This is a genomic window from Bacillus sp. ms-22 (genome assembly GCF_009759805.1).
In the GTDB taxonomy this organism is placed as follows: domain Bacteria; phylum Bacillota; class Bacilli; order Bacillales; family Bacillaceae; genus Bacillus; species Bacillus xiamenensis.
Window position 1 is genome coordinate 1266962 of sequence record NZ_CP046653.1, and the last position, 57671, is coordinate 1324632.

The window sequence follows — 57671 nt, forward strand, 5'->3', positions numbered from 1 at the left end:
AGATAAAGCAAAAGATGATATTTCTGTAAAAGGTATACTGCTTCGCGTCAACTCTCCTGGCGGCGGTGTCTATGAAAGTGCTGAAATACATAAAAAATTAGAAGAAGTGAAAAAAGCAAAGAAGCCAATTTATGTATCTATGGGATCAATGGCGGCTTCTGGCGGCTATTACGTGTCGACACCAGCGAACAAAATCTTTGCTTCACCTGAAACATTAACCGGTTCTCTAGGTGTCATCATGCAAAGCTTGAATTATTCAAAGCTTGCGGATAATTTAGGCATTAAATATGAAACCATTAAGAGTGGAAAATATAAAGACATCATGTCTCCAAATCGTGATATGACAAAGGATGAACGCAGCATCATGCAAAGCATGGTCGACAACTCTTATGAAGGGTTTGTCAAAGTCATCTCGGAAGGACGCGGCATGTCTAAAAAAGACGTGAAGAAAATTGCCGATGGCCGAGTATATGACGGAACACAGGCGAAGGCCAACGGGTTAGTGGATGAGCTTGGATACTATGAAGATGCGCTAAAAGCGATGAAGAAAAATGAAAAAGGCTTAAAAGGAGCAAAGGTTATCAGCTATTCTCAAAGCTTTGGCTGGAACTCTCTCCTTAATATGAGTGCAACCAAGCTCTTTAAAAGTGAAATTGATTTTCTGAATTTAAAAGAAACACTGGCTGGCTCAAATGGGTCTAAACCGATGTATCTCTATTCAAAATAAAGGAGGGATCATAGATGGATTCTACATTCGATGAAGTAAAGGGAAGCCGCAGCCAAGAGGAAGACTCGAAGCCGGTCCTTGCGAAGCGCGCTTCAATTGAGACACAGGCCTTTGCCGGTTTTTGGATTAGATTTTGGGCATTTATCCTTGATTGGCTCGTCGTCTGGGGTGTTAACCATTTGACGGTTTCTCCAATCTTTAGTCTGTTTGGCTGGTCAAAAGGCGGCGGCTGGTTTTCGCCATTTTCCGTCACGACGACGATTGTCTTTCTGCTTTATTTTGCGATCATGACGAAAATGTTTCAACAAACCCTTGGGAAGATGGTATTTGGAATCAAAGTTGTCTCACTTCAGCCTGAGAAGCAGCTGTCATGGGATGTCATTGTCTTTAGAGAAATTGTTGGCCGATATATTAACACGCTTTTTGTTCTCTATGCTGTTGTTGGGTTCTCACCGAAAAAGCAAGGGGTTCATGACTACTTTGCGGATACAGTGGTCGTCCATGAGCATTTATATGAAAAAACAGAATCAAACGTGTAACCTACAGGGAGTTTGACCGGTGCCGGTCAAACTCTTTTTTGATGATTGGGTATAAAATCTGGAATCAAAGCCATAATCGTAGAGGAAGCAAGATTTGTTATGGAGGAAGTGAGCGCAGTGCTGTACGTTTGGATCGCAGCTTTTTTGTTTCTGGTGATCTTATTGATCTTCATGAAAGTGACCCTTTCACTGGACTATTCACATGCAAATGACAATGACCACATTGCGGTGAAGGTCATCACCTTATACGGAATCGTTAGACTGAAGAAAGACATTCCGATGGTGAAATTGAACACGGAAGATCAAACCATTGATATTCGTGAAAAGAAAATGGCCAGCTCCAAAACGCCTAATCACGAAAAAGAAACCATCCATAAAAAAGTCGGCAAGCGTGATGTGAAGGAAATCCTTCAGCAAATGGAGCGCATCACAAAAGAGATTGTCGATCTAAACAGGATCATGCGTAAGTTCTTCATTCATATAAAAATTGTCTCGTTTCACTGGTCAACATGGATTGGTTTTCATGACGCAGCTTTAACAGGTGTGGCAGCCGGCGGCGTTTGGTCAGTCAAAGGAGCGCTCCTTGCCTTTATGCAGGAGCATCTCACCTTTAAGCGTAAACCTGTCTATGAAGTGATTCCCGCTTTTCAGCACAATGTGTCACAGACACACTTTACATGTATAGCTTATTTTCGTATTGGACATGCTATGCTTGCAGCCATTCGATTACTTGTCCATTGGTTAAAAGGGAGAAAGGCGAGGAAAAATGCCTCTCTTCAAGCAACGAAGAATGAATCATCTGTTTAAGGAGGAACCCGAAAATGGCAGATCATCCAATCCAAGGTCTCATGAAGACAGCGATGGAAAACTTAAAAGAAATGATTGATGTGAATACGATCATCGGCGATCCAGTCGAAACCCCTGACGGCAGTGTCATTCTCACTGTGTCAAAGGTCGGTTTTGGATTTGCAGCCGGCGGCAGTGAATTCAACGGTAACCAAAAGAAAGAAAAACGTTCTGATGAACAAGAACGAAAAGAACCGAAACTCCCATTTGGCGGCGGAAGCGGCGGCGGGGTATCCATTACACCAATCGCCTTTTTAATTGTGGGAACAAATGGTGTTCGAATGCTTCATTTGGATGAACACACACATCTGCTCGATAAAATATTGGATTCTGCTCCTCAAGCAATTGAACGTCTTCAGCACATGTTTAAGAAGGATGAACGGGAGCACCGTCACAAAGAACGAAAACTAGATGACATAGACCTTTAAAAAGTTAGCTGCGCTGCAGTTAACTTTTTTTTCAAAATGGACGATTAGGCTTTGCAGTTTTTGGCGTTCTCTACTATGATAGAACCATACATTTGATAAGGGAGGAATTGTTTTGGCATCGATCACATTTAAAGGGAGCCCAGTAACGCTTGTAGGAAATGAAGTGAAAGTAGGCGAGCAGGCTCCTGATTTTACGGTATTAACGAACTCACTAGGGGAAGTTTCACTTTCTGATTTAACAGGAAAAGTGACGATCATCTCAGTGATTCCTTCTATTGATACAGGTGTGTGTGACGCACAAACAAGACGTTTCAATGAAGAGGCAGCTGGTTTAGGTCCAGTCAATATTTATACGATTAGTGCAGACCTTCCATTTGCACAAGCACGCTGGTGCGGAGCAAACGGAATTGAAAATGTCGAAACATTATCTGATCATAGAGATATGTCTTTTGGTGAAGCATTTGGTGTTTATATGAAAGAATTGCGTTTATTGGCGCGTGCAGTCTTCGTATTAGACCCGAGCGGAAAAGTGGTTTACACTGAATACGTAAGCGAAGCAACGAATCATCCAAATTATGAAAAGGCCATTGAAGCTGCAAAAGCACTGTTATAAAAGCAGCATCGACAAGAGCTCCGGCTTCATACTGGGGCTCTTTTCAATGAGAATATATAGCTTTTAGCAAAGCGAGGAGAGAAAAGCATTGCAGAAAGATCAAGTGAGTACGATTTTTGAGCTGCTCGATACAGCGTCCATTCGTTTAAAAAAGGAACAGGACATTTCCTATATTGAAGCATTGGCAGAAGCAGGAGAAGCCTTTTTCCAGGCAAATGATCGAAACGGTTTACTAAAAGATTTAATAGAGAAAGCAGATTTCGCCTCTTATGATCATGAGCAGATTCGTAAAGCGTTTCAGCTCGCCGTATTAAAAGGACAAAAGGATATTTCACATCCAAACCGGCAGATGACACCTGATACAATTGGTCTGTTTGTCAGCTATTTGGTCAATAAATTTTTAGAAGGACAAAAAGAGCTGGTTGTCTTTGATCCAGCAGCGGGAACAGGGAATTTACTGCTAGCAGTCTTAAACAATCTCACTGCAGAAACAAAACGTGGTTTTGCCTCTGAAATTGATGACGTGCTTATTAAAATTGCGTGGGCACAAGCGAACTTAGAAGAGAAAGAAGTAGAGCTTTTCCATCAGGACAGCCTTGAGCCGCTTCTCATCTCACCGGCAGATGTGACCGTGTGCAGTCTTCCAGTCGGCTATTATCCAAATGATGAGCGTGCGGCAGACTATGAATTAAAGGCAAAAGAAGGCCATTCCTTTGCCCATTATTTATTCATTGAACAAAGTCTTCGTTACACGAAAGAAGGCGGCTTCTTATTCTTCATCATTCCAAACGATTTGTTTGAAGGAAAAGAAAGCGTGCAATTGAAGGATTTCATCAAAGATCACGCGTATATGAATGCTTTAATTCAGCTGCCAGTCTCCATGTTCAAAGACAAAAAGCACGCCAAAAGCCTATTCGTGATGCAAAAGAAAAAAGAAGGACTAAAAGCGCCGAAACGGATGCTGTTTGCGAACCTTCCATCTTTCTCACAGAAGGAAGCGATGGTGAGTGTCATGAGAAAATTAGACCAGTGGTTTATTGAAGAAAAAGAAACGAAAGAATAGCCAGAGTGATGTCTGGCTATTTTTATTATTCAGAAAATAACGACTTATCGATGTAAGCGGTAACAGTTCGAAGGTGTACTTGAAATGCAAAGTTTTCAATGTTTAAATGAAAAAGTCAGATATTTTTCGGACTTATCGTTAAACTATAAAAGACCCGTTCAACAGGTTGAATATAGCACCGGAAAAAACGTGAAACCTTATATAACAACAGAGTAAAAGGAGCGACAAGAATGTCCAAAATTATTGCAATCAACGCAGGAAGCTCATCTCTTAAATTTCAATTGTTCAATATGCCAGAAGAAACCGTTTTAACGAAAGGTCTTGTTGAAAGAATTGGAATGGACAACAGTATCTTTACGATTTCTGTAGATGGAGAAAAGAAAACAGAAGTCACTGATATCCCAGATCACGCAGTAGCGGTAAAAATGCTGCTTGAAAAGCTCATTGAATTCAACATCATCAAAGACTTTAACGAAATTGATGGTGTAGGACACCGCGTCGTTCACGGTGGAGAAAAGTTCAGCGATTCTGTTCTATTAACAGACGAAGTCATCAATGAAATTGATCAGCTTTCTGAGCTTGCACCACTTCACAACCCTGCAAACGTTGTAGGAATCAAAGCATTCAAACAAATTCTGCCTGACGTTCCAGCGGTGGCTGTGTTCGATACAGCCTTCCACCAAACGATGCCAGAGCAGTCTTACCTATACAGCCTTCCATACGACTACTACAAAAAATATGGTATTCGTAAATACGGATTCCACGGGACAAGCCACAAATTCGTCACAGAGCGTGCAGCAGAGCTATTAGGCCGTCCTCTTGAAGAGCTTCGTTTGATTTCTTGTCACTTAGGAAACGGTGCAAGTATTGCCGCAGTTGAAGGCGGAAAATCAATCGATACATCAATGGGCTTCACACCACTTGCGGGTGTTGCGATGGGTACACGTTCAGGTAACATTGACCCTGCCCTTATTCCATTTATTATGGAGAAAACAGGACATACTGCTGAAGAAGTTCTTTCTACTTTAAATAAGAAGAGTGGTCTTTTAGGGGTGTCTGGTCTTTCAAGTGATCTTCGTGATATCGAAGAAGCAACAGAAGAAGGAAACGACCGTGCAGAAGTAGCGCTTGATATTTTTGCAAGCCGTATTCATAAATACATCGGTTCTTATGCAGCGAGAATGAATGGCGTAGATGCAATCATTTTCACAGCTGGTATCGGTGAAAACAGTTCAGAAGTGAGAGCACGTGTACTTCGTGGTCTAGAATTCATGGGCGTATACTGGGATCCTTCTCTTAACAACATGAGAGGCGAAGAAGCATTCATCAGCTACCCTCACTCTCCTGTGAAAGTGATTGTCATTCCAACGAACGAAGAAGTCATGATTGCAAGAGACGTTATGCGTTTAGCGTAATAAGTTGTGCAGCTCTTTCCCTATAAGGGAAAGAGCTTTTTTCTATTCAAAGCAGCATGCTATAATGTGGTGCAATACGAAGTGAAAGGGACGGTGTGAGCAATGAGCGTTGAAGAACATAAACGAGAAGCGAAAAAGAGGCTGAACATAAAAGTCATTACAGTCAGTGATACAAGGACAAAAGAAACAGATAAAAGCGGCCGTCTGATGATTGATTTGCTTAAAGAACAGGGGCATCTCATTTTGGCATACGATATTGTAAAAGATGACATTGGAGCGATTCAAGACGCCGTTTTAGAAGGAACAAGTGAAGCGAAGATTGATGCCATCTTGTTAAACGGGGGAACAGGGATTGCAGCAAGGGATGTCACGATTGAATCCATTACACCTCTTTTCTCAAAAGAGCTGCCGGGCTTTGGAGAAATTTTTCGCATGCTGAGCTATACAGAAGATATTGGATCAGCCGCTATCTTATCTAGAGCGACGGCAGGGGTGATGAACCAAAAAGCCGTCTTTGCCACACCGGGATCTACCGGAGCGGTACGTTTAGCCATGACAAAACTCATCATTCCAGAGCTCCCACACGTCATACGTGAGCTTGAAAAAGATGAAATATAACCCAAAATGACTCTGCCAAGAAAATTTGGCAGAGTTTTTTTCATAAAGGGGTTGAAAAAACAATTTTTCCTTGTTACAGTGTATACATACTAAATGCATGTTTATAAATTAAAACTTATTTTTATGCAAAAAACATTCACAGAATCAAAACAAGCGAGAGGAGCTTTTCAAACATGTCACAAAATAAAAAAGTCGTATTAGCATATTCCGGAGGTCTTGATACCTCTGTTGCAGTTAAATGGTTACAAGAGCAAGGATACGAGGTTGTCGCTTGCTGCCTGGATGTAGGTGAAGGAAAAGACTTAGCATTCGTTCAGCAAAAAGCACTTCAAGTCGGAGCCGTTCAATCATACATGATCGACGCAAAAGAAGAATTTGCTGAAGAATTTGCACTTGCTGCACTGCAAGCACACACGATGTATGAAGGGAAATACCCGCTTGTGTCTGCACTATCTCGTCCGCTTATTGCAAAGAAATTAGTGGAAGTAGCAGAGAAAGAAAATGCAGTAGCCGTTGCACACGGATGTACTGGAAAAGGAAACGACCAAGTTCGTTTCGAAGTATCCATTAAAGCATTGAATCCAGACCTAGAAGTTCTTGCACCAGTGCGTGAATGGAAATGGTCTCGTGATGAAGAAATCGAATATGCACAAAAACACGGCATTCCAATTCCGATTAACTTAGACAGCCCGTATTCAATTGACCAAAACCTTTGGGGCAGAAGTAACGAATGCGGCATCTTAGAAGATCCTTGGGCTGCGCCGCCAGAAGGTGCATATGACCTGACAAACCCACTTGAAAAAACACCTGACACACCTGAGATCATTGAAATCACGTTTGAAAAAGGAAAACCAACAGCCATTGACGGTATCCAGTATTCATTATCTGATCTCATCCTTCATTTAAATGAAGTCGCTGGTCAGCATGGTGTTGGCAGAATCGATCACGTGGAAAACCGTCTTGTTGGAATCAAATCTCGTGAAGTGTACGAGTGCCCAGGCGCAGTTACACTATTAAAAGCACATAAAGAGCTTGAAGACTTAACACTTGTCAAAGAAGTGGCGCATTTTAAGCCAATCGTTGAACAAAAAATGGCTGAATTAATATACAACGGCCTATGGTTCTCACCACTAAAAGCAGCACTAGATGCATTCTTACAAGAAACACAAAAGAACGTAACAGGTGTTGTACGTGTGAAACTATTTAAAGGCCATGCCATTGTAGAAGGACGTAAATCACCATATTCACTTTATGATGAAAATCTAGCGACTTACACAAAAGCAGATGAATTCGATCATGATGCAGCTGTAGGATTTATTAACCTTTGGGGTTTACCAACAAAAGTAAACAGCATCGTGAATAAAAAGGAGCAGGTTAAAGCATGAAAAAGCTTTGGGGAGGCCGATTTCAAAAAACACCAGAAAAATGGGTCGATGAGTTTGGCGCGTCCATTCATTTCGACAAACAATTAGTCAAAGAAGATCTGACCGGCTCCCTTGCCCATGCAAGTATGCTGAATAAATGCGGTATCCTCGGCGATGAGGAGGCCGCTGTCATCAAAGACGGATTGAATACCCTGATGAAAAAGGCAGAGGCGGATGAACTCGATTTCTCAGTAGACTATGAGGATATTCACCTAAACCTTGAAAAAATGCTCATTGATGAGATTGGTCCGCTTGGAGGCAAATTGCACACAGCGAGAAGCCGGAATGATCAGGTCGCAACCGATATGCATTTATATTTGAATAACCAAGTAGAGCATATCATTGAGCTGATCTCTTCCTTTCAAACGGTGCTTGTAGAAAAGGCAGAACAGCACGTTGAAACGATCTTTCCAGGATATACGCACCTGCAGCGTGCACAGCCTATTTCCTTTGCCCATCATATGCTTGCGTATTTTTGGATGCTTGAGCGTGACAAAGCGCGCTTTCAAGATTCTTTGAAGCGGATTAACGTCTCCCCGCTTGGGTGCGGGGCGTTAGCAGGAACGACATTCCCAATTGATCGTGAATATACAGCAGAGCTGCTTGGCTTTGATCATATTTACGAGAACAGCCTTGATGGTGTGAGTGATCGGGACTTCATTTTAGAATTCTTGTCTAATAGTAGCCTTGTGATGATGCATCTCTCACGTCTTTGTGAAGAAATCATTTTATGGTGCTCTCAAGAATTCAAATTCATTGAACTTGATGACACGTACGCAACAGGCAGCAGCATGATGCCGCAAAAGAAAAACCCGGATATGGCAGAATTGATCCGCGGGAAAACAGGCCGGGTATATGGCAACCTGATGGGGCTTCTCACCATTATGAAAGGCTTGCCGCTTACGTATAACAAAGATCTGCAAGAGGACAAAGAAGGCATGTTTGATACGGTAAAAACGATCGCTGGCAGCCTTCAAATCTTCACAGGCATGATTCAAACAATGACAGTGAACGAAGACGTTATGAAAAAAGCAACAAAAGAAGATTTCTCAAATGCGACAGAGGTGGCAGACTATCTTGCGAAAAAAGGCATGCCATTCCGTGAAGCACACGAAATCGTTGGCAAACTTGTGTATACATGCATTCAAAAAGGTATCTATCTAAGTGATCTTCCTTTTGAAACATTTACAGAAGCAAGCGATCTTTTTGAACAAGACATTTACACTGTTCTTGATCCATATGTTGCTGTTGAAAAAAGAACAAGTGCAGGAGGTACTGGATTCAAACAAATTCAGCTTGCTTTAGAAAAAGCAAAAGCCTGCCTAGCGTAACTCACCAAAACCATTCGTTGATACGGATGGTTTTTTGTAATGAAAAAAGGAGATTGATCATCATTGGAGAAAATGAAAGCGTACCAGAGTCAAGCTGAGGAAGGAGTGACAGCAGATCATGAAGAAAACGCTGGAGGCTTTGTTTCATCAACCGATCGTATCAGTTAAAACGTTAGGAGAACAATATGCCGGACGGGCTAATGATGTGTGGCTTGTCTCCTTACAAGATCAAACGGAATACGTGATTAAATCTCCTAAAATGGCAAGAGAAGAAAGTGAATTTGTCTTTGGGATCAACATGATCTATGGAGTAGATGCCCATACTGTACAAGAGCATATCGATCAAATCAATCAAAAGCTGTCTCATACGAATTCCTTTCATATTCCAGAAGTTGTTCGTAAAGTGAAGAAGGCAGGGAGATATTTTTATATCATGGAAAAAGTAGAAGGAACACCTTTAACATCTTTTGAGGGTCGTTCATCAAACTTCTATCAAGATTATGGGAGGAAACTAGCACGTCTTCATTCAGATCGAATCCACTCTTTCGGTGCAGTATACGGAGCTGAAAAGCGGCATTTGAGAGAATTTCATGCTCTGTTAAAAAAGGCCGTGTCCAAACTGATCAGCTGCTATTACGCTGATCAGACTGAACTTCAGTGTTATGCAGAAATTGTGCAGCAAAAGCTTGGCAAGCTGAGGCCTCCTGATTCAGCCAGTCTCATTTTAATTGATTTAGATCCGTCGCAATATATTGAAAAAAATGATCAAGTGACGAGTCTAGTTGATACGGAATATGTCGTATATGGACCAGCTGCGTTTGATTTTATTGCACTGGAATACCTTTTGACGAAAGAAGCTGCACAGGATGTTCAAGCGGGCTATGAAGAGATTTGTCCGCTTCCTCGCCAGCTTCATGAGGTGAGAGAATGCTATCGTTTTGTTTCGCTCCTTCTCGATATCCATGGCTCATGGGATATGAAAAAGTGGATGAATCACCCTGTACGGTTTACGAGCAAAAATGAAGGGTTCAATAGTGCGAAGGGAGCCGGTTTATAGTAAAGTAAAGATAGTATGAGAAACACATGAACTTGCAACCTTTGCTTTAGGAGGAGATTGTGTGCGACACGCATTAATAACAGCGGGTTCTAAAGGGCTTGGCCGGAAAGTCACCGAGTCTTTACTGAATATGGGGTATTCTGTGACAGTGAATTATCGAAGTGATGATGAAGCTGTGCGGCAGATGAAAGAAGAATTGCAGGAATATGAAGATAAGCTTCAATTTGTCCAAGGTGATGTGACAAACAAAGAAGATTTAAAAAACATGGTCGAGCTGGCAATAGAGCGGTTTGGGCGGATTGACGCTCTAATCAATAATGCCGGGCCTTATATTTTTGAACGAAAGAAACTCGCAGATTACTCTGAAGATGAATGGTATCAAATGATGGAAGGCAACCTATCAGCGGTGTTCCATTTGTTCCGAATGGTCATCCCCATGATGAGAAAGCAAGGCTTTGGCCGCATCATTACGTATGGCTTCCAAGGGGCAGATCATGCACCAGGCTGGATGCACAGATCAGCCTTTGGAGCGGCAAAAGTGGGACTGGCGTCATTGACGAAAACCATTGCGATAGAGGAAGCTGAAAATGGCATCACGGCCAATATGGTTTGTCCAGGCAAAATCGTTGGAGATATGAAAGAATCGACAATAGAAGCAGCCCGTCAGATGAAAGACGATGAAACACCAATTGGCAGGTCTGGTACTGGAGAAGATATCGGGCGCATCATTTCATTTTTATGCGATGACCGCTCTGACCTGATTACAGGAACCGTTATTGAAGCAACAGGTGGTCTTAATGTCATTCACAGGCACTAAGTTTTTCAGCTTTTTATAGAGGGAATAGGTGAAATGAGATCAAATTCGAAAGGTGGATATACTCACATGAAAGCTACATATCACGGACATTCAGTCGTACACATTGAAACAAACGGATACCATATTTGGATTGATCCATTTTTAAATGGAAATAAGCACACAGATATCAAGCCGCAAGATGTCAAAGCGGATGTCATTTTACTCACGCACGGGCATGGAGATCACGTCGGTGACACGATTGAAATTGCTAAAAACAATGACGCGCTCGTTATTGCGCCATTCGAACTTGCCACTTATTTAAGCTGGCAAGGGGTGAAAACGCACCCGCTTTCTATTGGAGGCGGACGTGAGTTTGAATTTGGTAAAGTTAAGCTCACACAAGCGTTCCATGGTTCTGCTATCATTGATGAAGAGGCAAAAACGATTACGTATACCGGCATGCCATCAGGAATTTTATTTACAGCTGAAGGCAAAACGATTTATCACGCTGGGGACACGGCCCTCTTTTCAGATATGAAGCTGATTGGGGAGCTGAATCATATTGACCTAGCCTTCCTTCCAATTGGTGATAACTTCACCATGGGACCAGAGGATGCAAGAATTGCAGCAGAATGGCTTCGTGCTAAGCAGGTCGTTCCGATTCATTACAGTACATTCCCGCCGATTGAGCAAGATCCTCATGCATTTGCAGACAGCCTGCATGGCGGTGTGGGTCACGTTTTAAACAGCGGAGAATCCATCAATATTTGATCTTCATTAAGTAAAGCCGGTACACAAAGGGACTGACCCCATAAAGTGAGACAAATAAAAACACCTTTAAGTTGAAAATCGGGTATATCATATCTGAAAACAATTTGGAGGTGTTTTTTGTATGGGAACAAGAGTCAGTTACCCCGCAAGTGTAAAAGAAGAGGCGGTTCAGATGAAGTTGGCAGGAGTCTCAACAAAAGAAATCATGGACAAGCTAGGAATTAAGAATAAAACACAAGTGAAAACTTGGATGAAATGGTATCACAATGGTGAAACCCACCGGTTTCATCAACCTGTTGGAAAGCAGTATTCATACGGTAAAGGACCTGAATACCAAGATGAAAACGAGAGATTGAAAACAGAAAATCGCTATCTAAAACAACAAATAGACATATTAAAAAAGTACCGAGAATGGGAAAGGTGGTGGAAAAAGAAGCACTCGTGTCGATCTACGAAACGGTAAAAGATAAAGTGAGTGTCAGTGAATTCTGTCAGCTATTTGAAGTGGCTAAATCAACATTTTATCGTTGGAAAAAACAAGATCATCATCACTCAAAGCAACATGGGTTAATCAAGCTTATTTCAACACTTTGTAAGTTGCACAAGTATACGTATGGGTATCGTAAAATAACGGCTCTTCTACGCAAAGAAATGAAGATCAACCATAAGAGAGTACAACGAATGATGCAAACCTACGGTTTGCAGTGTCGTGTGAAAGTGAAAAAGCGTAAACAGACCGGTCAACCCTATTACATTGCAGAAAATCACTTAAAACGAGATTTTTCTGCGACCAAGCCACTTGAAAAACTGGTGACAGATATCACGTATTTGCCATTTGGGCAAAAAATGCTTTATCTATCCAGCATAAAAGATTTATATACAAGTGAGATTGTGGCTTATACGATTGGTGATAAACAGGATGTTTCTCTTGTTTTAGATACATTGAAGCAGTTAAAGACACTGCCTAAAGGCTGCGTACTTCATAGTGATCAAGGTTCGGTCTACACTTCTTATGCTTATCAAAAGGAGATAAAGGAAAAAGGCATTACCATGAGCATGTCCCGTAAGGGAATGCCCGCTGATAATGCCCCCATCGAATCCTTCCACTCAAGTTTAAAATCAGAAGGATTTTATCTCCACCACCTGACAAACACTACAACAGCCATTGTAGAAAAAACAGTCAGGGAGTATATTGATTATTATAACAATATCCGAATTCAATTGAAATTAAACAGCCAGTCACCAAAAGAGTTTCGGCAACTGGCTGTTTCGTAAAGGTGTTTTGATCCCTGTCTCAAAAACGGGGGTCAGTCCCAAATGCCGGTTTTTTTGTTTGCCTGTCTCGTGCTGGCGTAAAAGACAAATTGCTATTAAAAGCCTCCTGCCCTTATAATGAAACATAGATGAAAACGCTGAAAACAAAAAGGGTGAACGGGATTGGCGACAAAGCATGAGCAAATTTTATCGTATATTGATTCATTAGACGTCGGGGAGAAAATCTCTGTCCGGCGCATTGCGAAAGAAATGAAAGTGAGTGAAGGCACCGCTTATCGGGCCATCAAAGATGCTGAAAATAAAGGATTCGTCAGTACCATTGAACGAGTCGGCACCATTCGAATTGAACAGAAGAAAAAAGAAAATATTGAAAAGCTGACCTATGCGGAAGTGGTCAATGTCATTGATGGGCAGGTGCTTGGAGGACGAGCCGGCTTACATAAAACCTTAAATAAATTTGTCATCGGTGCAATGGAACTGGATGCGATGATGCGATACACAGCAGCTGGCAACCTGCTGATCGTCGGAAACCGAATCAATGCTCATAGGCAGGCGTTAGAGGCAGGAGCGGCTGTGCTAGTCACAGGCGGATTCTCAACAGATGAGGAGATCATTCAGCTTGCAGATGAGCTTGAGCTTCCCATTTTATCGACAAGCTACGATACATTTACGGTAGCGGCTCTCATTAACCGGGCCATTTATGACCAGTTAATTAAAAAAGAGATTGTGCTTGTAGAAGATATTTTAACGCCGATTGAACGGACCGTCTATTTATCGCCAGAGGACAAGCTTGAGAAGTGGTATGAGAAGAATTATGAAACTGGACACGGCCGTTTTCCAGTAGCAGACGATCAAATGAAGATTCACGGCATTCTTACCTCAAAGGATATTGCAGGTCATGACCGCTCCACACCGATTGAAAAGGTGATGACGAAAAATCCGCTCACCGTCATTGGCAAAACATCAGTCGCCTCAGCAGCCCAAATGATGGTATGGGAAGGCATTGAAGTGCTACCAGTTGTAGATGATCATGCGAAGCTGATTGGGATGATCAGCCGGCAAGATGTGCTGAAGGCGCTGCAAATGATTCAGAAGCAGCCGCAGGTTGGTGAAAAGCTGGATGATGTCGTTTCAAGAGGATTTAAAGAGACCGATACGGAAAAGCCAAAAACAGATGCGGTGTATCAATATGAGGTCACACCACAAATGACAAATCAGCTTGGCAATATTTCATATGGTGTGTTTACGCAAATTTTAATTGAATCAGCCAATCGCTTCTTAAAATCTCATAAAAAAGGCGAACTGATTGTGGAAAGTCTCTCTGTCTACTTCTTAAAACCGGTTCAAATGGAATCAACGATTCAAATCAAGCCGAATATTTTAGAAGTAGGACGCAAGTTTGGAAAGCTGGAAGTGGAGGTTTACCACCAGTCAAATATCGTAGGGAAAGCGATGCTGATGGTGCAGCTGATGGAGAGAGGATAAATGACAAAAAAGGGCGACATACACTCGCCCTTTCCTCTATTATGCGTGATCTTTTTCGCCTTCCTTTAAAAAAAGCGGAAGGTAGTGCTTGTAGGCTTTATACCCAGCCCACGTACTGCCGATACCGACTGCAACAAAAATAAATCCAATGACAAATGCGAGTGACGAGCGGTTTAAAAATAATTGATTCACACCGAAGAGCAGGACAAAGCAGCCGAGTGCCATACTTGATTTTGCAGACCAGAATTTTTTCTCGACCGGCCGGTTCGTACGGACGTTTTTTGCTTTGTAGTATAAATAAAACATGGCAGAACAAATAATAAACACAATCAAAACAAGCATGTGCCAAGCCTCCATTGTAAGTGATTACAACCCTATTTTAAACGTAAATAGGCTTGCTTACTAGAATAAATTGTCTATTCCTCACTTTTCCGTCAGGATAGATTATGATTTAATAATAAAAAGAGTATCGCATGAGAAGGAGTTTTTATGAAAAAAGAACTGATTAAAACCATATCATTATATGACACCATCATCATTCATAGACATGTAAGACCTGATCCTGACGCGTATGGATCGCAGTGCGGCCTTACAGAAATCTTGCGTGCCACCTATCCAGAAAAAAATATTTATGCGACAGGAACCCCTGAGCCATCCCTTTCATTTTTATATGAATTAGATGAGGTGCCGGATGAAGTGTATAAAGGCGCCCTTGTCATTGTCTGTGACACGGCGAATCAAGCAAGAATTGATGATCAGCGCTATTCTATGGGTGATAAGCTGATGAAAATTGATCATCATCCAAATGAAGATCCGTATGGTGACTTGCTTTGGGTTGATACAGAGGCAAGCTCTGTGAGTGAAATGATTTATGAGCTGTATTTAGAGGGGAAAGAAGAAGGATATCAGCTGAATACAAAGGCGGCTGAACTCATTTATGCCGGCATTGTAGGAGATACAGGCCGTTTCCTTTTCCCAAATACGACGAAAAAGACACTCAAATATGCAGGGGAACTTATCGAATATCCGTTTTCATCATCAGACCTTTTCAATCAATTGTATGAAACGGATTTGAATGTCGTGAAATTAAATGGCTATATTTTTCAGCATATCTCTTTGTCAGAAAATGGGGTAGCCTCTGTTTTTATTAAGCGTGACATTTTGGAATCGTTCCAAACAACGGCGCAGCAAGCCTCACAGCTTGTTGGGACACTTGGAAATATTGCAGGGATTAAGGCTTGGGTCTTTTTTGTGGAAGAGAACGATCAGATTCGTGTCAGGTTCCGCTCAAAAGGCGTTGTGATTAACACCATTGCTAAAAAATATCATGGCGGCGGTCACCCGCTTGCAGCCGGTGCGTCCATATATGATTGGGCCGTGGCAGATGAAATTTTGCGTGATTTAGAAGAAGTATGTAAATCATCGTGAGAGAGGGGCTTCAAGTCCCCCTCTCTTTTTTTGAGCTTTGAGAAAAGGGTTACTTGGATACAGGAATAAACCAGCAGCCGATGTCAGTTGAATCTTCATAGGCTTGGAGATTTTGATGCTTTAATTCTTTTTTAATTAAATGGGCCATCATTTCTGTCTCAGCATAAGCGCACATGCCGTCTTTAATTCGGCTTGCTTTGTCTCGTGCCATTTGACGATAGCTGTAAACCTCCATTGTTCTCACCTCTTTCTTGTGAAGATCTCGTTCTTCTTTTAGTGTATAAAAATGAAGAGTGAAAAGCGATCATTGAGAGCAGAAATTCATAAAAATTCCACATCATCATTTATTCAGCAAATGAAATCCGTACTTCAAGTGAAAGCTTCGTATAAATCGTTAGCTCTGTGACTTTGGCGCGGTATGCCTTTTCCCTAATCGTATATTCTTTATTTTCCACTGTCCGCTTTAACAGCTCTTTTGTTTTATAGACACTTTCAATATCCTTTGTAATGACCTCTGAGATATCCTCTTTGACCTGTTCTTCAAACTTTAGCGTATCTGGCTCAGGGATTTTATACTGCTCACGATTGACGAGATGAACGTCTATGCTTTGGATCAGCAGCCGCTGCTTATTGTCTTCATTTAATTTATGCAGATCTTCCCGATAGAGTGTGATTTGTTCTTTCAGACTGTCCATATGGTGCTGCTGGCTTCTGAGGAGCGTCACCTGCTTTTCCTGAAAGATTCCATACGTAAAAAGGAAAATCAGCCAGCTGATAATCGCGCCGAACATCATTCCAGCAAAAAAACGCTGCCAGCCTGGACGTTTATACAGCTCCGGCACCCTCATGATGACACATGCTCCTGGGTGAGCCATGTAATAATGAGATAGCCCGTTTGTGCCCCGCCCATAGCAGAGACAATCAATAAAATCTGCTTGAAAATATCACGCGTGTTCCCTTCAAAAATACCTCTTTCAAAGCTATAGACGGCATCAAATGTTCCGCCGATTGCGGCGACAAGCGCCCAAATTTTTAAGCGATTGGCCAGACTTGAAATGATTGATAGTGGCGGCTGACCAGATAAATATGCACCTACACCGCCTATAATGGCACCGCCCAAAATGACCCCCAGTGCGATAAAGTAACAACTAATAAAATTCGGAATAAAGGCTTCCTTCACATCCATTTTTTCCACCTCACTCTATTCAATATATGGCGTTTGCTGGACAAGTATGAACGGGCGAAAAAGAAAGAACATTTGTTTCTCACCGCATCGCGTTTTATAATGAAAGAATGAATTTAGACGAAAGGAGTGGATTAAGCATGTCTTATGTTCATCTTCAGGTCCACAGTGGATACAGCTTGTTGAGCAGTGCTGCTAAGGTCAAGGAGCTCGTACTGAAAGCGAAAGAACTTGGCTATAAAGCGCTCGCTCTTACCGATGACCATGTGATGTATGGAACGGTTGAATTTTATAAGGAATGTAAAAAACATGGCATCAAGCCGGTAATCGGTTTAACAGCTTCTGTCTTCATAGATGAACAAGAGACAGAGGCTTATCCTTTGGTGCTCCTTGCAAAAAACAATGAAGGCTATCAAAATTTGATCAAAATTAGCAGTGTGCTGAAATCAAAGTCAAAAGCCGGCTTAAAAGAGAACTGGCTGAAAGCCTATCATCATGGACTTATTGCTATCACACCAGGTGCGAACGGCTATATTGAAACACTGCTGCAAAATGATCAGCTAGAAGAGGCGCAGGATGCGGCCAGCCATTTAAAAAGTATTTTTGGTGAGGAGCATGTGTATTTAGCGGTTCAGCCATTTCAGCAGGACGAAGAGCTGTCTAATCAGCTGCGGGAGGTCTCAACAAGGGTGAATATTCCTCTTGTAGCGACGGGTGACGTCCACTACATCAATCGAGAGGACAAAACCGCATACACATGTTTGAAGGCCATTAAAGCCGGACAGCAGCTATCAGAAATAGAGGAAGACCGAGGGGAAAAGCATTTCAGATCAATAGAAGAAATGATGGAATGGTATGCGGATGATCCAGAACTGCTGACAAGAACGGTCGAGATCGCAGACCGCTGTGAAGTCGATTTAAATCTTGGACAGACAAAACTGCCAACCTATCCGACTCCTGATCAATCAACAGCCGATCAGTTTTTACGCAAAGTGTGTGCAGAAGGCATGGAGCGAAGAAAAATTGCTTCAAATGAAACGTATATCAAAAGGCTTGAGTATGAGCTGAGCATTATCCAAAAAATGAATTTCAGTGATTATTTTCTCATTGTGTGGGATTTTATGAAGTATGCTCATGACCAAGGCATTGTGACAGGTCCAGGACGGGGATCAGCAGCAGGCTCTCTTGTTGCTTATGTTCTGTCGATTACCGATGTTGATCCGATCCGTCACGGACTTTTATTTGAACGGTTTTTGAATCCGGAACGAATCAGCATGCCGGATATTGATATCGATTTCCCTGACACGAGAAGAGATGAAATCATTGCTTATGTCAAAAACAAATACGGGGACATGCATGTAGCGCAGATTATCACGTTTGGGACGCTTGCCGCAAAAGCAGCCTTAAGGGATGTCGGACGTGTGATGGGAATTGATTCAAAGGCAGCAGACCGCCTTGCAAAGCTTATCCCATCCAAGCCAGGGACGACGCTGAAAGAAGCGGTGGCCACCTCTTCTGAATTAAAAACGCTGCTCCAGCAATCCGAAGAGCTTCGAAAGGTCTTCCAAACCGCGTTAAAGGTAGAAGGTTTGCCTAGACATACGTCGACACATGCAGCCGGCGTTGTACTAAGCGAGGAGCCGCTCACACAAGTCGTGCCTATTCAAGAAGGCCATGATGGGGTGTATTTGACGCAATATGCAATGAATTACTTAGAAGATCTTGGTCTTTTAAAAATGGATTTTTTAGGATTGAGAAACTTAACCTTAATTGAATCCATTAAAAACCAGATTGAAAGACAGGAAAACGTCCACATTCATTTTAGTGATATATCGTATCAGGACCAAAAAACGTTTGAATTGTTATCGGCGGGAGATACGACAGGGATTTTCCAGCTTGAATCACAAGGAATGCGTCAGGTGCTAAGACGGCTGAATCCATCCAGTCTAGAAGACATCGTGGCAGTCAATGCCCTATACCGCCCAGGTCCGATGGAGAATATCCCGCTTTTTATCGACCGAAAGCATGGCAGAGTCGAAGTCTCTTACCCTCATCCAGATTTGTATGACATTTTAAAGGACACATACGGAGTCATTGTCTATCAGGAGCAAATCATGCTGATTGCAGCCAAGATGGCAGGCTTTCAGCTGGGAGAAGCCGATCTTTTAAGAAGAGCCGTTTCAAAGAAGGATAAAAAGGTGCTTGATGAACAGCGAAGCCGTTTTGTTGAAGGATGCCTAAAAAAGGAGTATCCTGTTAACATTGCAAATGACGTTTATGACCTAATCGTCAAATTTGCAAACTATGGTTTTAATAGAAGCCATGCTGTCGCATATAGCATGATCGGCTTTCAGCTTGCTTATTTAAAAGCGCATTATCCGTTATATTTTATGTGCGGACTTTTAACGAGTGTGATTGGAAATGAAGACAAAGTGGCTCAATATTTCTATGAGGCAAAGGAAAAAGGGATCTCTGTGTTGAAGCCTTCTATTAATAAGAGCGAATTTCCATTCACGGTTGAAAAAGGGGAGATCCGCTACAGCTTAAGAGCGATCAAAAATGTCGGAGTGTCAGCTGTAAAGGATATATACAGAGCAAGACAGGAAAAGCCGTTTGCAGATTTATTTGATTTTTGCGCAAGGGTATCACCAAAGAGTGTTAACCGAAAAACGATCGAAGCGCTCATTTTTTCAGGGGCAATGGATGAGCTTCATCCAAATCGTGCTTCGTTATTAGCATCGATAGATATTGCGTTAGACCACGTGTCATTTTTAACACCTGAGGATCAGCTGGACTTTCTTGGGGATACCACCTTCTCCATTAAGCCAAAATATGCTGAGATAGACGAGTTGCCGCTTGTCGACCTCTTGCAATTTGAAAAAGAGGCACTCGGGTTATATTTATCAAATCACCCAGTACAAGCGTATCGAGATCGTTTGAGAGAGAATGGTGCAGTGGAAATCATCAGACTTTCTTCTTATATGAAGCGAAAAATCTCAATGGGTGGTCTTTTGACAAAGGTGAAATCGATTCGGACAAAAAATGGACAATCGATGGCATTTGTCACATTTGGGGATGAAACAGGAGAAATGGAAGGCGTCGTCTTTCCAGAGCAATTTAGAAAGCTGTCCCCCTTACTTGAGGAGGGCGCAATGCTGTATGTCGAAGGCAGAGTAGAGGCCAGAAACGACAGCAGTCAAATCATCGTGCAGGAGGCTGTTCTGCTTGAAGAGATGGGCACAAAAAGAAAAGAGTCTGTCTACATTCGAGTCAAAGAGGAGAACCATACGCAGGAGCTGCTTGAGCAAGTAAAACGAGTGATCTCCATGCACAGCGGAGAAGCAGATGTCTATTTGTATTATGAAAAGCAAAAAAAGACGATGAGACTTCCAGATGCATACAAAGTTCATGCAGATCATGCCGTGATCTTCCAGTTAAAAGAGCTGCTCGGTGAACAAAATGTTGTAATTAAATGATGACAAATCGTCTGAATACGTTTTACAATTTCGCCTATTGTGTTATCATTTTAAAGATTCTGTGTATTTAAAACTGCCAGTATGTGCTTATCAACTTAGCAATTCATTAAATCAATTTCCAGTTGAAGGAGTGTTCATTACATGTCATTAAGAGAAGAAGCATTACATATGCACAAAGAGAATCAAGGCAAACTCGAATCAAAATCAAAAGTACAAGTGAAAAACGCGAAAGACTTAAGCTTGGCTTACTCACCGGGTGTTGCTGAACCATGTAAAGATATTTATGACGACACAAGCAAAGTGTATGATTATACAATGAAAGGCAATATGGTCGCTGTTGTGACAGACGGAAGCGCTGTTTTAGGGCTTGGAAACATTGGTGCAGAAGCATCTCTTCCAGTGATGGAAGGGAAAGCTGTATTATTCAAAAGCTTTGCAGGCGTTGATGCATTCCCAATCGCGCTTTCCACAAACGATGTAGACAAAATCGTTGAAACAGTGAAGCTTCTTGAGCCAACGTTTGGCGGTGTGAACCTTGAAGATATTGCAGCTCCTAACTGCTTCATCATTGAAGAGCGTTTGAAAAAAGAGACAAACATTCCTGTTTTCCACGATGATCAGCACGGAACAGCGATTGTGACAGTGGCAGGACTTGTGAATGCCCTTAAACTGTCTGGAAAATCAATGTCTTCAATTAAAGTGGTTGCAAACGGCGCTGGAGCAGCAGGTATTGCGATTATCAAACTTCTTTATCATTTCGGTGTACGTGATATCATCATGTGTGATACAAAAGGCGCTATTTATGAAGGCCGCCCAAATGGTATGAATGCAGTGAAAAACGAAGTAGCTAAATTCACGAACCAAGACCGTAAAGAAGGTTCTTTAGAAGAAGTCATTGAAGGCGCAGATGTCTTCATCGGCGTTTCAGTAGCAGGTGCTTTAACAAAAGAAATGGTAGGAAAAATGGCAAAAGATCCTGTGATCTTCGCAATGGCTAATCCAAATCCAGAGATCATGCCAGAAGATGCACATGCAGCAGGTGCAAGTGTTGTAGGAACTGGTCGTTCTGACTTTCCAAACCAAGTGAACAACGTACTTGCATTCCCAGGTATTTTCCGCGGAGCGCTCGATGTACGGGCAACACATATTAACGAAGAAATGAAAATTGCAGCTGTTGAAGCGATTGCTTCTCTTGTATCAGATGAAGAATTGACAGCAGAATACGTCATTCCTGCACCATTTGATGCACGCGTAGCACCAGCGGTAGCAAAAGCAGTAGCAAAAGCAGCAATGGAAACGGGTGTTGCAAGAATCAAAGTAGACCCAGAAGCTGTTGCAGAAAAAACAAGAAAATTAACGATTATCGGCGAGTAATCGAACTGGAAAAGTGTGCACGTTCTTTCTGAATTTGGATGAAAAACGTGCACCATTTCCTCTCTTATGTGAAATTTTTTTCATCCGGAATGAGATTTTTTTGTAGACGTTCACAATTCAAATATATCAACTGCTCAGCCCCCCAAACCTATACTCATTTCTCATCAATTCCCCCCTGAAAAAATTGAATGAAGGATGACAGCGTTTGACAAAAAAAGTACAATAGTTTCGGTACAGTTATGACATGTCCTATAATAGTGGATGTGCGTGTAAAGAAAAAACCCTTCAAAAAGGGAGGTAGTCATTTGTCAATCAAGAACATTTTCAGTAAAAAGAAAAAGTATGCATCTGTACCCTCTGAACAGGCAAGTCAAGATGTGCCTGAAGGCATCATGACCAAATGTCCGCAATGTAAAAAAATAATGCTCACCAAAGAACTAGATAAAAATTTACGTGTTTGTATGAATTGCGGCAGACATTTGCAAATGAATGCAAAACAGCGTATTGACAGCCTTGTAGACGAAGGCACATTTGAAGAATTTAACGGACACCTCATTTCTGAGAACCCGCTCGGCTTCCCAGGCTACGAAGAAAAGCTTGAGAAAGACAGAGAAAAAACATCTTTGAATGAAGCCATTGTGACAGGTAAAGGTGAAATTGAAGGCCAAAGTGTTGTGATCGCTGTCATGGATGCCACATTCCGTATGGGCAGCATGGGCTCGGTTGTGGGTGAAAAGATCACACTGGCGATCGAGAAAGCAAAAGCGGACAAGGTGCCATTTATTATCTTTACTGCATCTGGAGGAGCAAGAATGCAAGAGGGTATTCTTAGTCTGATGCAGATGGCCAAAACAAGCTCAGCATTAAAGCTGTTCAGCGAGGATCAAGGTTTGATTATCTCAGTGATGACGAACCCTACAACTGGCGGTGTATCAGCTAGTTTTGCGTCTCTCGGTGATTACAACTTTGCAGAGCCGGGAGCATTGATTGGTTTTGCTGGCCGCAGAATCATCGAACAAACCATTCGTGAAGACCTGCCAGAGGACTTCCAAACGGCTGAATTTTTATTGAAGCATGGTCAGCTCGATGCTGTGATCCACCGTGCCGACATGAAAGAAACATTAGGCCGAATCTTAGCATTACACAGCACAGGAGGTGAACGAGAGTGGCTGGAGAACTAGAATTTGAAAAACCTGTCATTGAACTTCGAGCAAAAATTGATGAATTGAAAAAGCTCACACAAAATTCAGAGATGGATTTAAGTGCGGAAATTGAGCGCCTTGAAACACGTCTGAGTAAGCTTGAAGCGGACATTTATACAAATTTAAAGCCGTGGGACAGAGTACAAATTGCTCGTCATGCGATGCGCCCAACAACTCTCGATTACATTCAAGAGCTGTTTGACAACTTTTTTGAATGTCATGGTGACCGTTTCTATGGCGATGATGAAGCCATCGTTGGAGGAATTGCTACGTTTAAAGGGCTTCCTGTCACAGTTATTGGCCATCAGCGCGGAAAAGACACAAAAGAAAACTTGCGCCGTAATTTCGGGATGCCTCATCCAGAAGGTTACCGTAAAGCATTGCGCTTGATGAAACAGGCAGATAAATTTAATCGCCCTATCATTTGCTTTATTGATACAAAAGGAGCTTATCCTGGTAAAGCAGCTGAAGAACGCGGACAAAGTGAAGCAATTGCGAAAAACTTATTCGAAATGGCAGGACTTCGTGTACCGGTTGTCTGTATTGTCATTGGAGAAGGCGGAAGTGGCGGGGCACTGGGCTTAGGCGTAGGAAACCACCTATTCATGCTAGAGAACTCAACGTATTCAGTGATTTCACCTGAAGGTGCAGCAGCACTGCTTTGGAAGGACTCGTCACTTGCTAAAAAAGCTGCAGAAACAATGAAAATTACCGCTCCAGACCTAAAAGAATTAGATATTATAGATGATGTTATTAAAGAAGTGCAAGGTGGAGCACATCGAGACGTGAAACAACAAGCAGCCTACATGGAAAAAACATTGAAACAATCACTTTCATCTTTGCTCAAACTTTCGCCTGAAGAATTAGTCGAACAAAGATATCAAAAATACAAAGCAATCGGGAAAGTCTCGATTGAAAATCAATATATTGGGGTAAACTAAATAAACGTACAGCCTTTTGGCTGGCGTTTATTTTTTTCGTCTTTTTCATGAAACACCCCCTTATGTAAGCGCTATTTGAAAATAATTTTCTTTTGTTTTCATAAAATTTGAAACGTCTAAAAACCTTGATATAATAAGGTTTAGAGCACTTGAACTGACTAGTTTCTCAAAGATTTGCTTTCATATCTTTCTTAACTTTTGTTTAAAAACAGTTTATTTAATTGTATAATAAGGACGGTTTTAGAAATTCATATTGAAAACATCTGGTTTGGCTCATGATTGTTTTCAAGCAATGGAAATGGTATGTTTAATTCATATATGGTCTCTGAGGTGAAAAAGATGAAGCGTATAGGAGTTTTAACGAGCGGTGGGGATTCCCCAGGAATGAATGCAGCTGTGCGCGCAGTTGTAAGAAAAGCAATTTATCATAATGTTGAAGTTTATGGTATTTATAATGGATATTCAGGTCTAATTAACGGTAAAATTGAGAAACTCGAAATAGGTTCGGTAGGCGATATCATTCATCGTGGAGGAACAAAACTTTACACGGCAAGATGTCCTGAATTCAAGACAGTTGAAGGCCGTGAAAAAGGGATTGAAAACTTAAAAAAATTCGGTATCGAAGGACTTGTTGTCATCGGTGGAGATGGCTCATTCATGGGAGCGAAGAAATTAACAGAGCTCGGTTTTCCATGTGTAGGTGTCCCGGGCACGATTGATAACGATATTCCAGGTACTGATTTCACTATTGGCTTTGATACGGCACTTAATACAGTGATTGATGCCATTGATAAAATTCGTGATACAGCCACATCTCATGAACGTACATACGTAGTTGAAGTAATGGGAAGACATGCTGGAGATATTGCCCTTTGGTCAGGTCTTGCGGGCGGAGCCGAATCCATTTTGATTCCTGAGGCAGACTATGACATGGACGAAATTATTGCCAGGTTGAGAAGAGGACATGAGCGCGGCAAGAAGCACAGTATCATCATCGTAGCAGAAGGCGTAGGCAGCGGTGTTGAATTTGGTAAGCGAATTGAAGAGGAGACAAGCCTTGAAACGCGTGTATCTGTCTTAGGGCATATTCAGCGCGGAGGTTCTCCAAGTGCGTTTGACCGAGTGCTGGCAAGCCGTTTAGGAGCGTATGCAGTAGAACTTCTTCTTGAAGGAAAAGGCGGACGCTGTGTAGGCATTCAAAGCAATGAACTCGTTCACCACGATATTTTAGAAATCTTAGATAAAAAACATACAGTCGATCAAAATATGTACCGACTTTCACAAGAGCTCTCTATATAAAACGAGAAGACCTTAGGAGGAACAGTAATGAGAAAGACAAAAATCGTTTGTACAATTGGTCCAGCAAGTGAAAGCATTGAAAAGCTGACTGAATTGATTGAAGCAGGAATGAATGTAGCCAGACTAAACTTCTCACATGGAGATTTTGAAGAGCATGGTGCACGCATTGAAAACATTCGTAAAGCAGGTAAAGCATTAGGCAAGGACATTGCGATCCTTCTTGACACAAAAGGTCCAGAGATCCGTACACGTACAGTTGAAAACGGCTCAATTGAGCTAGTCGCTGGTGATGATCTTATCGTTAGTATGGAAGACATTGTTGGGAATAAGGAAAAAATCAGTGTGACATACGAAGATTTAATTCATGATGTAGAAGTGGGTTCAACGATTTTATTAGATGATGGTCTTATTGGTTTAGAGGTAAAAGAACTGAACATGGACCGCAAAGAAATCGTCACAAAGGTCATGAATACAGGCACCCTCAAAAACAAAAAAGGTGTGAACGTACCAGGAGTCAGTGTGAACCTGCCAGGTATTACAGAAAAAGATGCCAATGATATTCTGTTTGGAATTGAACAAGGCGTCGATTTCATCGCAGCTTCTTTTGTTAGACGAGCTTCTGATGTTCTTGAAATTCGTGAGCTGCTTGAAAAGAATAACGCAGCTGACATTCAAATCATTCCGAAGATTGAAAACCAAGAGGGCGTTGATAACATTGATGAAATCCTTGAGGTATCAGACGGCTTGATGGTGGCACGTGGAGATCTTGGTGTAGAGATCCCGGCAGAAGAAGTACCGCTTGTTCAAAAAATGCTGATCAAAAAATGCAATCGTTTAGGCAAGCCTGTCATCACAGCTACTCAAATGCTGGACAGCATGCAGCGTAACCCGCGCCCAACTCGAGCGGAAGCAAGTGACGTGGCAAATGCCATTTTTGACGGCACAGATGCCATTATGCTTTCTGGTGAAACAGCAGCTGGGACATATCCAGTGGAAGCTGTTCAAACGATGCATAACATTGCATCACGTTCAGAAGAAGCACTTAACTATAAAGCCATTCTTTCTCGCAGAAGCGAAGAAGTAGAAGTCAGTATTACAGATGCCATCGGTCAATCTGTAGCACATACAGCGATGAAGCTTGATGTGGCAGCGATTGTGACGCCGACTGAGAGTGGTCATACAGCGAGAATGATTTCAAAATATAGACCAAAAGCACCAATCGTTGCAGTAACAGCAAACGAATCAGTGGCTAGAAAGCTATCTCTTGTCTTCGGTGTATTTGCGAAGAGCGGATCAAATACGTCTTCTACAGATGAAATGCTTGAGAATGCAGTAGAAAAGTCAATTGAATCTGGCTATGTAAGACATGGCGACCTGATTGTCATTACAGCTGGTGTGCCAGTTGGCGAAGCAGGTACAACGAACTTAATGAAAGTGTATGTTGTTGGCGATATCATTGCGAAGGGTCAAGGAATTGGCCGCAAATCTGCATTTGGACCGGTTGTCATTGCACAAAGCGGAAAAGAAGCAGACGAAAAAATGTACGATGGTGCGATTCTTGTAGCAAACTGCACAGATCGTGATATGATGGGTGCTTTAGAAAAAGCTTCTGCCCTTATCACTGAAGAAGGCGGTTTAACAAGTCATGCAGCAGTCGTTGGGCTCAGTCTTGGCATTCCGGTGATTGTTGGTCTTGACAGCGCAACAACACTTCTAAAAGAGGGCGAAGAAATTACAGTAGATCCATCACGCGGAGCGATCTACAAAGGCCGTGCAAGCGTCCTTTAAATCACACTCGAGGGGAGTTGTCTGACTCCTCTCTTTTTTTATGTTACACTAAAAAAAGCAACAGCTTTCGATGAAAGAGACCACATGAGGTGATATGGTTGAAAAAATATTTTCTACTATTATTCATTCTGTTTCCCGCAGTGGAAATTAGTTTATTTTTAATCTCAAGTAAAATCATTGGCATTTTACCAACGATGCTAGTCATTGTGCTGACAAGTGCACTAGGTGCTTACTTTGCAAGAAAACAAGGAATGGAAGCATTCCAAAAAGTGCAACGAGATTTACAATATGGCAAGATGCCAGGGGCAACCATTGTTGATGGTTTCTGTATTCTTATCGGCGGATTACTGCTGCTCATTCCTGGATTTCTATCAGATTTGATTGGGGCTTTTCTGCTCATTCCGGTGACGAGAAAACGGATCAAGCCGCTCTTTGAGCGCTGGCTTAGAAACATGTCCAATCGCAATCGTTATACGATCATTCGTTAAAGAGACCTGCAGCTGAGGTCTCTTTTACTTTTGCATACCATACCGAATGTACTGATAAATTTCGCTGAAAACACCAGCATTACGAAACGCCTGCCACACGACAAGAGAAGCGGGACCTAGAGCAAGTCCTAGAAAACCAAACCATTTTAATCCAACAAATAGCGCCACAAGTGTTGCTAAAGGATTAAGCCCAATCGATTTACTTAAGACTTTCGGCTCTGATATTTGTCTTTGAATGAGCACCACGATATACAAAATGCCTAGCCCGATGGCAAGTGAAAGATTTCCTGTCATGGCGGAGTAAATGATCCACGGAAGAAAAACAGTACCGCTGCCGATGTAAGGAAGTAAATCGACAAGTCCAATACAAAGAGCGATCACAATCGCATGCTCGACCTTTAAGATGATCAGCCCAATCAGCACAATACCGATGGTCATGGCAACGAGCAGAAGCTGGGCTTTCATAAAGCCAGTAATGGCTTTTTTGATTTCAGATAAGATTGCGCGTGTATGCAGCATCCACTTTGCGGGAAAGATACGGGCACCATATTTTTTTAATGTAAACCAATCTTTTGTGATAAAAAAAGTCGCCAGTGCGGAAAATAAAAGAGTCGCTGCTGCATCAGGCAAAAGACCTAAAAAAGCCGGAATGAATTCAAGTGTTTTTGAAAGAAGAGCTCCGACTTTCGCCGCTGCTTCGTCGCCAAGCGCTTGAATTTGTCCCAAAATAGACTCCTTTTGACCAGCTTGAAGTGTATTAAATTGAGCAGTCAAATCATGATATAAAGGTAGAATTTTATCAGTGAAAAACCGTTCCACAATACTGACCATTTGATCAAGATGGCCAGGTAGAACCTTTGCTAAATAAGCACTTCCTGAAATGATTTCCGCCACTAAAAGCGTCATGAAACCTGCTGCCGCCACTAAAAAGAGCAATAGCACAATGATGACGACAAAACCTCTTGGCATCCCGGTCATTTCTTCTATTTTACATACGGCTGGATGAATCAAACATGACAGGGCAAGTGCAATCCAAAATGGATATAAAAACGGAAAAGACTGATATAAAAAGACAACAGCAAAAACGGCAATGCTGATGATCATCAAACTGCGCAGAAAAATGGCCACATAGGTGTGATTCACACAATCCCCTCCAAAAAACAAGCATGTCCGATACTTCATTTTATTCAAAAAGATTAGTAATATGAAAAGGTCGCAATAAAAAGAAAGGAAGTGGCGGCATATGTTGACACAAGCCAATTTATTTTTGGCTCTTTTACTCGTTATTGCACTCATTGCGAAGAACAATTCGTTAATTTTAGCGGTTTCTGTGCTGATTGTGATTAAGCTCATGGGCCTGGATCAAAAAATTTTCCCGGTTCTGCAATCTAAAGGCATCAATTGGGGTGTAACCATCATTACAATCGCTGTACTTGTACCGATTGCAACAGGTGACATTGGATTTAAACAGCTTGGAGAAGCGATGAAATCTTCCTATGCTTGGATTGCACTTGGAGCGGGTATATTAGTAGCACTGATTGCAAAAAACGGCATTGTGCTACTCGAAAATGATCCCCATATTACGGCGGCGCTTGTATTCGGTACCATTTTGGCCGTCAGTTTATTCAAAGGTGTGGCTGTCGGTCCGCTGATTGGTGCAGGAATTGCCTATTTGGCGATGCAGGCTGTGAAATTTTTCAGCGGATGAAAAGAGAGTGGCGTATGTCACTTTCTTTTTTATTTTTTCTTACGCGAGCTTTTGCAAAAAAACATAATTAAATATATTAAAAGTAGCAAAATCCCTTTATTCCATGCCCTAAACGGCAGGCTGGAAAAAAAAATATCAAAAAAAATTATAGTTAAACATTTAACAAATGTCTGATTATTGTTTATAATGGGAATAGGCTTAATTTTGAACTCATTGATCACATAGGAGAAATGAGGTTAAAAGCGCTCTAACCATATAGGTAAATGTAAGCATTTTCTTTTTTGAACCTGCCAGCATATTCAGGTTGGATAGCGCTTTCAAAAAGCGAGAATTCTGCAACAAAGGGGAATCTTTTTAAAAAGGGGAGATTGAACATGACAGCAACAAGAGGTCTTGAAGGTATTGTGGCAACAACTTCATCCGTAAGCTCAATTATTGATGATACTCTTACTTATGTAGGGTACAATATCGATGATTTAACTGAAAAAGCTACATTCGAAGAAATTGTCTACCTGTTATGGCACTTAAAGCTACCGAATGAGCAAGAGTTGAGTGAGTTAAAGCAGCAGCTCAATGAAAATGCTCATATTCCGCAAGAAATCATTGAGCACTTTAAATCTTACTCGATGGATGGGGTTCATCCAATGTCTGCGATTCGTACAGCCGTATCCTTACTAGGTTTACTAGATGACGAATCAGAGATTATGGACAAAGAAGCGAATTACAGAAAAGCCATTCGATTACAGGCGAAAATTTCTGGACTTGTCGCTGCATTTTCACGCATTCGAAAGGGACTTGAGCCTGTACAGCCAAAAGAAGAGTACAGCTATGCTGCGAACTTCTTGTATATGCTAAATGGTGAAGAGCCATCACCAGTAGAAATTGAGGCAATTGATAAGGCCCTCATTCTACATGCGGATCACGAATTAAACGCCTCGACATTTACAGCGCGTGTATGTGTTGCTACACTATCAGATATCTACTCTGGTGTAACAGCGGCTATCGGTGCGCTTAAAGGACCACTTCATGGCGGCGCCAATGAAGGCGTAATGAAGATGCTTTCAGAAATTGGCGAACTTGAAAACGTAGATTCATATATTCATGGTAAGCTAGAGAAGAAGGAAAAAATTATGGGCTTTGGCCACCGCGTATATCGTAAAGGTGACCCGCGTGCAAAGCATTTAAAAGAAATGAGCCAGCGTTTAACAAACCTCACAGGCGAGCCGAAATGGTATGAAATGTCTGTTCGCGCAGAGGAAATCGTGACATCAGAGAAAAATCTTCCACCGAATGTTGATTTTTATTCTGCTTCTGTCTATCACAGTCTTGGGATTGATCATGACCTGTTTACACCTATTTTCGTGATCAGCCGATTCTCTGGATGGATTGCTCACATTTTAGAGCAATATGACAACAACCGTCTGATCCGTCCAAGAGCTGAATACATTGGGCCTGATCTTCAAACGTTTGTTCCGATCAGTGAAAGAGACTAATGTTTATAGAATAAGCGGAGGCTGATCCAAACAAACCCATCAGCCTCCATATCAACAAAAAATGAATCATGTGAAAAACTTCTTCGCTTGCAGACATCAAGCCAAGAAGTTTCAAATATTCACTACATAATCTGGGAGGTAATATCATTGTCACAAGGCGAAAAAATTACAGTTACTGGCGGCGTATTGAATGTACCAAATAATCCAATTATCCCGTTTATCGAAGGGGACGGAATTGGTCCTGACATTTGGAAAGCAGCATCAAGAGTTCTTGAAGCCGCTGTTGAAAAAGCATATAAAGGTGAAAAGCAAATCACTTGGAAAGAAGTATATGCAGGTGAGAAAGCTTACAATAAAACTGGAGAGTGGCTTCCAGAGCAAACGCTTGAAGACATTCGTGAATACTTAATTGCCATCAAAGGACCACTGACAACACCAATTGGTGGTGGAATCCGTTCATTGAACGTGGCACTAAGACAAGAACTTGATTTATTCACATGCTTACGTCCAGTTCGCTGGTTCAAAGGCGTACCATCTCCTGTGAAACGTCCAGAAGACACAGATATGGTTATCTTCCGTGAGAACACAGAAGATATTTATGCAGGGATCGAGTATGCAAAAGGATCAGACGAAGTGAAGAAGTTAATCGACTTCTTGAAAAACGAATTAGGTGTGAATAAAATCCGTTTCCCAGAAACTTCAGGTATCGGAATCAAACCAGTTTCTGAAGAAGGAACATCTCGCCTTGTCAGAGCAGCTATTCAATATGCAATCGACCAAGGTCGTAAATCTGTGACACTTGTTCACAAAGGAAATATCATGAAATTTACAGAAGGTGCCTTCAAAAACTGGGGCTACGAAGTGGCTGAAAAAGAGTTTGGCGACAAAGTCTTTACATGGGCACAATATGATCGTATTGTAGAAAAAGATGGAAAAGACGCGGCAAACAAAGCGCAAAGTGAAGCAGAAGCTGCTGGGAAAATCATTGTCAAAGACAGCATTGCAGATATTTTCCTTCAACAAATTTTAACTCGTCCAGCTGAGTTCGATGTTGTGGCAACAATGAACTTAAACGGAGACTACATCTCTGATGCACTTGCAGCACAAGTGGGCGGAATTGGTATCGCACCGGGTGCGAACATCAACTACGAAACAGGACACGCTATCTTTGAAGCAACTCACGGAACAGCACCAAAATATGCTGGTCTTGATAAAGTGAATCCGTCTTCTGTTCTTCTATCAGGCGTGCTTTTACTAGAGCACCTTGGCTGGCAGGAAGCAGCTGATCTCGTGATTCAATCTGTTGAAAAAACAATTGCTTCAAAAGTCGTCACGTACGATTTTGCTAGATTAATGGATGGCGCAACAGAAGTGAAGTGTTCTGAGTTCGCTGACGAGCTCATCAAAAACTTGTCTTGATTCTTAAACTTTAAAGTTAAAGGGGAAAAGGGAAATGGCAAACAAGCGTAAAAAAGTATCTGTCATCGGAGCAGGCTTTACTGGAGCCACTACAGCATTTCTAACAGCTCAAAAAGAATTAGCGGATGTCGTATTAGTTGATATCCCGCAGCTTGAAAACCCGACAAAAGGGAAAGCACTTGATATGCTGGAAGCAAGCCCTGTTCAAGGCTTCGATGCGAATATTACAGGAACTTCTAACTACGAAGATACAGCCGGTTCTGATGTAGTGGTCATTACGGCAGGAATTGCAAGAAAGCCGGGAATGAGCCGTGACGACCTCGTGTCAACAAATGAAAAAATCATGCGCAGTGTGACACGCGAAATCGTCAAATATTCTCCAGAAGCGATCATCGTTGTGTTAACAAACCCAGTTGATGCAATGACATATGCAGTTTATAAAGAATCAGGATTACCAAAAGAAAAGGTCATCGGACAATCAGGCATTCTTGATACAGCCCGTTTCCGTACATTCGTTGCACAAGAACTAAACCTATCTGTTAAAGATGTGACAGGATTTGTTCTTGGCGGGCATGGCGACGACATGGTTCCGCTTGTTCGTTACTCTTATGCAGGCGGTATCCCGCTTGAAACATTGATTCCTAAAGATCGAATTGATGCGATTGTGGAAAGAACAAGAAAAGGCGGCGGTGAAATCGTCAACCTATTAGGTAACGGTAGTGCGTATTATGCACCTGCTGCTTCACTCGTTGAAATGGTTGAGGCCATCTTAAAAGATCAGCGCCGCGTCATCCCAACGATTGCATACCTTGAAGGTGAATATGGCTACGAAGGCATTTACCTTGGTGTTCCAACAATCGTAGGCGGAAACGGCCTTGAACAGATCATTGAGCTTGAACTGACAGAAGAAGAAAGAAGTCAGCTTGATCGCTCTGTTGAGTCTGTTAAGAACGTCATGAAAGTATTGTCTTAATATGAATAAAAAAGAAGACTTCTCTTAAGGGGAGTCTTCTTTTTGTTTACAAAATAAATCTTGTCGAAATTTTAAATTGTCCTCTTGTTAAGCTTTCGTTAAAATGAAAGAGAAAGCATGACTTCTCGCTTTTCACATAAGATACAAAAAAACGGATGCAGGGGAAATCACTAATTGGAGGCACAACATGAATAAAAAAATATTAGTTGTGGATGATGAAGAATCGATTGTAACACTTCTAAGCTATAACCTTGAAAGGGCGGGCTACGATGTCGTCACAGCAAGAGACGGAGAAGAAGCGCTTGAAAAAGCGGCAAGTGAACAGCCTGATCTCATTGTGTTAGATTTAATGCTTCCGAAGATGGACGGCATTGAAGTGTGCAAGCAGCTGAGAATTCAAAAAATGATGTTCCCTATTTTAATGCTGACAGCAAAGGACGATGAATTTGATAAGGTGCTCGGCCTTGAACTTGGAGCCGATGATTACATGACAAAACCGTTCAGTCCTAGAGAAGTGGGTGCTCGGGTAAAAGCGATTTTGAGAAGAGCGCAGCAATCTCAACCTGCCCCTTCGCAAGAGGAGAAGGAAGAGATCATTGCAGACCAAATGAAAATTGGTGAACTGCGCATTTTACCCGAACATTACGAAGTCTATTTCCAAGAAGAACGTCTGGAGCTCACGCCAAAGGAATTTGAACTGCTGCTTTATTTGGCTAAGCATAAAGGCCGTGTCCTCACGCGTGATCTATTGTTAAGTGCGGTTTGGAATTATGACTTTGCAGGTGATACTCGTATTGTGGATGTACATATCAGCCACTTGCGGGACAAAATTGAAAAAAACACAAAAAAACCAACATATATTAAAACCATTCGTGGCTTAGGCTATAAATTGGAGGAGCCAAAGGCAAATGAGTAAAATTAGAACCCGCCTGTTTTCTGGGCTCATTTTTCTCCTTTTTATTGTGTTTGTCGCACTTGGCCTTTTCTTGGATCATATGTTTCATGTTTTCTATGAAACAAAATTAACGCAGCGAATGGAAAAAGAAGCAAGCTTTCTCCTTTCTTCAATGAATGGGGATGACCTGAAGGCAAAGCAGAACCAGGAGATCCTCAATCAAGCCAAGCAGCATCTCGATATGAATGCGTCGATTGTGGACGTGAAGGGGAATATCATACATACAACGGGTCAAGCAGAGCAAAGAGCTATCATTCAAAACACGCTGAAAAATGAACGCCTCCAAACAAAAGGAACGGTTATTGATGATGAGAAGGATGCGCTTTTTCATTATGCAGTCCCTATTATGAAACAAAACGAGCCGGCGGGATATTTATTTCTCCATGCCTCATACCAGCCTTTAAATGAAATTGACGGCCAGCTCTGGCTTGCATTAGCCTTTTGTCTTGGCTCGGCTATCGTGATCATCGTCTTTTTTGGCTACCGCATGTCGATGAAGTATGTGAAACCGATTGATTATGCCACCAAGGTAGCCAAACAGCTTGAACGTGGGAACTATGATACGAATAACTATGAAGAGCTGATCATTGAAACAAGTGAACTCAATACATCCATGAAGCGTCTGGCAGAAAGCCTTCAAGACATGACAAGCGCTGGTGAAATGCAGCGAGATCGTCTGCAAACAGTCATTGAAAACATCGGAGCAGGGATTATTTTGATTGATAAGATGGGCTATATTCACTTGGTCAATCGAACCTTCCGTAAGCAATTTAAGGTGCAAAAGCATATTTACATGCACAAGCTGTATCATGAAGCCTTTACACATGAAGAGGTAATTGAACTAATTGACGAAATTTTCATGACAGAAACCAAAGTACGCAAGTTTCTGCGTCTTGCTGTTGACATCGAGCGCCGCTATTTCCAAGTCGATGGTGTTCCGATCTTAAGTACAGATGATGAATGGAAAGGAATTGTCCTTGTGTTTCATGATGTGACAGAAACAAAGCAACTAGAACAAATGCGAAAAGACTTTGTCGCTAACGTGTCACATGAATTAAAGACACCGATTACATCTATTAAAGGATTTTCCGAAACGCTTCTCGATGGAGCCATTGATGACAAAGAAGCGCTGACAGAATTCCTTTCAATCATCTTAAAAGAGAGCATCCGTTTAGAAACGCTTATTCAAGATTTACTAGATCTCTCTAAAATTGAACAGCAGCATTTTAAGCTGAATATTCAAGAAGCCAATGCTTCAGAAATCATTCAAGAGATTGAAGTGCTGCTAAAACAAAAGGCTGCAGAAAAAGGCATTCAATTACAAGTACGTGTCCCAAAAGAGCCGGTCTATGTCATGGCAGACCCGCTGAGATTAAAGCAAATTTTCCTCAATCTCGTCAACAATGCCCTCACTTATACACCGGAGGGAGGAAGTGTCACGATTACAGCGAGACCGAGGAAAAACAGCTGTGAATTTGATATAGCAGATACAGGGATCGGCATGAAAAAAAGTGAGATTCCAAGAATATTTGAGAGATTTTATCGGATTGATAAAGATAGAAGTAGAAACTCTGGTGGTACAGGGCTTGGCCTTGCGATTGTGAAACACCTTGTCGAGGCGCATGAAGGGACGATTTCTGTCCATAGCAAACAAGGCAAAGGGACGACGTTTACAGTGAGTTTGAAGGCAAAATAGAGTAAAAAGGAAAGTGACGTCAAAATTTACATGATCTTTACAATGAATTCATGTTTTGTTAAACAATCATTGGTAGGATGAATAGGAACCCCTTCATCCAAGGAGCCAATTTTGGAAGGACGAAAACACTTGTTGTTTTCGTCCCTTTTTTTATGCAGGCTCGTCTATTTTCTTTTCAAAATAAACTTTGATAAAATGAACATACAATGTGTGAAAGAGACGACTGAGCCGGCTCAGTCGATGGAGGATTAAAACATGACAGATCAAAAGAAATTAGTACTTGTGGATGGAAACAGTCTCGCCTATCGAGCTTTTTTTGCTTTGCCGCTATTATCTAATGATAAAGGCGTACATACGAATGCCATTTACGGCTTTGCGATGATCTTAATGAAGATGCTGGAGGACGAGAAGCCGACTCATATGCTTGTTGCATTTGATGCGGGGAAAACCACCTTTCGTCACGAGACATTTAAGGAATATAAAGGCGGAAGACAAAAAACACCGCCAGAACTATCAGAACAAATGCCGTTCATCCGTGAGCTATTAGATGCATATCAGGTGAAAAGGTATGAGCTGCCGCAATACGAGGCAGATGATATCATCGGTACACTGGCTGTAGAAGCAGAAAAAGACGGCTTTGAGGTCAAAATCTTCTCAGGAGATAAAGACTTAACACAGCTTTCAACAGACCGCACGACGGTAGCCATTACGAAAAAAGGCATCACTGAAGTAGAATACTACACACCGGCCCATATTGAAGAGAAATATGGCCTGCGCCCAGATCAAATCATCGACATGAAAGGACTGATGGGAGATTCATCAGATAATATCCCAGGCGTTCCTGGTGTTGGTGAAAAAACAGCGATCAAATTGTTAAAGCAGTTTGGAACGGTTGAAAATCTACTTGAACATATTGACGAAGTCAGCGGGAAAAAGCTAAAAGAAAAGCTTGAAGAATATAAAGAACAAGCGGTAATGAGTAAAAAGCTGGCGACGATTCTCGTAGAAGCACCAATTGATGTGTCAAGCAAAGATCTCGCTTATGAAGGCCCTCACATGGAGCAGGTCATCTCCCTTTATAAAGAACTGGGCTTTCAAACGCTGCTAGAGCGTTTAGGAGAAGCGCCAGAATCAGATGAACCAGTTGAAATAGACGAAATAGATGTGAAGAAAATAACAGATGTCACAGAGGACATGCTGACAGATCATGCGGCGCTTGTGGTAGAACAGCTGGGAGACAATTATCACGAAGCAGATTTGATCGGTTTTGCGATCCATAATGAAAACGGTGCGTTTTTTATCACAAAAGAAGATGCTCTTCAATCAGAAGCGTTTAAACAATGGGCGCAAGATGAAACGAAGAAAAAATGGGTCTTTGATTCCAAAAGAGCGGTTGTCGCCCTCAGGTGGCATGGTGTTGATCTAAAAGGTGTCGATAACGACGTCTTGCTCGCTTCCTATGTCGTCAATCCACAGAAATCCTATGAGGACGTGGCAAGTGTGGCGAAGGAATACGGCCTGAATATCGCCCTTTCCGATGAAAAAATATACGGAAAAGGAGCGAAGCAGGCCATTCCGCCAGAAGATGAGCTCAAAGATCATCTTGGACGGAAAGCAGCGGCGATTTCTGCCCTGCATGATTTGACACTTGAAGCGTTAGAAAAAAATGATCAGCATGAGCTGTATGAAGATTTAGAGCTGCCACTTGCGCTTATCTTAGGTGAAATGGAATCTCTTGGGGTAAAAGTGGATATTGAACGCCTTCAGAAAATGGGTGAAGAACTAACGAAGAAGCTGAAGGAGTATGAAGAAACCATTCACCGTTTAGCGGGAGAAACCTTTAACATCAATTCACCGAAGCAGCTTGGTGTGATTTTATTTGAAAAATTAGGACTGCCGATTATCAAAAAGACCAAAACAGGCTACTCTACGTCTGCGGATGTTCTTGAAAAGCTTGAAGACAAGCACGAAATCATTCGGTCGATTCTGCATTACCGCCAAATTGGCAAGCTGCAATCTACCTATGTCGAAGGCTTAATGAAAGTGACGCGCAAAGATACCCATAAAGTCCATACAAGATTTAATCAGGCGCTTACACAAACAGGAAGACTAAGCTCTACAGACCCAAATCTTCAAAACATCCCGATTCGGTTAGAAGAAGGCCGAAAGATTCGACAAGCATTTATCCCGTCAAAAGAGGGCTGGCTTATGTTTGCAGCGGATTATTCGCAAATCGAGCTGCGTGTACTTGCGCACATTTCTCAAGACGAGAACTTGATTGAAGCCTTTACGCAGGATATGGATATTCACACGAAAACAGCCATGGATGTGTTCCATGTCTCGGAAGAAGAAGTGACTTCCTCTATGAGAAGACAAGCCAAAGCTGTCAACTTCGGAATTGTGTATGGAATTAGTGATTATGGCCTTTCTCAAAACCTTGGAATTACAAGAAAAGAAGCAGCCGCCTTTATTGAACGCTATTTAACAAGCTTTAAAGGCGTCAAAACATATATGGAAGAGATCGTGCAGGAAGCAAAACAAAAAGGCTATGTCACGACGCTTCTCAAACGCAGACGATATATCCCGGATATCACAAGCCGTAATTTTAATATCAAAAGCTTTGCGGAAAGAACGGCAATGAACACACCAATTCAAGGCAGTGCCGCAGATATCATTAAAAAAGCAATGATTGATATGGTGCGAAAGCTAAAAGAAGAAAACTTGCAGGCAAATCTTTTATTGCAGGTGCACGATGAACTGATTTTCGAAGCACCGAAAGAAGAAATCGCCATACTAGAAAAAATTGTCCCTGAAGTGATGGAAAACACACTTCAGCTCGATGTGCCGCTAAAAGTCGATTTTGCTTCAGGCCCATCTTGGTACGACGCTAAATAAAGAGATAACAAAGGAGCGAGGAGCATGCCGGAATTACCAGAGGTTGAAACCGTCCGGCGAACTCTCAAGCGGTTAGTCAAAGGAAAAACGATTGAAACGGTCGATATCAAATGGCCAAATATCATCAAACGTCCTGGGGAACCGGAAGAGTTCGCTAGAAGGATGGCAGGAGAAACCATTCAAACCATTGAAAGAAGAGGGAAGTTCCTACTTTTTCATTTAGACCACTATGTGATGGTCTCCCATTTAAGGATGGAAGGGAAATACCGTGTACATGAAGCAAATGATCCTTATGATAAACATGTACACGTCGTCTTTACGTTTACAGATGGGACCGAGCTTCGGTATCATGATGTACGCAAATTTGGCACAATGCATCTCTTTCATCCAGGGGAGGAAGAAAAAGAACTTCCGCTGTCTCAGCTCGGATATGAGCCTTTTTCAGACGCATTTACACCAGCATATCTATGGGAGCAATTGAAGAAAACCTCCCGCGTGGTCAAAACAGCTTTACTTGATCAAAAGATTGTTGTAGGACTTGGTAATATTTATGTGGATGAAGTCCTATTTAAGGCAGGCATTCACCCAGAAACAAAAGCAAATCAGCTAAGCCTTGAATCATGCAAGGTGCTCCACAAACATATCATCGACACGCTTCAAGTCGCAGTTGATGCGGGAGGAAGCACCATTCGCTCTTACATCAATTCACAGGGCCATATTGGCACATTTCAAATGCAGCTTCTTGTATATGACCGGCGGGGAGAGCCGTGCCAGACATGTGGAAGTATCATTGAGAAAACAGTTGTTGGAGGGCGAGGCACTCATTTTTGCGTGACCTGCCAAAAACGTCCTCAATAAAGGTAAGCCCATCAGCATGCTTCCTTTTTGCCATGCATACGATAAAAAACATTCTTTTTTCAGCGAGGTGTAGACTGACACACAGCCCACCTGCTCTTCATATAGTGAAGAAGAGTCTAAGGACGCCTAGAGACTCTTGATCATCGTTGCATGAACAGAAAGGAAGAGTTCAGGTATGATTTCGTTTTCGCTTCTGTTTTTAGCTATTGCAGTCAGCATTGACAGCTTTTCTGTAGGCTTTACGTATGGTCTTCGCAAAATGAGGATTCCATTTAAAGCCATTGTCATTATTGCCTGTTGTTCAGGAATTGTGCTGCTGATTTCCATGCTGATTGGGAACCTCTTGACGACATTCCTCCCTGTCTCAGTGACCGATAAGCTTGGCGGAGGAATCTTGATTGCGATTGGGCTTTGGGTGTTGTATCAATTTTACAAACCAGCGAAAGAACGTGACTTGCTTCTTCAAGAAAGAACACTCGTCAATGTAGAAGTGCAGTCGCTCGGTCTTGTCATTCAAATTTTACGAAAGCCGACAAGTGCAGATATTGACCGCTCTGGTACGATCAATGGGATAGAAGCGGTGCTCCTTGGGATTGCTTTATCTATTGATGCATTCGGAGCAGGGATCGGCGCAGCGATTCTAGGGTTTTCTCCAATTGTGATGAGTATAACGGTTGCGGTCATGAGTTCACTTTTTGTATGTATCGGGATTCGTGCCGGACATTACTTGGCAAATTGGCGCTGGATCGATAAGCTTGCATGCTTACCAGGGTTTTTGCTTATTCTCATTGGTGTATGGAAGCTGTAAAGGAGGAAATCAATTGACGCTTGTCATTGGATTAACAGGCGGGATTGCTAGTGGAAAAAGCACAGTCTCGCAGATGATAAAAGAGAAGGGCATCCGCGTGGTGGATGCAGATGTCATTGCAAAAGAAGTCGTTTCTAAAGGAACGAAGGCCCTTCATCAAATCGTTCAAACCTTCGGTGAGAAAGTCCTCCTGCCAAATGGTGAATTGAACCGGCAGCAGCTTGGAGCAATCATTTTTTCTGACGAAGAGAAAAGAAAACAGCTCAATGCCATCGTTCATCCAGAGGTCAGAAAGGAAATGCTCAAGCAGCGAGATGAAGGGATCAATCAGCAAGAAACATTTGTTGTGCTCGATATCCCGCTGTTATTTGAGAGCAAGCTGGAGGGGCTGGTCGACCGCATCATCGTTGTGTACACGACGCCTGAATTGCAGCTATCAAGGCTCATGAATCGCAACGGCCTTAGCGAGGAAGAAGCGCTGAACCGCATTCACTCCCAGCTGCCTCTTGAGGAGAAATGCCAAAAAGCAGACCGCGTGATAGATAACACAAAAGATCTCGCTTTTATGAGAAAGCAATTACAGAACATATTAAACGAATGGGAACATACAGATAAGTAAGAGTACATACACGTACTCTTCAGCGTGTAGACAAACCCTCGCATTCTTTGTCAGTCCTGCGTGCCGGTGCTCACGAATGTCAAATTCGCTCCGCTCCGGTACTCGTCCTTCCTAGACTGCAAAGGTTTTCAGTTCACGCTGAAAAGAAGACAAAGGGCTAAAATAAAGTTCATTTTAGCCCTTTGTCAACAATCTGAAGAGTACATACACGTACTCTTCTTTTTTTATGCTTTTTTGTCATTTCCTTTGAAAAGAACAGCCCTTTTTCGAAAATGTACGTTTATATACTGGCAATTACATTCTAATGTGATATACTAATTTCGTGAATGAATTTATTAAGTATAACACATAATAGAGGAGTGACCTGTTCATGAAGGTAAAAGCAGCGATCAATGGGTTTGGCAGAATTGGACGCATGGTCTTCAGAAAAGCAATGCTTGACGATCAAATTCAAATTGTAGCGGTGAACGCAAGCTATCCTGCCGAAACACTAGCACATTTAATCAAATATGACACAAATCATGGACGCTACGAATGTGATGTGACAGCAGAAGATGACGCTTTGATTGTCAATGGAAAAAGAGTGCTTTTGCTCAATAACAGAGATCCAAAGCAGCTTCCATGGGGAGAGCTTGGAATTGATATCGTCATAGAAGCAACTGGGAAATTTAATTCAAAAGATCAAGCGATGAGTCATATAGATGCCGGAGCGAAAAAGGTCGTGTTAACAGCTCCAGGTAAAAATGAAGACATTACAATTGTGATGGGTGTCAATGAGGATGATCTTGATCCTGAAAAGCACGTCATTATTTCAAATGCATCCTGTACAACAAACTGTTTAGCTCCAGTTGTCAAGCTGTTAGATGATGAATTTGGCATCGACAACGGCTTAATGACAACGGTTCATGCTTATACAAATGATCAAAAAAATATCGACAACCCGCACAAGGATTTGCGCCGAGCAAGAGCATGTGCTCAGTCCATCATTCCTACAACGACGGGTGCCGCTAAAGCGCTTTCTTTAGTGCTTCCTCATATGAAAGGGAAATTGCATGGACTTGCGCTACGCGTCCCAGTCTCAAATGTGTCGATGGTCGATCTTGTGGTCGACTTGAAAAAAGATGTGACAGCAGAAGAGGTAAATGCTGCCTTCGCAACTGCATCAAAAACATCTCTTGCTGGCATTTTAGACTACACGGAAGAACCGCTTGTCTCCACAGACTTTAACACAAACCCTTATTCAGCTGTCGTTGATGGACTTACAACGATGGTGATGGAAGGTAGAAAAGTGAAAGTTCTTGCATGGTACGACAATGAATGGGGCTATTCATGCAGGGTGGTCGATCTTGTGAAGTTTGTTGGGGCACAGATGAAAGAGCTGTCTGCTGTTTGAAATGAAGAAGACGAACGTCCCTTTTCAAGAAATGAGAGAAAATCCCACTAAAAACACAGCTTGCAAAATGGGTCTAAACAAAGTATACTATTTTTCGTGAACTTCTTGTTCGCAGACTCATTCGGGTATACTTAAAGGGTTAGGACCTCTTAGGACTAACTTTCCCCCGTGGTATATGTCCGGTCCGGCTGCTTAGAACTTCACTCTTTCATTCTTGTTTAAGGGGGGTCCATGATGGAAACAATCGGACGTCACGTTATCTCTGAATTATGGGGATGCGACTGTGATAAACTGAACGACATGGATTTTATTGAAAAAACATTTGTAAATGCAGCTTTGAAATCAGGAGCTGAAGTAAGAGAGGTTGCTTTTCACAAATTTGCACCTCAAGGAGTAAGTGGAGTTGTCATTATTTCTGAATCTCATCTGACAATTCACAGCTTTCCTGAACATGGTTATGCGAGCATAGATGTTTATACTTGCGGCGATCTAGATCCGAATATTGCAGCAGATCATATCGGAGATGAACTAGGTGCTGAAACAAGAGAAAACATCGAAATTCCTCGAGGCATGGGACCTGTACAAGTGAAACAGGCGCAAGCCAAAGCACTGTAAACATAAAAAAGATTGCAATGGGAGCTGGCCAAAAGCATTAAATGCCTTTGTGTTATGCTCCTTTTTATATTTGTTTCATACACAGCATCCAACATTCTCCAACCTGACTATACTTTTGTTCTAGGAAAACAAAGGTTTTTTTTATAAAATAAAGAAGAGGGTTAAAGACAAAGGGGATACGTGTATGACTTTAGGACAAAAGCTAAAACGATTCATTTCCAATCATACGGAAACATCTGACCATCATCCGGTGTCAGAGCTGAAAAGCCATTACTACAAATCGACAAATACACAAGTTTTTCAAGCGGTGGAAGCCATTCTTTCCCGCAACGAATCCTATCAAGTGACATCTGTTTCAGCAGAACGAGGTGAAATCAGCGCAAACATACGAACGCCGAAAAAAGCCTTTCTCGTGGCGACTGTCATTTCAATTCGTCCTTTTGAAACAGCTGTCGATTTTAATGTGACAACAGAAACGGCTCTGCCAACAGACTTTGGCTTTAGTCAAAAGGCAGTTTTGTCCCTTTATAAAGAACTAGACAAACAACTTCCAAGAATAGATCGGAGCTGATGAAATGAAATGTCCCACATGTCAGCACCTTGGTACAAGGGTGCTTGATTCAAGACCAGTAGATGAAGGGAAATCCATCCGTCGCAGAAGAGAGTGCGAAAGCTGCCAATATCGCTTTACGACGTTTGAAAAATTAGAAGAATTGCCGCTGATTGTGGTGAAAAAAGAAGGAATCCGAGAAGAATTCAGCCGGGAAAAGATGCTAAGAGGACTGATCAAAGCGTGTGAAAAGCGCCCTGTCGCTTTAAAACAGCTGGAAGATGTCTGCTTTAACATTGAAAAGGAATTGCGTAATCAAGGCATGTCAGAGGTGAAAAGCGAGCTTGTCGGTGAAATGGTGATGGACGAGCTGGCGAAAATTGATGAAGTGTCTTACGTCAGGTTTGCCTCGGTTTATCGTCAGTTTAAAGATATCAATGTCTTTATTGATGAATTAAAAGATTTATTAAAGAAAGAACGCTAAAAAAGAGCTGAAGATTCTTCATGCTCTTTTTCCTGCGTAAAGCGTAAAACGCAAAAAGAGTGTACAATGGAAACAACCGCATTAAGGGAGGATCAGCATATGACAGAGCATTGGAAGGAAGTGCTAGCCGTCGATCCGTATGTCGTCAAAAGCGCTTCATTGCTCGGTGACATCGATAGACAGCTCATCACTCTTTTATATCAGCCGCTTATTGGCATGTCCGCTTTCAGTTTATACATGACGCTGTGGGGAGAGCTGGAACAAAATCGGATATGGGGTAAACCCGCACCTCATCGGCAGCTCATGGTCATGCTGCAAACGAATTTAAATGATATTTTTGAAGAGCGCTTAAAGCTTGAAGCGATCGGCTTACTCCGCACATATGAACAGGAAACGAAAGAGGGCAGACTGTTTACATATGAGCTTGTGCCGCCGCTAAGACCGGATGAGTTTTTCCAAGACGGTATGCTGAATGTCCTTTTGTATCATCGGGTAGAGAAAGCAAAATATATGCAGCTTCGTGATTATTTTTCTTATCCAAGTGTTCCTGCTGATGCAAAGAACATTTCACGATCGTTTGAAGAAGTGTTTCACGTATTGCAGCCGGGAGAGCGCAAGATGACAGAGGAAATCAATCAGGCGTCATCGCTTGACGAGGGTTACGAATATGTGACGGTCGGATCTAGTCAGTCTGCGCCGCTTTCAGATGAATCCTTTGATTTTGATCTGTTATTAGCAGGTATGTCAGACATGATGATCCCAAGAAAGGCTTTGACAAAGCAAGTGAAAGAGACAATTAAGAAGTTAGCTGTCGTATATGGCATTACGCCGCTGCAAATGCAAAATATTGTCGCAGGCGCCTGTGGGCCGGATCAGATGATTTCAACTGAAGATCTACGAAAAGCAGCGAGAGACTGGTACCAAATCGAATACAGAGGCGAACAGCCGAAGCTGATTGATCAAAAACAGCCAAGGCATTTACGACACGATGCCGCGCAGCATAAAGAGGCAGATACGCCTGATGCGACATTGATTGAAAAGCTGGATCATATTTCGCCTAGAGAGCTTTTGAAAGATATGGCAGATGGCATTGAGCCGACGTATGCAGACTTAAGAATTGTTGAAGATATTATGCTTGAGCAGAAGCTAGAGCCTGGGGTCATGAATGTCTTGATCTACTATACACTGCTGAAAACGGATATGAAGCTGTCCAAAACCTATATGCAAAAAATCGCCGCTCATTGGGTGCGAAAGAAAATCAAAACCGTTGCAGCTGCTATGAAAATTGCCAAAGAAGAGAACAGACAAATGACAGAGTGGGCGCAGCAGAAAAAGCAGCGAAACTCGTATGGATCAGGGAAAGTCATCCGAGAGGAGAAACTGCCTGACTGGATGAAAGAAACTGAAACGAAAGAACAGCCTGCAAAAGAACAGACGGATCGTTTGTCTACAGAGGACCTTGAACGAGAAAAAGAAAAATTGTTAAATCAGTTTAATAATATGAAAAAGTACAATGCACATTAATGTGAGGTGAGATGGAGATGAAACCGATCGGTCGTTCATTTGAACAACTAAAAGGACGAGTAGATTTTCGCGTGAGATACAATCAGATTAAAGAAAGTGTATTATCTGATGAAGATGTGAAGGCCTTTTTAAAAGAGCACGAGGAAGAGATACAAGAAGACATGATTAATCGCAGCTTAAACAGGCTCTTTGAATATGTTCAGCAATCAAAGGGCTGTTCTTACTGCTTAGAGGACGAGAATGTAAATGCCATTTTAGACGGATATCACCCGAAACTTGTGATCAAAGGTCAGAGCATTGATATTGAATATTCCCCTTGTCCTGTAAAACTGCGGCTCGATCGACAGAAGAAACAGCAAGAACTCATGAAAAGCATGTACATTCCGCAGAATGTTCTTCAAGCGACGTTTGCTGATTTGAATGTTGTGGGAAGACAAGAGGTCATTCAAAAAGTAGGTCAATTCCTGCAAAGCTATGATGAGACTGGTAAGGGCAAAGGCCTTTATTTACACGGAAAGTTTGGGGTAGGAAAAACATTTATTCTAGCAGCGATTGCACAGCAGCTAGCGGTAAAAGAATATCCATCTCTCCTTGTCTATGTGCCTGAATTTGTGAGAGAGTTAAAAAATTCATTAGCCGATCATACACTCGAAGAGAAGCTGAATATGGTCAAATCAACACCGATTTTAATGCTTGATGATATTGGAGCAGAGTCGATGACGAGCTGGGTAAGAGATGAACTTTTAGGAACGATCTTGCAATACCGCATGGCAGAGCAGCTCCCGACTTTCTTCTCTTCTAATTTCTCACCGAGTGACTTGAAGCATCACTTTACGTACTCGCAGCGCGGGGAAAAAGAAGAGGTCAAAGCAGCTCGTTTAATGGAACGGATTCTTTATTTAGCCGAGCCAGTTTTGCTTGAAGGAGAAAATCGCCGTCATTTATAAAAGGATGCGTTACGTGAGGGGGGGAGCGGATGAGATGAACAAAAGAAAATGGCTGCTTATTCTCGTCATCGGCGTTCTGGCTGCTGCGCTATGGTGGCTGAACAAACAGCATCTTCAGCTGTCGCCGAAAGATGTGAAAAATTGGATTCTTCAATTTGGGCTGCTGGCCCCGTTTGTTTTTCTTTTCTTATCACTTTTTCGTCCGTTTGTGCTTGTCCCTCTCACCGTCTTTTCACTAGCAGCAGGTTTGGCGTTTGGCAGTGTCCTTGGGACCATTTATGCCCTCGTCGGTGCTACAGCTGGCGCAACGGGGTCTTTCCTGCTTGCTTCCACCTTCCGTTCAAACAAGCAAGAAACGAAATCAAGCAGCCGGAAGCTAAAGGCGGTGACGTCTCGCATTCAAGAGCATGGGTTTCTTTATATTTTGTTATTGCGCATTGCTCCAATTCATTTTGATTTTGTCAGCTATGCGGCAGCAGCTTCACATGCGAATTATCGTGCATTTACGGCCGCTACCTTTTTAGGACTAATACCGGGCACAGTTGCATTGAATGTTCTCGGGTCAAGCTTTGTGAGTGGCAATTATGCCGCCTTAGCGATTGTTTGTTTGATTTATTTGATCTTTATCTCTGTTCCACTAATTTTAAAAAGAAAGATGCCTGATTTATTTTAGGCGTCTATTTTTGATGTTCTCCCCATATATATGTAACAGATGTCGTTAGGGGGGACAAACATGCTTGAAATAATCTTTGAAGATGAATATGATACCGCCGCTTTTTTACACCTTGCTGAACACTTGGACAGTCGGCATCACATCTCGATTCAACAGGGGAAAGACCGGCTTCTCATAGAGGCGAAGAAATCAGGAGAAGCACTTGAGCACATTGTGCGGCCTTTACTGGTTCACTTTTTTTTAGAATGCAAAGAAAATGAGCGCATGCGCAGCATCCTTGAAAACACATACTTATTTAAAGATCCCGAAGAGCAGCACCAAATTCTTTCGATCGCCCATAGCATCATGAAAGGGGATATAGAGGATATTCCTGGGATTCATCAAGACCCGTCAAGGGAAGCCCTGTTAAAAAAGGAGCTAGAGACGATCTCTTTACAGCAAGGTATTTTTTCAATTGGTTCATTTATGACATTTAGGCTCGCAGAGTATGATCAAAGGCTAAAGAATTATGTAGAAGTGTCCATTGAGGAATACAAAATGGAACAAGAATACCAAAACTTTATTCAATCCCTTCGAGACTATGTGATGGCAAGAGAACCTAAGCTTGAGAAAGTACATGTTGTACATGAGGACCGTCTGGTGATTTGGGAATTTCGCTACGCTTCTGAACGTGATCAAAAACAATACATAGACAGACAGTTTGTAAGAGAGCATCCAATGTATATTGATTCGCAGCTGATTGCACCGCTTGTATCCATCGCTCCACAAAAAATTGACCTATTTACAAATGATACAGGTCATTCAATGGTACAAACCATTCAAAATATTTTTCAAGAAAGAGTCGAGGTCTTCCCGCCTCATTCGTTTCAGGAGCAGAATGTTCAATTTGTTCATGACCATTTGGAAAAGAAAAGTGAAAAGCTTTCTTGATTTTCACGAAAAAACGTTTTATAATACGGTGTAACTTCATACAGAGACCGTATTGATAAGGACATGAACAAATGAACACCCGCTTAAAGAGAGGGAAGCCGCGGCTGAAAGCTTCCTAGCTGAGGACCATTTGCTTTACCACCTTTGAACATCAGCTGTGAACTTTTTTAGTAATAGCTGACGGGAATTCCCGTTATCGAACCACAAGCCGTATTTGCTTTTGACAAAGCAAGCTGCAAATACGGGAAAAAGGGTGGAACCACGATTCCGTTTATTCAACCTCGTCCCTTTCCAGGGGGCGGGGTTTTTATATTGCCAAAAAAAGGAGTGACCAGAGATGTCAGAACAAATTCAACTTACATTTCCAGATGGAGCAGTCAAGGAGTTTGACAAAACAGCAACAACAGAAGACATCGCGGCATCAATTAGCCCGGGCCTAAAGAAAAAAGCGCTTGCCGGTAAATTGAACGGCAAAGAAATAGATCTGCGTACGCCGCTATTAGAAAGTGGAACAATTGAGATCATCACAGATAAAAGTGAAGAAGCCCTCGATATTATGCGTCACAGCACAGCCCATTTGCTGGCACAAGCGATCAAACGCATTTATGGAAAAGAGCATCACGTCCAGTTTGGCGTAGGCCCTGTGATTGAAAATGGCTTCTACTACGATGTCGATATCGATGTTGCCATTACACCTGAAGATTTACCAAAGATTGAAAAAGAAATGAAGAAAATCATTAACAGCAACCTGCCGATTGAGCGTGTTGAAGTATCTAGAGAAGAAGCGAAAGCACGTTTTGAAGCAATTGGCGATGAATTGAAGCTCGAGCTGTTAGAGGCGATTCCAGAAGGCGAAACTGTCACAATTTATGAGCAGGGTGAATTCTTTGACCTATGCCGCGGCATTCACTTGCCGTCTACAGGAAAAATCAAAGAGTTCAAGCTGTTAAGCCTTGCAGGTGCATACTGGAGAGGTGACAGTAACAATCAAATGCTGCAGCGTATTTACGGAACAGCTTTCTTTAATAAAGAAGATTTAAATGAACATTTACGTCTACTTGAAGAAGCAAAAGAACGCGATCACCGTAAACTTGGGAAAGAACTGAAGCTGTTTGCGAACTCTCAAAAGGTAGGTCAAGGCCTTCCGCTCTGGCTGCCAAAAGGGGCAACCATCCGCCGCGTGATTGAGCGCTACATTGTTGATAAGGAAGTACGCCTTGGTTATGAACATGTGTATACACCTGTTTTAGCGAGTGTAGAATTATATAAAACATCAGGCCACTGGGCGCATTATCAAGAAGATATGTTCCCAGTCATGGAAATGGACAACGAAGATCTTGTCCTTCGTCCAATGAACTGCCCGCACCATATGATGATTTATAAAAATGAACCGCACAGCTATCGCGAATTGCCAATTCGGATTGCAGAGCTTGGGACAATGCACCGCTATGAAATGTCAGGTGCTTTATCTGGCCTTCAGCGTGTTCGCGGCATGACATTAAACGATGCACATATCTTCGTTCGTCCAGATCAAATCAAAGACGAGTTCATCCGTACAGTTCGTTTAATTGAAGAAGTGTATCAAGACTTCGGCTTAAATGATTACACATTCCGCTTATCTTATCGTGATCCAGAGGATACAGAAAAGTATTTCGATGATGATGCCATGTGGAATAAAGCACAGTCCATGCTGAAAGATGCAATGGACGAGCTTGGACATGACTACTATGAAGCAGAAGGCGAAGCGGCATTTTATGGACCGAAGCTTGATGTACAAGTGAAGACAGCTCTTGGGAAAGAAGAGACGCTGTCCACTGTACAGCTTGATTTCTTACTTCCAGAGCGCTTCGATCTCACATATATCGGAGAAGATGGGAAGCACCATCGTCCAGTGGTGATTCATAGAGGGGTCGTGTCCACAATGGAGCGCTTTGTTGCCTTCTTAATTGAAGAATACAAAGGAGCTCTTCCAACATGGCTGGCACCTGTACAATTCCAAGTCATCCCGGTTTCACCGTCTGTTCATCTAGACTACGCGAAAAAAGTGCAAGAACGTTTGCAGCTTGAAGGTCTGCGTGTAGAGCTTGACAGCCGTGATGAAAAAATTGGATACAAAATTAGAGAAGCGCAAATGCAAAAGATTCCGTACATGCTGGTTGTCGGTGATCAAGAAGCAGAACATGGCGCAGTCAATGTAAGAAAATACGGTGAACAAGATTCAGAAACAATGGACCTTGAAGCTTTTGTGAAACATGCAGTAGCAGAAGCGAAAAAATAATCTTTTCAAACAATGCAGCCGGTGATCTCTTTCCTTTGAGATCACTGGTTTTTTCTTATGGAAAAAAATTCTCCTCTGGTGATCCAGATGTTTGAATGATACGTTTAGATAGTACGAAAGTACGGGTAATTATGTACTATTGGTGAGAGAAGAAAATGGGGGAATGAAAGAGATGGTTCAAACAACAAACGTATTATCATCACAAGTATTGGAACAGTCAGCCGTTCTTGGTGCATTAGAGCATTCACTAGCAATGATTGAATTTGATGTGACGGGTGAGGTGCTATGGGTCAATGATATTTTCGCAAAAGCCATGGGCTATTCTAAGGAAGAAATGATTGGTTTAAAACATAGACAATTTTGTCCTCCGCATATTGCAGAGCACACAAGTTATCAAATGTTTTGGAAGCGTTTAAAGGATGGTCGCGTTTTCCAGGAAAAGGTGCAGCGGATCACTAAGTACGGTGACACCTTATGGCTTGAAGCGACGTATACACCAGTCCTCAATGACGAGGGGAACGTCGTAGCTGTTGTGAAAGTGGCAACAGATATTACAGAGAGAGAAAACTCAATGAAGCAGGTCGTAAAAGATTTAAAGGACATGTCTGCGAAATTAATGGAGCGGGCAGAAATTGGTATTCAGCATAGTCAAAGTGTCAATGCTTCTTTTGAACATATCGCCAATGAAACAGATCAAAACATGAGCTTACTAGAAGGCTTAACAGAGCAGGTTGAGTCGATTAGCTCAATTGCGACGACCATTAACAGCATTGCTTCCCAAACGCAGCTGCTCGCACTGAATGCAGCTATAGAAGCTGCACATGCGGGCTCCTATGGGAATGGCTTTAGTGTGGTGGCGGCGGAAATTCGAAAGCTTACGACAGATTCAAAGGAAGCAATCGTAAAAGTGGATCGATATGTGAAAGCAATTCATATAGAAGTAGAAAAGGTCAGCAGCGGAACGAGCCGGGCAAAAACGAGTGTGTTTACAAACCGGGATCTTGTGAAGCAGGCAAGCGAAGAATTCATCAATGTAGGAGAAGCAGCCCGCGGCTTAGATCGTCAAGCACAGAGTCTAGCGGACATTGTGTAACCGAGAGACCAAAAACACCCTATCTCGTCTGGAGAAGGGTGTTTTCTCTTTGAATCTACTTTAATATATCAAACAATTCATGTAAGTCTTTAATTTCATAATCTGGCGTCACATCTGTTTCATTCTTCTTGCCGTGGCGGTTGATCCAAACGGTTTGGATGCCAACGCGAGATGCTCCGAGAATATCTGTTTTTGGATTATCTCCTACCATAATGACGTCATCTTTTGTGAGATTTAACAGCTGGAGGCAGTGCTCAAAGATGCCAGGGTCAGGCTTGCCTTTCCCATAATCTCCTGAAATCACAATTTCATTAAAATAAGGCGCAAGCTCTGGTACACCTGCAAGCTTTTCCTTTTGAAGACTAGGGTCTCCATTTGTTAATAGGAGTAGTTCATATCTGCCTTTCAGGCGGTCTAAAACAGGATACGTTTCTTCATAGACATACGGGCGTTTTCTCCGTTCTGCTGCAAAGAAATCAGCCAAGTATTGTCCAAATGCCTCATCGTCAATTCCCGCCTTTTTTAAGCCGTTCGTCCAAGCGTTTTTACGATACTCTGGTGCAAGGGCGTTCAACTTTTGAAAGCCTTCGCTAATCGGTTCACTAAAATTTGACCACAGTCCTTCAAAAGGATTAATACCGATCATGACAGTATAATCATATGTTTCATAGGAAGAGTACAGCTTTCTTGCTTCTTCACGTACAATCTGCTCAAATGTTTCTGAATCAAGTCCATATTTCTTTTCCGCTTCCCGGCATGTTTCTTGAAAAGTCGTGTGAATGCTTTTTTCATCCCAAAGCAAAGTGTCATCTAAATCGAAAAATACGGCTTTCATGATCTTCTCCCTTGTTATGTATGTAGTTACCTTCAATTGCATGTGACAGGCTCATGTTCATTTTACAATAGAAGGAGAGGGCAATAAAGAAAAGATTTGAGAGAGATGTGAGCATTGACTGCTCATGACTATTGACATCAACTGAGGTGGCTGGTTTGCTTCATTTCATTTTGATGATGATCGAGCATGTGGGGATCATCGTTATTTTAGGTTTTGTGCTTGCGCATGTGAAGGGCTTTCGCAATCTACTGCTTCACAACCAAGGGTTTCGGAAAAAGGACATCCTTTTTTTATTTTTGCTTCTTTTAGTAACAACAGGCAGCACTGTTTGGTGTTGAGATGGAGTTATCATTATTCTGCTGTTTGCAAAGCCTTTTGCTGATGATTGGGGGCTTTTGAGCGTGATTGTCATCCCAATCTTTCTGCAATTGCTTCTTTGATGACATCATGGTTTAAAAAAGTCTTGCTCAAATCGTTTCATCATGCTAAAATGAAAAAGTTGTTTCAAGAGTTCGGTTACTTGACGGACAAATGAAAATTGTGTAAAATAATTAACGAATTGAATAGATATCACAAGCAGAAGCACCCGCTTCTCACCTGATTGACACATGCTTGTAGTTGACAGGTTGACCGTACATTTATTTTTTCATGCAAATGTTCGCAGTGTGGGTGTTTTATATGCCCACACTTTTTGTTTGCCTGTAAAACATACAACGAAATGGTCAAAATGAGTTGTGAACTCAATTCAAAATCTCATGGAGGTGGCTCACTATTAGCAAAGATCAATTAGTTAATGAAGGTATTCGTGCGCGTGAAGTTCGTTTGATCGGACAAAATGGCGATCAGCTGGGGATTAAATCCCGCCAGGAAGCTCTGGAAATTGCTGCTAAAGCTAATCTTGACCTTGTGTTAGTTGCTGCAAATGCAAAACCACCTGTTTGCCGAATCATGGACTACGGTAAGTTCCGATTCGAACAGCAGAAGAAGGAAAAAGAGGCACGTAAGAATCAGAAAATCATTAGCTTAAAAGAAGTTCGGTTGAGCCCGACAATCGATGAACATGACTTTAACACGAAGCTCCGTAATGCCATCAAATTCCTTGAAAAGGGAGATAAAGTGAAAGCTTCTATCCGCTTTAAAGGGCGTGCGATTACGCATAAAGAAATCGGACAGCGCGTGTTAGACCGTTTCTCTGAAGCTTGCGCTGAAGTAGCAACAGTAGAAACAAAACCTAAGATGGACGGACGTAGCATGTTCCTCATGCTTGCACCAAAAGTCGAAAAGTAAAGTAACAGAGGGAGGAAACATCCAATGCCAAAAATGAAAACTCACCGCGGATCTGCTAAACGCTTCAAAAAAACAGGTTCTGGTAAACTTAAACGTTCTCATGCGTACACAAGTCACTTGTTCGCTAACAAATCTACAAAGCAAAAACGTAAATTGCGTAAGAGCGCAATCGTAAGTGCTGGAGATTTCAAACGTATCAAACAACAACTTGCAAACATCAAGTAATTTGGAATAGGAATCATAGGAGGGAAATACAATGCCAAGAGTAAAAGGCGGAACTGTGTCGCGTCAGCGTCGTAAAAAGGTTCTTAAATTAGCAAAAGGTTATTTCGGTTCAAAACATAGATTATACAAAGTAGCAAACCAACAGGTCATGAAATCTGGAAACTACGCTTTCCGTGACCGTCGTCAGAAAAAACGTGACTTCCGTAAACTATGGATCACTCGTATCAATGCTGCAGCTCGTATGAACGGTCTTTCTTACAGCCGTTTAATGCATGGCTTAAAGCTTTCTGGTATCGAAGTCAACCGCAAAATGCTTGCTGACCTTGCTGTGAATGACCTAAACGCATTCAATCAGCTTGCTGATGCTGCAAAAGCACAACTAGACAAGTAAGTCATATAAAAGATCATTCCGTCGAGGAGTGATCTTTTTTCTCATCATGTGAGGTGAAAGAAATGAACATCGCTCTGATCGTGCTGCTCATCTTGGTAAATGTCTATGGTTTTTTTCTCATGGGAGAAGATAAACGCCGGGCGAAAGCGCATAAATGGAGAATATCAGAAGCGCACTTATGGAGTACCGCAGTGCTTTTTGGTGCTGCTGGGTCGTTTCTTGGCATGCAGTATTTCCGTCATAAAACTAAGCATCCTGCCTTTCAAATCGGCATGCCTGTTCTAATTGTTGTTCAATTGGTCATATTAGGATATTTGCATTTCATCTGAAAAAGGAGCAGACGCCATCAAGACGGCGTGTCTGCTCCTTTTTTTTGTTTGATTTTTTTGATGGGCTGATCCCAATCAATTTTGGTCTGAGGATATCGTTCGATGATGTTCTCCTCAAGTTTTTCAAAGTCTTCTAATGTAAATTCATTTAGCTTCTCAGGTGACTCCGTCCAAACGTAAATGGAGTGGACAAACAGAGGATGATCCTTAGAAGGAACGTGCTTTTCCCCTTCAAACAAGACACCTTTATAGACGAAATTAAAATTTTTGCGGGCATTTTGCTGTTCGTCCATAAAATAAAAGCCTTCTTTTAATTTTGCTTGTTTCAGCTTTCTTCTCGGGTTTGAGAAGAATTTTACCGCCATGTAGAAAATATAGACAAGCAGTGCAACAAGAGCAAGTCTAATGAGGATAACAAACATGACAGGATGCACCTCCAATACCGTTATCTGATGTACTACGAATGAAAAGGCCAAAAGGTTTCAACTTTTTTTAAAAAATATTTCGTTAAACGAAAAAATATTCATAAAAAGATCGTATTGAACGAATGAGGTTTTGTATAATAAGAATGCACCATGAAGATAAAGGAGGATGAACGGAATGACAAAACTAGATCAAACATTAACTATGCTGAAAGACCTAACGGATGCAAAAGGGATTCCAGGAAATGAACGTGATGTCAAAAAAGTCATGCAGACATACATAGAAACATATGCAGATGAAATTTCTACAGACCGCCTTGGCAGCTTCATCGCTAAGAAGGAAGGAAATGCAAATGGGCCTAAAATCATGCTCGCTGGTCACTTAGATGAAGTAGGATTCATGGTGACAAAAATTGATGACAAAGGCTATATTCGTTTTCAAACGGTCGGTGGCTGGTGGTCACAGGTCATGCTGGCACAGCGTGTCACCATTGTGACGAAAAAAGGGGACATCACAGGTGTGATTGGTTCCAAACCGCCACATGTCTTATCACCAGAAGCCCGCAAAAAAACAATTGAAATTACTGATATGTTTATTGATATTGGGGCTTCAAGCAAAGAACAGGCGATGGAGTGGGGCGTGCTGCCTGGAGATCAAATTGTTCCTTACTTTGAGTTTACGGTCATGAATGATGAAAAAATGCTCCTTGCAAAAGCATGGGACAATCGTATCGGCTGTGCAGTGGCGATTGATGTCATGAAGAATTTACATGGTGCTCAGCATGAAAATATCGCTTACAGTGTGGCAACTGTTCAAGAGGAAGTAGGCCTGCGCGGAGCCAAAACGGCTGCTGCCGCGATCCAGCCTGATATTGGATTTGCCATTGATGTTGGTGTAGCAGGAGATACGCCAGGCATCACTGAAAAAGAAGCAACGAGCAAACTTGGCAAAGGACCAACGATTGTCGTATTTGATGCTTCTATGATTTCTCATAAAGGACTTCGCGATTTTGTTGTCCAGACAGCGGATGAATTGAACATCCCTTATCAATATGATTCAGTGCCTGGCGGGGGGGCAGATGCTGGGGGTATCCATTTAACAGGTCATGGTGTTCCATCACTATCCATCGGGATTCCAAGCAGGTATATTCATACCCATGCAGCAATGATTCACCGAGATGATTATGAAAATGCAGTGAAGCTTTTAACAGAAGTCATCAAAAGACTTGATCAAAAAACTGTCGAACAAATTACGTATGGTTCTTAATAGAAAAGCCTTTCCTCAGTGTAGAGGAAAGGCTTTTTTGCACCATTGAATTTCCCAGGAAATGAATCGTTTTTAATTTGTATCAAAAGAACTATTTTTAGCGGATGAAGAGAGAATTTTCTAGTTAATAAGGCACATGTGATCCATCTTTTATTTTTGTAAGATGAAATCAATAAAAAGGACAGAGCTTAGAGATCGCTCTGTCAAAAGAGAGTTTATGGAAGTAGGTGAAGCTTATTTAAGATTAAATCAATTATTCCTATTTGTCAACTTGGTTTTAAAGGAAAGAAAAAATCAATCAATTTATGTTATATTTGTAACAAATTGTTTTCAAAAAGGGGATGGTTGAATGAATGCGGTTACAATTGTTATAGGGTCTATGTGTATTTTAGCGATTGCGTATCGTCTCTATGGCACATTTATGATGGTGAAGGTATTAAAGGTCACAGACGATCATCCTACACCGGCCCATACGCTAGAGGATGGTAAAGATTATGTGCCAACAAATAAATGGGTCACATTTGGACATCACTTTGCTGCAATTGCAGCTGCCGGCCCGTTAGTTGGTCCAATTTTAGCCGCACAATTTGGGTATTTACCTGGTCTCCTTTGGCTTTTAATTGGGGCAGTGATTGGGGGAGCTGTACATGACCTTGTCGTGTTATTTGCTTCGATGCGAAAAAAGGGGAAATCACTATCAGAGGTTGCGAAAGAAGAGCTAGGACCTGTTGCAGGATTTTGTACAGGGCTTGCGATGCTATTTATTATTACGATTACGATGGCAGGATTGTCCATGGTTGTGCTTCATGCTTTAGAACGAAATCCTTGGGGAACATTTGCGGTCGGAATCACGATTCCAATTGCGATGGGGGTCGGTCTTTATTATAAAAAGACCGGCAATTTAAAGCTGGCTACATCTGCAGGATTTATTTTGCTGATGCTTGGTGTATTCCTTGGACCAAATATTCAAGGAACAGCACTTGGTGATCTTTTAACCCTTGATACAAAAACACTCGCTCTCGCCCTGCCGATCTATGCATTTTTTGCTGCGGCCCTGCCAGTGTGGCTGCTTTTGGCACCAAGAGACTATTTAAGCAGTTTTATGAAAATTGGTGTGTTCATCGCTCTCATTGCCGGGATCTTTGTGGTCAATCCAACGATTCAATTTCCGGCGTTTACAGAGTTTGTGAATGGAGGAGGGCCTGTTTTAGCTGGTCCTGTCTGGCCATTTATTTCCATCACGATTGCCTGCGGCGCGATTTCCGGTTTTCACGCATTTGTTGGCTCAGGGACAACGCCTAAAATGCTGGATCGCTGGAGTGATATGAAGCCTGTAGCGTTTGGCGCAATGCTGGTAGAATGCTTGGTTGGGATCATGGCATTAATTGCTGCGACTGCCCTGCATCCAGGAGATTATTTTGCGATTAACAGTACACC

The 57671-nt window shown here is 42.0% G+C and carries 57 protein-coding genes and 2 other annotated features (2 of these 59 running past the window's edge); of the genes, 50 read left to right on the forward strand and 7 right to left on the reverse strand.

Going from position 1 to position 57671, the window contains the following annotated elements:
- The 15 genes from sppA to GPA07_RS06710 all read left to right on the forward strand — a co-directional run.
- Window positions 1-727 carry the 3' portion of a signal peptide peptidase SppA gene (gene sppA, locus GPA07_RS06640; protein WP_157292237.1) on the forward strand. 275 nt of this gene lie to the left of the window's left edge, so only the last 727 of its 1002 coding nucleotides appear in the window; its start codon lies off the left edge, out of view; it ends in the stop codon at window positions 725-727.
- A 14-nt stretch (window positions 728-741) separates the two neighbouring features.
- Window positions 742-1266, forward strand: a complete 525-nt coding sequence (locus GPA07_RS06645; RefSeq protein ID WP_008356106.1) for an RDD family protein — start codon at window positions 742-744, stop codon at window positions 1264-1266.
- A 99-nt stretch (window positions 1267-1365) separates the two neighbouring features.
- Window positions 1366-2073 carry a DUF2953 domain-containing protein gene (locus tag GPA07_RS06650; protein WP_008356104.1) on the forward strand — a complete coding sequence of 236 codons (708 nt, stop codon included), beginning with the start codon at window positions 1366-1368 and terminating at the stop codon, window positions 2071-2073.
- A gap of 14 nt (window positions 2074-2087) precedes the next feature.
- A complete protein-coding gene (ytfJ, locus tag GPA07_RS06655) occupies window positions 2088-2540 on the forward strand; it encodes a GerW family sporulation protein (RefSeq protein ID WP_008356102.1) in 453 nt (150 codons plus the stop codon).
- Window positions 2541-2652: 112 nt separating this feature from the next.
- Window positions 2653-3153 (forward strand): thiol peroxidase, encoded by a 501-nt coding sequence (gene tpx, locus GPA07_RS06660; protein ID WP_008356100.1) that lies wholly within the window; start codon window positions 2653-2655, stop codon window positions 3151-3153.
- 88 nt (window positions 3154-3241) lie between these two features.
- Window positions 3242-4216, forward strand: a complete 975-nt coding sequence (locus GPA07_RS06665; RefSeq protein WP_071168794.1) for a class I SAM-dependent methyltransferase — start codon at window positions 3242-3244, stop codon at window positions 4214-4216.
- Window positions 4217-4446: 230 nt separating this feature from the next.
- Window positions 4447-5631 (forward strand): acetate kinase, encoded by a 1185-nt coding sequence (locus GPA07_RS06670; RefSeq protein ID WP_008356096.1) that lies wholly within the window; start codon window positions 4447-4449, stop codon window positions 5629-5631.
- Between the two features lie 102 nt (window positions 5632-5733).
- Window positions 5734-6249 (forward strand): MogA/MoaB family molybdenum cofactor biosynthesis protein, encoded by a 516-nt coding sequence (locus GPA07_RS06675; protein WP_157292238.1) that lies wholly within the window; start codon window positions 5734-5736, stop codon window positions 6247-6249.
- Window positions 6250-6422: 173 nt separating this feature from the next.
- Entirely contained in the window at window positions 6423-7634 is a 1212-nt protein-coding gene (locus GPA07_RS06680; protein WP_008356091.1) for an argininosuccinate synthase, read from the forward strand.
- Entirely contained in the window at window positions 7631-9004 is a 1374-nt protein-coding gene (gene argH / locus GPA07_RS06685) for an argininosuccinate lyase (protein WP_071168796.1), read from the forward strand. Before GPA07_RS06680 ends, argH begins: the two co-directional genes overlap by 4 nt.
- 118 nt (window positions 9005-9122) lie before the next feature.
- On the forward strand, window positions 9123-10061 hold the full coding sequence (locus GPA07_RS06690) for a phosphotransferase (protein WP_157292239.1): 939 nt from the start codon (window positions 9123-9125) through the stop codon (window positions 10059-10061).
- A gap of 61 nt (window positions 10062-10122) precedes the next feature.
- Entirely contained in the window at window positions 10123-10878 is a 756-nt protein-coding gene (locus tag GPA07_RS06695; protein WP_008356086.1) for an SDR family oxidoreductase, read from the forward strand.
- Window positions 10879-10944: 66 nt separating this feature from the next.
- A complete protein-coding gene (locus tag GPA07_RS06700) occupies window positions 10945-11628 on the forward strand; it encodes a metal-dependent hydrolase (RefSeq protein ID WP_008356083.1) in 684 nt (227 codons plus the stop codon).
- A 121-nt stretch (window positions 11629-11749) separates the two neighbouring features.
- Window positions 11750-12903 (forward strand): IS3 family transposase gene (locus tag GPA07_RS06705; RefSeq protein ID WP_157292240.1). Its coding sequence is split into 2 segments (ribosomal slippage): window positions 11750-12023 and window positions 12023-12903, totalling 1155 coding nucleotides; the frame shifts between segments, so codons are not numbered across the junction.
- A gap of 162 nt (window positions 12904-13065) precedes the next feature.
- A complete protein-coding gene (locus tag GPA07_RS06710) occupies window positions 13066-14388 on the forward strand; it encodes a CBS domain-containing protein (protein ID WP_071168798.1) in 1323 nt (440 codons plus the stop codon).
- A 39-nt stretch (window positions 14389-14427) separates the two neighbouring features.
- Here the strand turns inward: GPA07_RS06710 and GPA07_RS06715 are convergent, their stop codons facing one another.
- A complete protein-coding gene (locus GPA07_RS06715; protein WP_003216665.1) occupies window positions 14428-14730 on the reverse strand; it encodes a YtpI family protein in 303 nt (100 codons plus the stop codon).
- Between the two features lie 147 nt (window positions 14731-14877).
- Here GPA07_RS06715 and GPA07_RS06720 point away from each other — a divergent pair, with 147 nt between their 5' ends.
- Complete coding sequence (locus tag GPA07_RS06720; RefSeq protein WP_008356077.1) at window positions 14878-15816, forward strand: DHH family phosphoesterase; 939 nt, start codon at window positions 14878-14880, stop codon at window positions 15814-15816.
- A 49-nt stretch (window positions 15817-15865) separates the two neighbouring features.
- On the opposite strand, the gene GPA07_RS06725 is transcribed toward GPA07_RS06720, so the two are convergent.
- The 3 genes from GPA07_RS06725 to GPA07_RS06735 all read right to left on the reverse strand — a co-directional run bounded on the left by GPA07_RS06725 (window position 15866) and on the right by GPA07_RS06735 (window position 17002).
- Window positions 15866-16051: a YtzJ family protein gene (locus GPA07_RS06725; RefSeq protein WP_008346082.1), complete on the reverse strand. Its 186-nt coding sequence runs from the start codon at window positions 16049-16051 to the stop codon at window positions 15866-15868.
- A gap of 109 nt (window positions 16052-16160) precedes the next feature.
- Window positions 16161-16664 carry a sporulation membrane protein YtrI gene (ytrI, locus tag GPA07_RS06730; RefSeq protein ID WP_008356075.1) on the reverse strand — a complete coding sequence of 168 codons (504 nt, stop codon included), beginning with the start codon at window positions 16662-16664 and terminating at the stop codon, window positions 16161-16163.
- A complete protein-coding gene (locus GPA07_RS06735; protein WP_008356072.1) occupies window positions 16661-17002 on the reverse strand; it encodes a sporulation membrane protein YtrH in 342 nt (113 codons plus the stop codon). Before GPA07_RS06735 ends, ytrI begins: the two co-directional genes overlap by 4 nt.
- 137 nt (window positions 17003-17139) lie before the next feature.
- On the opposite strand from GPA07_RS06735, the gene dnaE reads away from it, so the two are divergent.
- The 7 genes from dnaE (at window position 17140) to GPA07_RS06770 (ending at window position 27567) form a co-directional block, all read left to right on the forward strand.
- Window positions 17140-20475, forward strand: coding sequence for a DNA polymerase III subunit alpha (gene dnaE / locus GPA07_RS06740; protein WP_157292241.1), 3336 nt, complete (start codon window positions 17140-17142; stop codon window positions 20473-20475).
- A gap of 141 nt (window positions 20476-20616) precedes the next feature.
- Window positions 20617-21849 (forward strand): NADP-dependent malic enzyme, encoded by a 1233-nt coding sequence (locus tag GPA07_RS06745; protein ID WP_008356068.1) that lies wholly within the window; start codon window positions 20617-20619, stop codon window positions 21847-21849.
- A gap of 305 nt (window positions 21850-22154) precedes the next feature.
- Entirely contained in the window at window positions 22155-23030 is an 876-nt protein-coding gene (gene accD, locus GPA07_RS06750) for an acetyl-CoA carboxylase, carboxyltransferase subunit beta (RefSeq protein ID WP_157292242.1), read from the forward strand.
- Window positions 23015-23992: an acetyl-CoA carboxylase carboxyl transferase subunit alpha gene (gene accA, locus GPA07_RS06755; RefSeq protein WP_008356064.1), complete on the forward strand. Its 978-nt coding sequence runs from the start codon at window positions 23015-23017 to the stop codon at window positions 23990-23992. Before accD ends, accA begins: the two co-directional genes overlap by 16 nt.
- A 339-nt stretch (window positions 23993-24331) precedes the next feature.
- Window positions 24332-25291 (forward strand): 6-phosphofructokinase, encoded by a 960-nt coding sequence (pfkA, locus tag GPA07_RS06760; protein ID WP_008356062.1) that lies wholly within the window; start codon window positions 24332-24334, stop codon window positions 25289-25291.
- A 27-nt stretch (window positions 25292-25318) separates the two neighbouring features.
- On the forward strand, window positions 25319-27079 hold the full coding sequence (gene pyk / locus GPA07_RS06765) for a pyruvate kinase (RefSeq protein ID WP_008356060.1): 1761 nt from the start codon (window positions 25319-25321) through the stop codon (window positions 27077-27079).
- Between the two features lie 98 nt (window positions 27080-27177).
- Window positions 27178-27567, forward strand: coding sequence for an FxsA family protein (locus GPA07_RS06770; RefSeq protein ID WP_008356057.1), 390 nt, complete (start codon window positions 27178-27180; stop codon window positions 27565-27567).
- Window positions 27568-27591: 24 nt separating this feature from the next.
- Here the strand turns inward: GPA07_RS06770 and ytvI are convergent, their stop codons facing one another.
- Window positions 27592-28710, reverse strand: a complete 1119-nt coding sequence (gene ytvI, locus GPA07_RS06775) for a sporulation integral membrane protein YtvI (RefSeq protein ID WP_008356055.1) — start codon at window positions 28708-28710, stop codon at window positions 27592-27594.
- A 100-nt stretch (window positions 28711-28810) separates the two neighbouring features.
- Here ytvI and GPA07_RS06780 point away from each other — a divergent pair, with 100 nt between their 5' ends.
- The 20 genes from GPA07_RS06780 to GPA07_RS06875 all read left to right on the forward strand — a co-directional run bounded on the left by GPA07_RS06780 (window position 28811) and on the right by GPA07_RS06875 (window position 51478).
- Window positions 28811-29275: a DUF441 domain-containing protein gene (locus GPA07_RS06780; protein ID WP_008356053.1), complete on the forward strand. Its 465-nt coding sequence runs from the start codon at window positions 28811-28813 to the stop codon at window positions 29273-29275.
- Window positions 29276-29649: 374 nt separating this feature from the next.
- Entirely contained in the window at window positions 29650-30768 is a 1119-nt protein-coding gene (citZ, locus tag GPA07_RS06785; RefSeq protein ID WP_008356051.1) for a citrate synthase, read from the forward strand.
- Between the two features lie 147 nt (window positions 30769-30915).
- Window positions 30916-32187, forward strand: coding sequence for an NADP-dependent isocitrate dehydrogenase (gene icd, locus GPA07_RS06790; RefSeq protein WP_008356049.1), 1272 nt, complete (start codon window positions 30916-30918; stop codon window positions 32185-32187).
- Between the two features lie 34 nt (window positions 32188-32221).
- Complete coding sequence (gene mdh, locus GPA07_RS06795) at window positions 32222-33160, forward strand: malate dehydrogenase (RefSeq protein WP_008356047.1); 939 nt, start codon at window positions 32222-32224, stop codon at window positions 33158-33160.
- A gap of 187 nt (window positions 33161-33347) precedes the next feature.
- The gene (locus tag GPA07_RS06800) at window positions 33348-34076 is read left to right on the forward strand and encodes a response regulator transcription factor (RefSeq protein WP_008356045.1); all 729 of its coding nucleotides are present in this window, start codon (window positions 33348-33350) and stop codon (window positions 34074-34076) included.
- Entirely contained in the window at window positions 34069-35811 is a 1743-nt protein-coding gene (pnpS, locus tag GPA07_RS06805; protein ID WP_157292243.1) for a two-component system histidine kinase PnpS, read from the forward strand. The genes GPA07_RS06800 and pnpS overlap by 8 nt, the downstream gene beginning before the upstream one ends.
- Before the next feature lie 255 nt (window positions 35812-36066).
- Window positions 36067-38706 (forward strand): DNA polymerase I, encoded by a 2640-nt coding sequence (gene polA, locus GPA07_RS06810; RefSeq protein WP_157292244.1) that lies wholly within the window; start codon window positions 36067-36069, stop codon window positions 38704-38706.
- Window positions 38707-38730: 24 nt separating this feature from the next.
- On the forward strand, window positions 38731-39564 hold the full coding sequence (gene mutM / locus GPA07_RS06815; RefSeq protein WP_157292245.1) for a DNA-formamidopyrimidine glycosylase: 834 nt from the start codon (window positions 38731-38733) through the stop codon (window positions 39562-39564).
- A 175-nt stretch (window positions 39565-39739) separates the two neighbouring features.
- Window positions 39740-40372, forward strand: coding sequence for a sporulation membrane protein YtaF (ytaF, locus tag GPA07_RS06820; protein WP_071168802.1), 633 nt, complete (start codon window positions 39740-39742; stop codon window positions 40370-40372).
- A 13-nt stretch (window positions 40373-40385) separates the two neighbouring features.
- The gene (gene coaE / locus GPA07_RS06825; RefSeq protein ID WP_157292246.1) at window positions 40386-40991 is read left to right on the forward strand and encodes a dephospho-CoA kinase; all 606 of its coding nucleotides are present in this window, start codon (window positions 40386-40388) and stop codon (window positions 40989-40991) included.
- Between the two features lie 370 nt (window positions 40992-41361).
- Window positions 41362-42384, forward strand: coding sequence for a glyceraldehyde-3-phosphate dehydrogenase (locus GPA07_RS06830; protein WP_008356032.1), 1023 nt, complete (start codon window positions 41362-41364; stop codon window positions 42382-42384).
- Between the two features lie 234 nt (window positions 42385-42618).
- Complete coding sequence (speD, locus tag GPA07_RS06835) at window positions 42619-42999, forward strand: adenosylmethionine decarboxylase (protein ID WP_003216492.1); 381 nt, start codon at window positions 42619-42621, stop codon at window positions 42997-42999.
- Between the two features lie 184 nt (window positions 43000-43183).
- A complete protein-coding gene (locus tag GPA07_RS06840) occupies window positions 43184-43570 on the forward strand; it encodes a hypothetical protein (protein ID WP_008356030.1) in 387 nt (128 codons plus the stop codon).
- Window positions 43571-43574: 4 nt separating this feature from the next.
- Complete coding sequence (gene nrdR / locus GPA07_RS06845) at window positions 43575-44033, forward strand: transcriptional regulator NrdR (RefSeq protein WP_003216720.1); 459 nt, start codon at window positions 43575-43577, stop codon at window positions 44031-44033.
- Window positions 44034-44132: 99 nt separating this feature from the next.
- Window positions 44133-45557: a replicative helicase loading/DNA remodeling protein DnaB gene (locus GPA07_RS06850; protein WP_008356027.1), complete on the forward strand. Its 1425-nt coding sequence runs from the start codon at window positions 44133-44135 to the stop codon at window positions 45555-45557.
- 17 nt (window positions 45558-45574) lie between these two features.
- Window positions 45575-46504, forward strand: coding sequence for a primosomal protein DnaI (gene dnaI / locus GPA07_RS06855; RefSeq protein ID WP_071168803.1), 930 nt, complete (start codon window positions 45575-45577; stop codon window positions 46502-46504).
- Between the two features lie 34 nt (window positions 46505-46538).
- Window positions 46539-47177: a TVP38/TMEM64 family protein gene (locus tag GPA07_RS06860; RefSeq protein ID WP_008356024.1), complete on the forward strand. Its 639-nt coding sequence runs from the start codon at window positions 46539-46541 to the stop codon at window positions 47175-47177.
- A gap of 60 nt (window positions 47178-47237) precedes the next feature.
- A complete protein-coding gene (gene ytxC / locus GPA07_RS06865; RefSeq protein ID WP_157292247.1) occupies window positions 47238-48107 on the forward strand; it encodes a putative sporulation protein YtxC in 870 nt (289 codons plus the stop codon).
- A gap of 43 nt (window positions 48108-48150) precedes the next feature.
- Window positions 48151-48399: a binding site (T-box leader), on the forward strand.
- Between the two features lie 45 nt (window positions 48400-48444).
- Window positions 48445-50385, forward strand: a complete 1941-nt coding sequence (thrS, locus tag GPA07_RS06870; RefSeq protein WP_157292248.1) for a threonine--tRNA ligase — start codon at window positions 48445-48447, stop codon at window positions 50383-50385.
- A gap of 172 nt (window positions 50386-50557) precedes the next feature.
- On the forward strand, window positions 50558-51478 hold the full coding sequence (locus GPA07_RS06875; RefSeq protein WP_157292249.1) for a methyl-accepting chemotaxis protein: 921 nt from the start codon (window positions 50558-50560) through the stop codon (window positions 51476-51478).
- A 55-nt stretch (window positions 51479-51533) separates the two neighbouring features.
- On the opposite strand, the gene GPA07_RS06880 is transcribed toward GPA07_RS06875, so the two are convergent.
- Window positions 51534-52313: an HAD family hydrolase gene (locus tag GPA07_RS06880; RefSeq protein WP_071168805.1), complete on the reverse strand. Its 780-nt coding sequence runs from the start codon at window positions 52311-52313 to the stop codon at window positions 51534-51536.
- A gap of 155 nt (window positions 52314-52468) precedes the next feature.
- Between GPA07_RS06880 and GPA07_RS06885 the strand changes: the two genes are divergently transcribed.
- The 5 genes from GPA07_RS06885 (at window position 52469) to GPA07_RS06905 (ending at window position 54545) form a co-directional block, all read left to right on the forward strand.
- On the forward strand, window positions 52469-52651 hold the full coding sequence (locus GPA07_RS06885; RefSeq protein ID WP_008356012.1) for a hypothetical protein: 183 nt from the start codon (window positions 52469-52471) through the stop codon (window positions 52649-52651).
- A gap of 230 nt (window positions 52652-52881) precedes the next feature.
- Window positions 52882-53013, forward strand: a sequence feature (ribosomal protein L20 leader region).
- Window positions 53014-53084: 71 nt separating this feature from the next.
- The gene (gene infC, locus GPA07_RS06890) at window positions 53085-53600 is read left to right on the forward strand and encodes a translation initiation factor IF-3 (RefSeq protein ID WP_034738338.1); all 516 of its coding nucleotides are present in this window, start codon (window positions 53085-53087) and stop codon (window positions 53598-53600) included.
- A gap of 24 nt (window positions 53601-53624) precedes the next feature.
- The gene (gene rpmI / locus GPA07_RS06895; protein ID WP_003216324.1) at window positions 53625-53825 is read left to right on the forward strand and encodes a 50S ribosomal protein L35; all 201 of its coding nucleotides are present in this window, start codon (window positions 53625-53627) and stop codon (window positions 53823-53825) included.
- A gap of 31 nt (window positions 53826-53856) precedes the next feature.
- Entirely contained in the window at window positions 53857-54216 is a 360-nt protein-coding gene (rplT, locus tag GPA07_RS06900; RefSeq protein ID WP_007501659.1) for a 50S ribosomal protein L20, read from the forward strand.
- A gap of 62 nt (window positions 54217-54278) precedes the next feature.
- A complete protein-coding gene (locus GPA07_RS06905; protein ID WP_071168806.1) occupies window positions 54279-54545 on the forward strand; it encodes a DUF1294 domain-containing protein in 267 nt (88 codons plus the stop codon).
- Window positions 54546-54562: 17 nt separating this feature from the next.
- On the opposite strand, the gene GPA07_RS06910 is transcribed toward GPA07_RS06905, so the two are convergent.
- The gene (locus GPA07_RS06910; protein WP_071168807.1) at window positions 54563-54967 is read right to left on the reverse strand and encodes a sigma-w pathway protein ysdB; all 405 of its coding nucleotides are present in this window, start codon (window positions 54965-54967) and stop codon (window positions 54563-54565) included.
- Window positions 54968-55145: 178 nt separating this feature from the next.
- On the opposite strand from GPA07_RS06910, the gene GPA07_RS06915 reads away from it, so the two are divergent.
- A complete protein-coding gene (locus GPA07_RS06915; protein ID WP_157292250.1) occupies window positions 55146-56234 on the forward strand; it encodes a M42 family metallopeptidase in 1089 nt (362 codons plus the stop codon).
- Between the two features lie 349 nt (window positions 56235-56583).
- Window positions 56584-57671 carry the 5' portion of a carbon starvation protein CstA gene (gene cstA / locus GPA07_RS06920; RefSeq protein WP_157292251.1) on the forward strand. Its footprint extends 709 nt past the window's final position, so only the first 1088 of its 1797 coding nucleotides appear in the window; the start codon lies at window positions 56584-56586; its stop codon lies off the right edge, out of view.

What these genes read in the sequence shown, in the direction of transcription:
- GPA07_RS06645 (WP_008356106.1), top strand. Translation starts at nt 742, where the DNA reads ATGGATTCTACATTCGATGAAGTAAAGGGAAGCCGCAGCCAAGAGGAA.
- GPA07_RS06650 (WP_008356104.1), top strand. Translation starts at nt 1,366, where the DNA reads ATGGAGGAAGTGAGCGCAGTGCTGTACGTTTGGATCGCAGCTTTTTTG.
- ytfJ (WP_008356102.1), top strand. Translation starts at nt 2,088, where the DNA reads ATGGCAGATCATCCAATCCAAGGTCTCATGAAGACAGCGATGGAAAAC.
- GPA07_RS06670 (WP_008356096.1), top strand. Translation starts at nt 4,447, where the DNA reads ATGTCCAAAATTATTGCAATCAACGCAGGAAGCTCATCTCTTAAATTT.
- GPA07_RS06675 (WP_157292238.1), top strand. Translation starts at nt 5,734, where the DNA reads ATGAGCGTTGAAGAACATAAACGAGAAGCGAAAAAGAGGCTGAACATA.
- GPA07_RS06680 (WP_008356091.1), top strand. Translation starts at nt 6,423, where the DNA reads ATGTCACAAAATAAAAAAGTCGTATTAGCATATTCCGGAGGTCTTGAT.
- argH (WP_071168796.1), top strand. Translation starts at nt 7,631, where the DNA reads ATGAAAAAGCTTTGGGGAGGCCGATTTCAAAAAACACCAGAAAAATGG.
- GPA07_RS06690 (WP_157292239.1), top strand. Translation starts at nt 9,123, where the DNA reads ATGAAGAAAACGCTGGAGGCTTTGTTTCATCAACCGATCGTATCAGTT.
- GPA07_RS06700 (WP_008356083.1), top strand. Translation starts at nt 10,945, where the DNA reads ATGAAAGCTACATATCACGGACATTCAGTCGTACACATTGAAACAAAC.
- GPA07_RS06715 (WP_003216665.1), bottom strand. Translation starts at nt 14,730, where the DNA reads ATGCTTGTTTTGATTGTGTTTATTATTTGTTCTGCCATGTTTTATTTA.
- GPA07_RS06720 (WP_008356077.1), top strand. Translation starts at nt 14,878, where the DNA reads ATGAAAAAAGAACTGATTAAAACCATATCATTATATGACACCATCATC.
- GPA07_RS06725 (WP_008346082.1), bottom strand. Translation starts at nt 16,051, where the DNA reads ATGGAGGTTTACAGCTATCGTCAAATGGCACGAGACAAAGCAAGCCGA.
- ytrI (WP_008356075.1), bottom strand. Translation starts at nt 16,664, where the DNA reads ATGAGGGTGCCGGAGCTGTATAAACGTCCAGGCTGGCAGCGTTTTTTT.
- GPA07_RS06735 (WP_008356072.1), bottom strand. Translation starts at nt 17,002, where the DNA reads ATGGATGTGAAGGAAGCCTTTATTCCGAATTTTATTAGTTGTTACTTT.
- dnaE (WP_157292241.1), top strand. Translation starts at nt 17,140, where the DNA reads ATGTCTTATGTTCATCTTCAGGTCCACAGTGGATACAGCTTGTTGAGC.
- GPA07_RS06745 (WP_008356068.1), top strand. Translation starts at nt 20,617, where the DNA reads ATGTCATTAAGAGAAGAAGCATTACATATGCACAAAGAGAATCAAGGC.
- pfkA (WP_008356062.1), top strand. Translation starts at nt 24,332, where the DNA reads ATGAAGCGTATAGGAGTTTTAACGAGCGGTGGGGATTCCCCAGGAATG.
- pyk (WP_008356060.1), top strand. Translation starts at nt 25,319, where the DNA reads ATGAGAAAGACAAAAATCGTTTGTACAATTGGTCCAGCAAGTGAAAGC.
- GPA07_RS06780 (WP_008356053.1), top strand. Translation starts at nt 28,811, where the DNA reads ATGTTGACACAAGCCAATTTATTTTTGGCTCTTTTACTCGTTATTGCA.
- citZ (WP_008356051.1), top strand. Translation starts at nt 29,650, where the DNA reads ATGACAGCAACAAGAGGTCTTGAAGGTATTGTGGCAACAACTTCATCC.
- mdh (WP_008356047.1), top strand. Translation starts at nt 32,222, where the DNA reads ATGGCAAACAAGCGTAAAAAAGTATCTGTCATCGGAGCAGGCTTTACT.
- GPA07_RS06800 (WP_008356045.1), top strand. Translation starts at nt 33,348, where the DNA reads ATGAATAAAAAAATATTAGTTGTGGATGATGAAGAATCGATTGTAACA.
- pnpS (WP_157292243.1), top strand. Translation starts at nt 34,069, where the DNA reads ATGAGTAAAATTAGAACCCGCCTGTTTTCTGGGCTCATTTTTCTCCTT.
- polA (WP_157292244.1), top strand. Translation starts at nt 36,067, where the DNA reads ATGACAGATCAAAAGAAATTAGTACTTGTGGATGGAAACAGTCTCGCC.
- mutM (WP_157292245.1), top strand. Translation starts at nt 38,731, where the DNA reads ATGCCGGAATTACCAGAGGTTGAAACCGTCCGGCGAACTCTCAAGCGG.
- ytaF (WP_071168802.1), top strand. Translation starts at nt 39,740, where the DNA reads ATGATTTCGTTTTCGCTTCTGTTTTTAGCTATTGCAGTCAGCATTGAC.
- GPA07_RS06830 (WP_008356032.1), top strand. Translation starts at nt 41,362, where the DNA reads ATGAAGGTAAAAGCAGCGATCAATGGGTTTGGCAGAATTGGACGCATG.
- speD (WP_003216492.1), top strand. Translation starts at nt 42,619, where the DNA reads ATGGAAACAATCGGACGTCACGTTATCTCTGAATTATGGGGATGCGAC.
- GPA07_RS06840 (WP_008356030.1), top strand. Translation starts at nt 43,184, where the DNA reads ATGACTTTAGGACAAAAGCTAAAACGATTCATTTCCAATCATACGGAA.
- nrdR (WP_003216720.1), top strand. Translation starts at nt 43,575, where the DNA reads ATGAAATGTCCCACATGTCAGCACCTTGGTACAAGGGTGCTTGATTCA.
- GPA07_RS06850 (WP_008356027.1), top strand. Translation starts at nt 44,133, where the DNA reads ATGACAGAGCATTGGAAGGAAGTGCTAGCCGTCGATCCGTATGTCGTC.
- dnaI (WP_071168803.1), top strand. Translation starts at nt 45,575, where the DNA reads ATGAAACCGATCGGTCGTTCATTTGAACAACTAAAAGGACGAGTAGAT.
- GPA07_RS06860 (WP_008356024.1), top strand. Translation starts at nt 46,539, where the DNA reads ATGAACAAAAGAAAATGGCTGCTTATTCTCGTCATCGGCGTTCTGGCT.
- ytxC (WP_157292247.1), top strand. Translation starts at nt 47,238, where the DNA reads ATGCTTGAAATAATCTTTGAAGATGAATATGATACCGCCGCTTTTTTA.
- thrS (WP_157292248.1), top strand. Translation starts at nt 48,445, where the DNA reads ATGTCAGAACAAATTCAACTTACATTTCCAGATGGAGCAGTCAAGGAG.
- GPA07_RS06875 (WP_157292249.1), top strand. Translation starts at nt 50,558, where the DNA reads ATGGTTCAAACAACAAACGTATTATCATCACAAGTATTGGAACAGTCA.
- GPA07_RS06880 (WP_071168805.1), bottom strand. Translation starts at nt 52,313, where the DNA reads ATGAAAGCCGTATTTTTCGATTTAGATGACACTTTGCTTTGGGATGAA.
- rpmI (WP_003216324.1), top strand. Translation starts at nt 53,625, where the DNA reads ATGCCAAAAATGAAAACTCACCGCGGATCTGCTAAACGCTTCAAAAAA.
- rplT (WP_007501659.1), top strand. Translation starts at nt 53,857, where the DNA reads ATGCCAAGAGTAAAAGGCGGAACTGTGTCGCGTCAGCGTCGTAAAAAG.
- GPA07_RS06905 (WP_071168806.1), top strand. Translation starts at nt 54,279, where the DNA reads ATGAACATCGCTCTGATCGTGCTGCTCATCTTGGTAAATGTCTATGGT.
- GPA07_RS06910 (WP_071168807.1), bottom strand. Translation starts at nt 54,967, where the DNA reads ATGTTTGTTATCCTCATTAGACTTGCTCTTGTTGCACTGCTTGTCTAT.
- GPA07_RS06915 (WP_157292250.1), top strand. Translation starts at nt 55,146, where the DNA reads ATGACAAAACTAGATCAAACATTAACTATGCTGAAAGACCTAACGGAT.